We start from the raw sequence: 57,671 nt of genomic DNA on the forward strand, positions 1-57,671 counted from the left end.
AAATGTCAATATACCTAACAATATATTCTTTTCACCCTCCAAAAAGTGACATCCTTTTTATAGGCATTCAATCATATACTGGATATGGAATCGCTACCTTGTCGGAAACACGAACATTAAAAGGAGATAGAAAACAAATATTCGCTTTTATTCTCTATTCTTATGATATAGTTCTTGACACAAATAGCTTTAACGCGTTTTAATTGAGGGGAGAAACAACTGACAGAAGCAATATTCGCGGATGAACGTAAAGGGAGAGATCGCCCCGTCCCGCTTCGGGATCGTGTGGTGGCGCCGAAGGAGTAAACCCCCGACAAGCGGCGGGTGAATCTCTCAGGCAAAAGGACTTTTACGGGACGCAACTCTGGAGAGCATCCATTCGCCCAAGAAGGGCGTTTTGATCACCCAAGGGGAAACCTGACGCAATCTGCGCCGGGGTAACTCTCAGGTACCAAGGACAGAGCCCAGGAATTCAGCATGCTGCCGCATGCCGGTTCTTTGGCCTGTCCTTTTCCTTTTTCCCAAAAAAACGAAAACAGTGCATAAGAATCCTGCATAAGGCAGCTTCCTCATGACGTATAGACCATCCCTTTTTCGCGGTTTCGTTTCACAATCGGCCCTTCCGGCGGCCTAAAACGAGGTGATATGATGTCCGATTTGTTAAGAACCCCTCTCTTCCCGCATTATCAGCAATTCGAAGGCGTGCGCTGCATCGATTTTGGCGGCTGGGAACTGCCCGTGCAGTTCAGCGGCATCCAGAAAGAGCATGAGGCCGTGCGCGAACGTGCAGGATTGTTTGATGTATCCCACATGGGTGAATTCATAGTCCAAGGCGAACAGGCCGAGGCCTTTTTGCAGCAAATGACGACCAATGACGTGACATTGCTGGTTCCCGGGCAAGCCCAGTACACATTGATGTGTTATCCGAGTGGCGGGGTCGTCGATGACCTGCTCATCTACAAACTGGAAGAACAGCGCTATATGCTGGTCGTCAACGCCTCCAATATCGAAAAGGATTGGGTATGGCTGCAAGAGCACATCATTGTCGGTGTTGAGATGAGCAACGTATCCGAAGAGACCGCGCTTTTGGCGCTGCAAGGCCCGCTGGCTGCCGATATTCTGGCCAAAGTCACAACGGGTACGAATCTCGGCGACATCGAGCCGTTCCGGTTTGTCCGCGATGCCGACGTATGCGGCGTTACGCTCCTGCTCTCGCGCACGGGTTACACGGGCGAAGATGGATTCGAGCTCTACGTCCCGGCCGATCAGGCCGCCCGGATCTGGGAAGGACTGCTGCAAGCCGGAGCAACGCACGGACTGATTCCTGCCGGACTTGGCGCAAGGGATACGCTGCGCTTTGAAGCAAGATTGCCGTTGTACGGACAAGAGCTGTCCGCGACCATTTCTCCGCTTGAAGCCGGGCTTGGCATGTTCGTGAAATGGAATGCCGGACCGTTTATCGGTCAGGAAGCGCTGCTGCAGCAAAAGAACGAAGGCCCTGCTCGCAAGCTGGTTGGCATTGAAGTGCTGGAGCGCGGAATTCCCCGGCCGCACTATCCGATCTATGCGGATGGCGTACAGATCGGCGAAGTGACGACCGGCACCCAATCCCCTACGCTGAAGCGCAATCTGGGGCTCGCCCTGATCGACAGCAGGTATGCTGCGCTGGGTACTCCGCTTGAGATCGGGATTCGCAGCAAAACATTGAAAGCCGAGGTCGTCAAAACCCCTTTTTACAAACGGACGCGCGCACCAAAGACACCTGATGCAAAAGAGACCATCCAAGGAGCTGATCTAACATGACCAAGCACCGTTACATCCCGATGACCGAGCAGGATCAGAACGCCATGCTGGCAACGGTTGGCGTGGATACGATCGACGACCTGTTCCGCGACATTCCCGAAGACATTCGTTTCCAGGGCGAACTGCCCGTTTCTTCCCGGCTCGACGAACACGCGCTGAGTCGCCATATGGCCAAACAGGCCGGAGCTAACGCCCATTTCGATACACACGCCAGCTTTCTTGGCGCCGGCATTTACGATCATCACATTCCTTCCGTCATCAATCACGTCATCTCGCGATCCGAATTTTACACAGCTTACACACCATATCAACCGGAAATCAGCCAAGGGGAGCTGCAAGCGATCTTTGAATTCCAGTCATACATCTGTGAGTTGACCGGCATGGCCGTTGCCAATGCCAGCATGTATGACGGCGCTACAGCCTTTGCGGAAGCCGGGAATCTGGCTGCTGCGGCCACCCGCCGCAAGCAGCTGATCGTGTCCAGCACAGTGCATCCCGAGTCCCGCCAAGTCCTGAAAGCATATGCTCACGGCCTTAATCTGGAGATCGTCGAGATTGGCCACAAAGACGGCGTGACCGACTGGGATGCCCTGCAAGCCGCCGTATCCGGGGACACCGCTGCCGTCATGATTCAAAGCCCCAACTTCTTCGGAGCTCTGGAACATGTAAAACAGGCCGCAGACCTCGTGCATGCGCACAAAGGCCTGCTCGTCGTTAGCGCGAACCCGCTGTCGCTTGGCCTGCTTGAAGCTCCCGGCAAGCTTGGCGCCGACATCGTCGTCGGCGACGCGCAGCCGCTTGGCATCGCCGCTTCGCTCGGCGGACCGACTTGCGGATATTTCGCCGTATCCCAGGCTCACATGCGCCGCATTCCCGGACGCATCGTCGGCCAGACGACCGACCGCAGCGGCAAACGCGGTTTTGTGCTGACGCTGCAAGCCCGCGAGCAGCACATTCGCCGCGAGAAGGCGACGTCCAACATCTGCTCGAATCAAGCGCTGCTTGCCCTTAGCGCCTCCGTCTACATGTCCACCATGGGCAGACAAGGCATGATCGACGTGGCCGACCTGAATGTTCAGAAGAGCCATTATGCCCGCCGGATTCTGCAAGCCATTCCGGGCGTGAGCATTGCATTTTCCACACCTACGTTTAATGAATTTGTCATTCGGCTGCCGGAAGGAACGAATATCGAAGCACTGCAGTTGAAATGGCTCAAGGAAGGTTTTATCGGCGGTTATGATCTGGGGCGCCATTATCCGGAACTGGCCGGACATCTGCTGATTGCCGTAACCGAACGCCGCAGCAAAGAAGAGATCGACGAATTCGCACGTGTACTGGAGGGATCGCTGTGACGCAGGAGACAACAACGCAAACAACGCAAACCGGAACGAAATCCGCAGTTCAAGACATAAACGGAAATAACAGGGATGCCAACACAGAAACCGCGATAAACCCCGCCGCCAACGTCACTCCCGAGCAATCGCTTATTTTTGAGTTGAGCAGCCCCGGGCGCGTCGCCTATTCCCTGCCGGAATGCGATGTGCCAAGGCAAGAGATCGAATCCCTGATTCCCCGGGAAATGCTTCGCTCCGAAGCAGCCGCATTGCCTGAGGTTTACGAAGTGGATGTCATCCGGCATTACACCGCCCTTTCCCGTCGCAACTTCGGCGTGGATAACGGCTTCTACCCGTTAGGATCGTGCACGATGAAATACAATCCAAAAATCAACGAAGACGTCGCCCGATACAGCGGCTTTGCCAAAATCCACCCCTATCAGCACGAATCCAGCATCCAAGGGGCGCTTGAACTGCTGTACACGCTGCAAAACGACCTTGCCGGCCTGACCGGCATGGATGCCGTAACCCTTCAACCTGCCGCTGGCGCGCATGGCGAATGGACGGGGCTGATGATGATTCGGGCCTATCACGAAAGCCGGGGCGAAACGCGCACCAAAGTCATCGTGCCGGATTCCTCCCACGGCACCAACCCGGCCAGCGCTACCGTTGCCGGCTTCGAGACCGTAACCATCCCTTCCCGTTCGGATGGGCTCGTCGATCTGGACGCCTTGCGCACAGCCGTCGGCAGCGATACGGCGGCTCTGATGCTGACCAATCCGAATACGCTTGGCCTGTTCGAAAAGGACATTCAGGAAATTGCCTCGATCGTGCATGAGGCCGGCGGCTTGCTCTATTACGACGGCGCAAATTCCAATGCCATCATGGGCATCGCCCGGCCTGGCGACATGGGCTTCGACGTCGTGCATCTCAATTTGCATAAAACGATGAGCACTCCACATGGCGGCGGCGGTCCTGGAGCCGGTCCGGTTGGCGTGAAAAGTCTGCTTGTTCCGTTCCTGCCAAAACCTGTCGTCATACGCGATGATGAAGGCCGATATACGCTTGATCATGCCGGGGACCAATCGATCGGTCGGGTCAAAGCATTTTACGGCAACTTCGGCATCTTGGTACGCGCATATGCTTACATCCGCACCTACGGGCCGGAAGGCTTGCGCCGCGTTTCCGAATGCGCCGTTCTCAACGCCAATTACATGATGGCCCGGCTCGCTCCTTATTACGAGATTCCGTATCCGGGGGTGTGCAAGCACGAATTCGTCATGTCGGGACGCGGCCTCAAGCAATACGGCGTACGCACGCTTGACGTCGCCAAACGTTTGCTCGATTTCGGTTACCATCCGCCAACGGTATACTTCCCATTGAATGTGGAGGAGTGCATCATGATCGAACCGACCGAGACGGAAAGCAAGGAAACGCTTGACGGTTTCATCGATACGATGATCCGCATCGCGAAGGAAGCTGAGGAAACGCCGGAGGTCGTGCTCAATGCACCCTACAGCACGCCTGTGACCCGTCTCGACGAAACAACTGCTGCACGCAAGCCTGTGTTGAACTGCGCCTGCAGTTGATCAGGCCATAACAAAAAGCCGCACAAGGTTATCGACAACCGTGTGCGGCTTTCTTGGCCGGCATTTGCAATCGAGGAAAAAAAGCCGGCATCCGCTTTACGCAGACACCGGCATCCATATGCTGCATCGCTGCAGCCCCTTCAATCGGAAAAAGAAAAGACCCTTAAACATCGGGGAAACCCCGAACCCAGTGATGCTTAGATGCTTTTAACCAGTTCAACCACTTGCTCAGCGGTTTGCATATCCAGTGCTTTGGCAGCAAGTTCCTGCATCTCGGCACGGGACAATTTCGTGATCTGACTGCGAGCTGGCAGAATGGAGGTTGCGCTCATGCTGAACTCATCCAGTCCAAGACCAAGCAGCAACGGAATTGCCGTTTCGTCTCCAGCCATCTCTCCACACATGCCAGCCCATTTTCCTTCACGATGCGCCGCATCGATGACCATTTTGACCAAACGCAAAATAGCAGGATTGTATGGTTGGTACAGGTAAGAGACACGTTCGTTCATACGGTCAGCAGCCATGGTGTATTGAATCAGATCGTTCGTTCCGATACTGAAGAAATCAACCTCTTTGGCAAATTGATCCGCAAGAACTGCAGTCGAAGGGATTTCGACCATGATACCGAGTTGGATGCTGTCGGAAACAGCAATCCCTTCAGCTACCAGCTTATCCTTCTCTTCGAGCAGGACGGCTTTTGCTTCACGGAACTCGCCGAGCGTGGCGATCATCGGGAACATGATGCGCAGGTTCCCGTGCACGCTGGCGCGCAGCAAAGCACGAAGCTGTGTACGGAAAATATCTTGACGGTCCAGACACAGACGAATCGCGCGGAAGCCTAAGAATGGATTCATTTCTTTCGGCAGGTCAAGGTAAGGAAGCTCCTTGTCTCCACCGATGTCGAGCGTGCGGACAACGACAGGTTTGCCTTCCATTTTTTCGAGCACCGTTTTGTACGCATTGTACTGAACGTCCTCGGAAGGAAGTTTGTCTCTGCCCATGTACAGGAACTCGGTACGGTACAGGCCTACGCCTTCGCCGCCGTTTTCCAATACGCCGGCAACATCGTTTGGCGTACCGATGTTTGCCGCCAATTCAACGTGCACGCCATCCACCGTCACGGTTGGTTCGTCACGCAATTTTCTCCACTCGGCGCGTTGTGCGTCGTATTGTTCCTGTTTGGAACGATACTCGGCGACTACGTCATCCGAAGGATTTACGAGCACATGTCCGTCCAGGCCGTCAACGATGATCAAATCACCGTGTTTGGCCTGGGTCAGGATGTCCTTGGTTCCCACAACCGCAGGAATTTCCAGGGAGCGTGCCATGATTGCCGAGTGGGACGTGCGTCCGCCAATGTTTGTGGCAAAGCCTTTAACATATTTGCGGTTCAACTGAGCCGTGTCGGAAGGCGTCAAATCCTCCGCAAGCACGATCACTTCCTCACTGATTTCGGCAGGGCTCATGAATTCGATGCCCAGCAGGTGGTTCAGCACACGCTTCGTTACGTCGCGCATGTCTGCTGCACGTTCCTGCAGGTAAGCACTTTTCATGTTTTCGAACATTTCGATAAATTGGGAAGCCGTTTCGTTCAATGCAAACTCTGCACTGACCATTTCCTCCGCAATTTTCGCTTTGACCGGATCAATCAGTTCCGGGTCGTTCAGAATGAGCAAATGCGAAGCGAAAATTTCCGCTTTTTTCTCGCCAAGCTCTTGCATCGTGCGCTCTTTGATCGCTTCGAGCTCAGCTTGGGATTTCCCCAAAGCCGAGTCGAGTTTAGCGATCTCTGCGTCAACATCGGTAATTTGACGTTTCTCTACAGAGTAATCGGGATGCTCCAAGATAAACGCCTTGGCGATGGCAATGCCCGCCGAAGCCGCGATCCCGGAAACATTAAGCATGGATTTCGCCCAGCCCTTCGTTAACCATAACGTCAGTCAGTGCTTTAAGAGCGTCAGCAGCCTCATCGCCTTCGGAGATGATCGTGATGGTGTCGCCTTGCTCCAGACCCAGGGAAAGAACGCCCAGGATGGATTTCAGGGTTACTTTTTTACCGTTAGCTTCTGCAAAGGATTCTGCGCCTTTGAATTGGTTTGCTTTATTAACCAGGGCTGTCGCCGGGCGTGCGTGGATACCGTCTTCGTCTGTAATTCTGAATGTTTGTTGCATTACAATCATCTCGCTTTCATGAATTTGATTTAGGCATTGCATTATATTTACACTTGCTTGCCATCGTTGGGACAGTTCTTATTTTATCTCAATGATCGGCTGATCGCCAACTTTGAGTACTCCACTCTTCTTGAGTGTTATCGTGGAGCCTTCTGGCAGGTTGGTGAAAATGACTGGAGAAATGATCGACGGAGCGTTTGCTTTTACATACTCCAGATCCACTTCCATAATCGGCTGACCAGCAGATACCAGGTCACCTTCCTGAACCAGTACGTTGAAACCTTGACCTTTCAGTTTCACCGTATTGACACCTATATGAACAAGCACTTCTTTGCCGCCGTCGGACATAATGCCTACAGCGTGTTTGCTTGGAAATACATTAAATACTTTACCATACACTGGGGAGGTAATCGTTCCATCATGCGGCAAAATAGCGAAACCGTCACCTGTCATTTTTTCAGAAAAGACCGGATCAGGCACGTTTGTAATATCAAGCAGCTCTCCGTTCACCGGCATAACGATATCCTCTGGTACAATGCGCTCACCTTGCTCTCCTTGCGCCTTCTCCTCTTCAGGAGTTGGTTTAATTTCTTCCGCCGGAGCTGGTGCAGGCGTGCGTCCTGCAATGATATCCTGCATCTGTGATTTAATCGTATCGGAACGCGTTCCGAAGATGGCTTGAACATTATTACCCACTTCAAGCACACCAGATGCACCCAGTTGTTTCAAACGGTCTTTTTGCACATTCGATTTCTCATTTACTTCAATCCGCAAGCGAGTAATACATGCATCCAGATGTTTAATGTTTTCCTTGCCGCCAAAGGCTTCAAGGATGTTATGCGGCAAATCGTCCGTGGAACCTGAAGAGCCACTGGATGAGGATTCAGCAGATGCTTCTTCACGTCCAGGCGTTTTGAGTTTGAACTTGCGAATGATGAATCGGAAACCGAAATAGTAGATCACAGCAAGAATCAAACCAACGATGATAACGTTCCACCATGGCGTGCGGTTTGGAATGATACCAAAGATCAGGAAGTCAATGAAACCGCCTGAGAAGGTCATCCCGATTTTGACATTAAGCAGCTGCATCGTCATGAACGATAAACCCGCAAAGATACAGTGTACAGCAAACAAAATCGGTGCAACGAACAGGAACGAGAACTCCAGCGGCTCTGTAATCCCTGTCAGGAATGATGTCAGTGCAGCTGAACCCATGATACCAGCAACATATTTTTTATGTTCAGGTCTTGCTTCATGGTACATCGCAAGTGCGGCTGCTGGCAAACCGAACATCATGAACGGGAATTTACCGACTTGGAACGTTCCGGCAGTCAGCGCAACGCCGTCACGCAGCTGGCTGAAGAAAATCTTTTGGTCTCCGCGAATGACTTCACCCGCTTTGTTCACATACTCTCCGAACTCAAACCAGAATGGGGAGTAGAAAATGTGATGCAGCCCGAACGGAATCAGTGACCGTTCTACTACACCGAAGATGAAGGCCGACAGGGTCGGGCTTGTATCAACCATGAAGTGAGAAACGGCATTTAATCCATTCTGAATTGGAGGCCAGATGACCACGAGCAGCAACCCGAGCAGCAGGGAAACTACCGAAGTGACAATTGGAACAAAACGTTTACCCGCGAAAAATCCAAGGTAAGACGGCAGTTCAATTTTAAAGAAACGATTGTAGCACAGTGCTGCGATGATACCGACAATGATACCTCCAAATACCCCTGTGCTTAAAGTTGGAATACCCAGGATACTCGCATAACCTGGCACATTGCCAATCATGGCAGGTGTAACACCTACGGCAGAGCCCAAAGTTACGTTCATGACCAGATAACCGATGATGGCTGCAAGTCCTGCAACGCCTTCACCTCCAGCCAGCCCGACGGCTACGCCGACCGCAAACAGCAATGCCAGATTATCAAATACGATCTGACCTGCGTTCATCATGATGGTTGCAATTGAGTTTACCCAAGGGGTATCGAGCGCAGTAACATATTGCAGGAAATCCGGATTTACCAGCATGTTACCAATTCCGAGCAGCAAACCTGCGGCTGGCAGAATCGCTACAGGCAGCATGAGAGCTTTACCTACTCTTTGCAATACACCAAAAAGCTTTTTAAACATCGCGTCGTATTCTTCCTTTCATGTGAGTATGTCGTGATGCAAGCAAGGGAACACAAAAAAGGCATGAACTAATAAAAGTGAACTGTGCCTACCTTGGGGTATAGCATACCCTTAAAAAGGTAGAACAATCACACTCTAATTAACTCATGCCTGATCGAGTCAGTAACACGTCGCTTATGTTTATTCAGTTGCTTGATTACGGTCACCATTGTAGCATCACTTTGGACGCATTGCAAGCCTTTACAGAAAAAACGTTATTCCGGTGTTATTTCAGAGCTTATTTTACTGATTTTCTTCTTTCCGCTGGTTCAGCCGCTGAAGATGTATCGTTAAGTAGCCAACTTCTGCCGGATAAACAGGCAGCTTTAGTCGTTGCTCCATCACTTTGGTCAGCTTCCATGCAAGCGAGTACATTTCGGGATACTCCAATTTGAGCAGGGAATCCAGCTTGTGAAGCTCCTCCACTTTATCTCCGCGACGTATACGCTCAAGGGCAAACCGTAGATGCGTTAACAGACGGGAATAATCCAATGATTGCGTTTCAAAAGAATAATCCAGCTGGTCTGCGACCAGATTCACCAGATCCGTAATTAACTGCGAATGCTGCCGCACCTGGGAGATGTTCTGGTTTGTCATCGCGCTATAAATATGCAGCGCAATAAATCCGATTTCATCCCTTCCCAAATCTACGCCCATTTTGTCCTTGATCAGCCTGACGGCATACTCGCCCATCCGAAACTCTTCAGGGTATATCTCCCGGGTTTCGTACAGGAACGGATTTTGAATGACGATGCCCTGTTCCTTGCGCTTCAACGCAAAAGAAATATGATCCGTGAGCGCGATATGAATATGCTCGTTCAACGGCGCGTCCGCTCGCTCTGAAATATACGTAACCAACTCGTTAATGATCTCGATCAACGCCTCGTCCACTTGCGGAAGAAGCTGCTTATATTGCTCCTGCTCTTGCTGGTTCTTCAAAATGAACATTTTCTCCACAGCCATCAGCGGAAGGATATCGCCTGTTTTTCGGTTAAAGCCTATGCCCTTGCCGATGACGACGACCTCACCATGTTCGGGATGCTGTGCAATGATTACATTATTGTTCAGGGCTTTGGCTACGTGTAGGCCGCTCAATGTTCGCACCTCTTTTTATCAAACCGTCTTGATTCTTCCGATAGTCGATTGCAACGTCTTTTCATACATGAAATAAAAAGAACGAAAAAACACCCGGCGCGGGCAAACCACGCCGGACGTCTCGCTTAAAAAGTAACAAAATTTCGCTTCAAGGTCAATAGAGCTGCCTTACGGCACAAGCATTCCCTACTCTTCCGTTCCCGCTTTATTCAAAATGGTGTCTGTTGGCGATGCTGCCACAGCAACCGGCGTCGCTGTTTTGGGCTTGGTTAACCCCTGAATCAGCTGCTCCACATCGATGCCGGACACGCTCTTGAGCATTTCCGGCGCAGTCGCCATCAATTCGGTGACATAATTGCTCACGCGAGCTGCACCTTCGCCTTTGCCTGTATCCACGACCGTCAACTTGTCAATGGAAGAGATCGGTTCCGCAATTTTGCCGGCAAGCTCAGGCAGCATTTTGACGATGATGTCCAATACCGCGGCTTCGCCAAACTTCTGGAACGCCTCGGCCAGCTTTTCTTTGGCTTCCGCTTCGGCAAGACCTCGCAGACGGATAACCTCGGCATCCGCCGAACCTTTTGCCAGTTCGGCATCAGCCACGGCCTGACCTTCAAGCCGCTTCTGCTCGGCCGTTGCCTTGGCCTGCGTCTCGATCGAATACTGCACCGCATCCGCTTCGCGCATTCGTTTTGCCTTGTCGGCTTCGGCAGCCTGCTCGACGGCGTAACGATCCGCCTCGGCCTTTTTCTTCACTTCCGCGTCGTATTGCTTCTCACGAACCATGATTTCTTTCGCCTGCAGGTCGATTTCCCGTTCTTTCCGAACCAATTCAACCTTCATCTGCTCTTCAACCACCGTTTGTTTCGCCCGGGCTTCCTGAATGTGGTAGGCCTGGTCGGCTTCCGCTCTAGCTGTATCCTGATCTCGTTTAAAAGCCGCCACTTTCAGCTCTTTATCCTTTTCGGCTTCCGCAATGTTCGTATCGCGCAGCAGTTCCGCCTTTTGTCCCTGCTCTTCCGCGTTGGCCTTCTGAATTCTGGCATCTCTGACGGCCTCAGCCTCGGCAATCTCGGCATCCCGTTTCACGGCAGCGATTCTTGGTTTACCAAGCGCATCCAGGTAACCCTGCTTGTCGCGGACGTCTTTAATGGTGAATGACACGATTTGCAGACCCATCTTCTTCAGATCTCTTGCTGCCACGCCCTGAACCTCCTGCGCAAAACGATCACGGTTCCGATAGACCTCTTCCACCGTCATTGTGCCCAGGATGGCACGCAGATGCCCTTCAAGCACTTCCTGTGCTTCCCCGCGCAGCGCTTCCACCGGTTTGCCGATAAACTGCTCGGCTGCCGTCGCCACGTCCTCGACCGAACTTCCTACCTTGATGATCGCGACGCCGTCCGCAATAACGGGCACCCCTTGCTCGGTATAAACTTCCGGCGTGGTTACGTCGAGCTTGTGGGACAGCAGCGAGATGAACTCGGACTGCTGAAAGACCGGCCAAATAAATGCACCGCCGCCGCGCACGATTTTGATTTTCCTGCCGGATTCGTCCTCGGATATATTTTTGTTGCCCAAAAATGAACCGGTTACAATCATCGCTTCATCAGGACCCACCGTTTTGTATCTGGCCCAGAACGCAAGACCCAAAATCAAAATCACGCCGACAACAATCGCGGGAACCAACAGCACTTCCATATCCAGATTCATTCCACATCTCTCCCCTTCTCGTTGTAAGTGGTAATCAATACTACATCATACGCGCAAAACCCCTGTGTTACTTAAGTACATCCTCTTCCCATTCGGACACACGCAGCACGCCATCCGATATGTCTACTACAACGACACGCGCCCCAGCCGCAATGGGGCGATGTTCGAAGCTCGATGCGGTATGGATCGTATTGCCCGAGGCAATGCGTATCATGACTTCCCCGAAACCCTTTTCCGGCACGGGAATCGTGATCTCGCCGATCTTTCCCGCCAGTTCCTGCATGGAGAAACCGATGGACACCTCACTGTTGCGGCTCGGCTTAATATAAGCAAAGAACACCAGCATGGCTGCAGCGACTCCGATCAACAGGGCCAGAATCAAGGCGGCCATCGTACTTACCGAGCTGTAACGCGTCAGCATGATTCCCGCCCCGCCAAAAGCAGTAATGGAACCAGCCAGTACAACCGGTTTGAAAATATCAACGCCCGGAAACTCGAAAGCACCATCCAGCAAACCATCAATCAGATCTCCCAGTATCAGGCTGACGACCGCAAATATCGCTCCCCCGATCAAACACCCCCAATAAATCGACTCCATCCCTTTACCTCCCCTCTTCTGCTGCAACTCCATTTCGATAGATGACTTTCCTCATGTAAATAAATACGTACCAAATCCGGATATGTTTCAAAATCTTCCCTCTTTTGTCTTGAGCGCCCGTTATTGGGCATAATCGCATTCAAAGCATGCAAAAAAGCCGTAAAGCTCCCCGCTGGGGAACCTTACGGCCCAAATCTGAAATAAAACGATCCATATAGGCTTACAGAGATGCCTTGTAGATGGATACAACATCCTCACGCTGCAGCTTTTTGAAGTTGCCGAAAGGACCAAACAACATCGCTTTGTCAGCCATAACATCGATTTTGCTGTCATCGATATCATAATCGGCCAAACGGCTAGGCGCTCCGATGGAGGTCCAGAATTGACGAAGAGCTTCAATACCTTCCTCGGCAACCTGCTTGTCCGATTTTCCTTCCGGATTCACGCCGAATACGTTGACCGCCAAACGTTTGAAACGATCCACTTTGACGTCGATATTATGCTTCATCCAGTGCGGGAACAGGATCGCCAGACCGCCGCCATGCGGAATATCATACACGGCCGACACGGCATGCTCGATATTGTGAGTCGCCCAATCGCCTGCAAGGCCCATGTTGAGCACGCCGTTGAGAGCCATCGTACCGCAGTACAGAATGGTCTCGCGCAGTTCATAGTTTTCGAGATCTTCGATGAGGCGAGGGGCCGCATCCATCACAGTGCGCAGAATCGTTTCGCAGAAACCGAGCTGCACGGGCGTGTTTTCATCCAGATGGAAATAATGCTCGAGCACGTGGGACATCATGTCGACCATGCCGTAAACGGTTTGGTCACGAGGCACCGAATACGTATTCACCGGGTCGAGAATGGAGAACGTAGGGAAAGAAACCGGGCTGCCCCATCCCAGTTTTTCTTGGGTATCCTGATTCGTGATGACGGAACCCGAGTTCATTTCCGATCCGGTAGCCGCCATGGTCAGAATCGTTCCGAGCGGGAGAGCGTCTTTCGCGACGGCTTTGCGTGCTGCAAAATCCCACATGTCCCCTTCGTATTTGGCGCCTACTGCGATCGCTTTGGCACAGTCGATGACACTGCCGCCGCCGACAGCAAGGATCAGTTCGATATCGTTCGTTTTGCACAGGTCCACGCCTTTGTGAACGGTTGCGAGACGAGGGTTCGGTTCAACGCCAGCCAGTTCGGTCACTTCTGCACCGATTTCGTTAAGCAGGCCGATCACTTGGTCGTACAACCCGTTGCGTTTGATACTGCCGCCGCCATAAACCAGCAGAACGCGTTTGCCATACTTCGGAACTTCGGTTTTCAGCGTTTCAACTTGGCCCTTGCCAAAAATCAGGCGGGTCGGGTTATAAAATTGAAAAGTTTTCATATCTATGTCGCCTCCAGAGGAATTTGATGTTTTCAGCGCAACCCCCATTATAATACCCTATATCTATGAAAACAAATATATATATACCTATGCTCGATTGTAAATTTGCTTTATGGTCCTAAACGAATTTCAATGGAGACATGCTTCACAAACAGCTTCGTTAGTGTGACCTTTCACGGACTGGATTATGAAGGATTCCAATCAGAATACCTTAATCGCAATGACACTTTATCCCCTTTTCATTATACATTGCGGAATATCGCAATTCCATGTTTTGCCTATGAAGAAGAGCACCGGGTTTTGAAATTGGTTTCGCAGGCGATGCGGAAGCATATAAATAAGAATGGACCCTGCCTCCCGGGAGACTGGATCCATTCTTCAACCCTTTTTTAACGAACAAACTATTCGGTGTATCCCATGCTGGCAATGAACCGGCGGAAGGCCGCACGGCCAGCCTCATCATGTTTGTATACCCCGGCGTGCTCCAAAATTTGCGAAAATTTCAGGCCGACTTCCTGCTGCACAAGCGCAACTGCCTGTTCCTTGTCCAGCTGGCCTCCGAACCGACTTTGCAGCTCTTCTGTCCAAAGCAGATGTTTGTTCAGCTCATGTTCTTCGGATTTTGCCGCTTCGGCCAGCTCGCTATTGCCGGCAAGGATTTCGGCGATGCCGTCCAATTCTTCTTTAAGGCGACCCGGCAAAATCGCTAAGCCCATAACTTCAATCAGGCCGATGTTTTCCTTTTTCAAATGGTGCATCTCGCGGTGCGGGTGGAAAATGCCTTCCGGATGTTCCTCGTTCGTGCGGTTGTTCCGCAGGACAAGATCCATCTCGTAGCCGCCGTCCTCGCTGCGCCGTACAATCGGCGTCACGGTATTGTGCGGAACGCGCGCTCCATCCACTTCGCTGAATGCTTCCACCTCGGCGGAAGGATCGCTGTACCCTTTCCAAGCCTCGTAAACGGCATTTCCCGCCTCCAGCAGCTGTGCCGGATCGTGGGAAGACAATCGAAGTACAGACATCGGCCATTTCACCAAACTGAGGGTAAGACCCGGTGTGTCCGGATGACGGAAGACCGCTTCCGCCTTGGCCTTCTGAATGGCAAACGTGTGCCGCCCTCCCTGGAAGTGGTCATGCGTCAGAATCGAGCCGCCCACGATCGGCAGATCCGCGTTCGAGCCGATGAAATAATGCGAATACTCGCCAACGAAAGCCAGCAATCTGCGCAAGGTATCCTTCGTCAGTTTCATCGGCACATGATCATGGTGGAAAATGATGCAATGCTCGTTATAGTACACGTACGGCGAGTACTGGAAGAACCATGGCTCACCGTTAAGCTCCAACGGAATGATGCGCAGGTTCTGGCGCGCCGGATGGTTGACCCGACCTGCATAGCCGACGTTTTCGCGGCACAGCTGACATTTCGGATACACCGGCGGCGGCAGCAATTTCGCCATGGCGATTTCCTTCGGACTTTTCTCCGGTTTGGACAAGTTGATCGTAATTTCCATCTCGCCGTATGGCGTCTCTTGCGTCCAGTAGACGTTTTTGGAAACTCGGTCCATACGGATATAGTTGGAGTTGATCGAAAGGTCGTAGAATTGGCTTGTCGCCGCCTCAATTCCTTCGCTCTCCGCCTTCTCGCGGAACGCCCGAACGACTTCCGAAGGTCTGGCCATCAAGTGGCCCATGATCTTGGCGTCGAGCAGGTCGCGATACGTATCGGTATTTTCCGGGATCAGCCCGATTTCGAACCCGTAGTCGATCAACGTGTCGATCAGAGGCTGCGGTCCGTCCAATACGGTTTCATCGAGCACGCCATCGTAAGGCTCGGAAAAACCGAATTGCTCCAACAGCAGGTTGCGGCCGTAATCGCGGTCTGCTTCCTCAATCAGTCGTTTCCGCAGGGCAAAGAGTACCAGACGCTCAATGGCATGCAGTGCTTCCTGCTGCTCCGGGGTCCGTTCTGTGGTGCCTGCTCCAGTGGTTGTCTGTGACATATCCTTTCGCCTCCTAGTTGTTTCCATAGCCTTGCGGGTGAGACTGATGCCAATCCCATGCGCTCTGAATGACGTCTTCCAGCTTCGAGCGTGTCGGGTTCCATCCCAATACCGATCTGGCTTTGGCGGACGAAGCAACCAGCACAGCCGGGTCACCCGCGCGACGTGGCTCCTGCACAACCGGAATGTCGAGTCCGGTTACTTTTTTCGCCGTTTCGATGACCTGTTTGACGGAGAAGCCTTGGCCATTCCCCAAGTTGAACACATTGCTGTTCTCGCCCTTGCGCAAATAATCCACCGCTCGCAGATGCGCGTCGGCCAAATCGCTGACGTGGATATAGTCGCGGATGCAAGTGCCGTCTTCCGTCGGATAATCGTCGCCAAACACCGCGATATGCGAGCGCTGCTTCAGCGCCGTTTGCAGCACCAGCGGGATCAGATGGCTTTCCGGCTGGTGATCCTCGCCGATTTTGCCGCTTTCATGGGCCCCGGCTGCATTAAAGTAACGCAGGGACACGTATTTGATATTCTGTACCTTGTCAAACCAGGCCATCATGCGTTCCATCATGAGTTTGGTTTCGCCATATACGTTCGTTGGCTCGGTGCGGTCGCTTTCCTCGATCGGCACCTTCTCCGGCTCGCCATACGTAGCCGCCGTGGACGAGAAGACGATTTTGCGCACGTTCGCCGCGTTCATCGCTTCCAGCAGGCACAACGTACCGAATACGTTATTGTCGTAGTACTTGACCGGATTCTGCATGCTTTCGCCAACCAGGGAGTTTGCTGCAAAATGAATGACCGCATCGATCTCATTTTCGGCGAACAGCTTCGCCAACAGTTCTTTGTCGCGCAAATCGCCCTCGTACAATTTACCGCCCAGAAGCGCCTCCCGGTGCCCTGTCTGCAAGTTGTCAAGCACAACCACTTCTTCTCCACGCTCAAGCAAAGCCGCCACTGTATGAGACCCAATATATCCTGCTCCACCCGTTACCAAAATCGCCATCTTACTTCGCCTCCTTCAATTCTTTGACACCGTCGCCTACACCGCAAACGTAGAATTCGCCCTTTAGTCCGGTACGAGACTCGTACGCTGCTCCTACTTCCTTCACAAAACGTTCTGCATCATCTTCATGAACTAAAGATACTGTACATCCGCCAAATCCTGCGCCCGTCATGCGCGCGCCAAGCGTGCCCGGAATACGTCTTGCCTCTTCCACCATAACGTCCAGCTCTTCGCAACTGACCTCGTACAGATCGCGCAGCGATTCATGCGATGCGTTCATCAGCTGGCCGAACGTCTCAAGGTCGTTATTGCTCAGCGCCTCTACGGATGCAAGCACGCGAGCGTTTTCTTCAACGACGTGCCGTGCACGCTGTCTTACCTTTTCGTCCGTGATGTGTCCTTCATGCTCTGCAAATTGTTCCGGCGTCAGCTGCGCCAGATAGCCGAGCTCCGGCCGCTGCTCCTTCAGAATCGCGAGCGCTTGCTCGCACTGGGAACGGCGTTCGTTATACGCGGAGTCCACCAGACCGCGGCGCTTGTTGGTATTGCCGATGATCAGCTTGTATGCACCGGTACGGAAAGGCACCTTTTTGTATTCAAGCGTGTCACACATCAACAGAATCGCGTGATCCTCGGCTCCGTTCGCCACGGCGAACTGGTCCATGATGCCGCAGTTGACGCCAACAAATTCATTTTCCGCTTTTTGGGAAAGAAGGGCAAGCTGTACGGTGTCGATATTTTCGATCCCTTCCAGCGCCTGGATCGCGAAACCCGTCAACACTTCGAGGGAAGCCGAGGACGAGAGGCCCGCGCCATTCGGAATTTCGCCATGATAGAGAAAATCGTATCCTCTGGTGACGTTCACGCCTTTGGCCTGCAGTTCAACCATGACGCCGACCGGGTAATCCGTCCACTCTCCCGTTTTCGCCTTGCCAATCGTTGCAATCTCCAGCAGCCCTTCGTACTCCATATTCGTCGAAGCCAGCTGCAGCTTGTCGTCCTGACGTTCCCGGATGATCAATGTTGTTCCGAATTCCAGCGCTGCCGGGAGAACGTAGCCGCCATTGTAATCGATATGTTCCCCGATCAGATTCACGCGCCCCGGAGAGTGGAATACACGAATGGCATCTTTGCTCTCTCCATACCTTTCAATAAACTTTTGTTTCAATTGCTGGATGTCCATTGATGCGGCACCTCATCTCGATGTTGTTGTTTTTCTAAGCTCATTATATAAGAAAGCGATCTCCATCGAAATGAATGCATGTGTGATCTATATGGATAAATGTGACCTTTATATCTATAATGAGAAGAGTATGCCACGATCATCAAAGTGGAAAAAGACATGAAAAGGAGCATCAGGATGGCCAAACAGCACCATGATCCGCCACCCGCACGGGAAGCAGCAGCTGACAAGAAACAGGAATTCTCGGTCAAAAGCGGAGCGCGTACCTACTCGGTTGCCTCCAATCCAAAGTACCATGAACAAGGGACATTGCATGTCCTGTTTGCCGGAGCGAGCGAAACCCTGCCCGGGCATGCGCTTGGCCCCAAGCTATACGACTACTTCCTGCTTCATTATGTAGAAAAAGGAACCGGAACCTTCCGGACCGAGCTTCATACTTACGAATTGTCCGCAGGCGACTGTTTTCTCATTCATCCCGGCCAGTTGGTCAGTTACCAGTCCGATGAGCGGGATCCTTGGCAGTACCGCTGGATGGCTTATACCGGCAAACAAGCAGCAAAACTTACGCATGATGCGGGATTCCGGCCAGAAAAATCCGTTTTCCATGCCGGAACAGCCTGCGGCGTCGCAGAACAGCTTGCCAGGATTCAGGCGGCATTCACCGAGCGGAAGGAGAGCTCTCATTTTACGTCACTTGGCATGCTGTACATGATCCTCGCCGAAGCCCAAAATCATCTGGCCCAGGACGAGACACCCATCTCGGGGGAATCCTCCATTCGGCGCACGGTCAAACAAATGATTCAATATATGTCCACGCAATATGCATATCCGGTATCCATCGAACAGATGTCGGCCAGCCTGGGGTACAATCGCGCTTATCTTTCCCGCATTTTCAAACAGGAAACCGGCTTGTCGCCCGTGACGTACCTGCTGAAGCTGCGCATCGACAAATCGCGCCAGCTGCTGCGGGAACGACCGGATCTGTCCATCGAACAGGTCTCGGCTTCGGTTGGATTGCCGGATGCGCTCTACTTTTCGAAACAATTCAAGCGATTTCACGGCGAAGCGCCGAGCCACTACCGGGAACGCATTCTTTCGAGGGACATGCCTTTACAAAAATAAAGGAATGCAAAAAAGGGCAATCCCGGTTCAGAATCAACCGAAATTGCACCTTTTTCTTGAAAATTCACATTAAGCGGTAGGGCGAGCCCTGTGCCGCCTTTATTTTTTCGAGCGGTCACCATGCTCCGGCCGCAGGATCGATTCGATCCGTTCCAGTTCCTCCTCGGAGAAATCGGGCTGGCTGAGCGCCGCGACATTCTCCTCGATCTGCGACGGCCGGCTGGCGCCGATCAATGCGGACGTCACTTTGCCGTTGCGGAGCACCCATGCCAGCGCGAACTGTGCCAGACTCTGTCCACGCGCCGCCGCAATCTGGTTCAGCGCGCGGACCTTGCGCAGCGTTTCCGGCGAAATGTTGTTTTCGTTCAGGAAAACCGAGGGCCCTTTGGCCCGGGAATCCTCCGGAATCCCGTTGAGGTATTTGTTGGTCAGCACCCCTTGCTCCAGCGGGCAAAATGCAATGCTGCCTGCGCCATACTCTTCCAGAACATCCTGCAGTCCATCCTCGATCCAGCGGTCCAGCATGGAATAACGCGGTTGATGAATCAATAGCGGGGTTCCGAGCCCTTTGAGAATTTCTGCCGCTTCCCTTGTTTTCTCCGCCGGGTAATTCGATATGCCGACATATAGCGCTTTGCCGGATCGAACGATATGGTCAAGCGCTCCCATCGTCTCCTCAAGCGGTGTGTCCGGGTCGAAGCGGTGAGAATAAAAAATATCCACATAATCCAGGCCCATGCGCCGCAAACTTTGGTCCAGGCTGGATACCAGATATTTGCGGGAGCCCCAATCGCCGTAAGGCCCTGGCCACATGTAATACCCCGCTTTGGTCGAAATGACCAGTTCATCCCGATAAGACTTCAGGTCCTGGGCCAGCACCTGTCCAAACATCTGCTCCGCCGAACCTGCGGGAGGGCCATAGTTGTTGGCCAAATCAAAATGGGTGATGCCCAGGTCAAACGCCCGGGTAATCATGTTGCGGCCGTTCTCCGCATTGTTGATTCCGCCGAAATTATGCCACAGCCCGAGCGAAATGGCCGGCAGCTTCAAACCCGAACGTCCAACACGGTTATATTTCATCGTTTCGTAGCGTGCATCGCTTGCCACATAGACCATAAATGAATCCCTTCTTTCCCCAGGTTCCGCTTCCTTGCCGGCTGTCTGCCGAGAAATGCGGTCATTCAACACATGTCACGGTCAGCCGAGAAGCCGATCAACAGTATTCATTACCTCACCAATCGGATCGGTAATCAACAGATCGGCCCGATGATCGTAGGCGGTAGGCGTTGCGTTCAGCAGCACCGTATGTTTTCCGCGAAAATAGGTAATGAGCTGCGCGGCGGGCTGGACGGTCAGCGACGTTCCGCCAACCAGCAGCAGATCCGCGGAAGAGATGGCATCGACTGCCCCAAACAACACCGATTGGTCGAGCTGCTCCTCGTAGAGCACGACGTCCGGCTTGACGATTCCGCCGCAAGCCGTGCAGCGAGGCACGATCGATGCAGAATCGATCATGTGATCCAATGTATGAAAACATCTGCAGTCCATGCAATAGTTCCGGTGGACCGATCCGTGCAGTTCCAGCACGGTATGGCTGCCTGCTTTTTGATGCAGGCCGTCGATGTTTTGCGTAATGACGGCCTGCAGGCGTCCTTCTTGCTCCAAACGGGCAAGCAATCGGTGGCAACCGTTCGGCTCTGCGTTTGGATGAAGCATTTTGCTGCGGTAGAAATCAAAGAAGATATCGGCATGCCGATCAAAAAAGCTGCGGCTCAGCAGCTCCTCCGGCGGATATGGGGAGTGCTGTTCCGTCTGATATAGGCCTGCAGCGGAGCGAAAGTCGGGAATTCCGCTTTCCGTCGAAGTTCCTGCCCCTCCAAAAAAAACGATCTTCTCGCTTTCCCGAATCCAGGAAATGAGCTGCTCGGTTGCGTTCATCCTCTCTCCCCCTTATGTGATGATGCTCCGTCAGGCATCTTTGATGATGCTGAGTTCAGCGTAATCTCGAATCATGATATCGGCGTCTCGTAACCGGGCCGCTTCGCCTCCTGGCGGACTTACGCCAATGAGCAAAGCAGCGCCTATGCTGCGCCCCATCTGCATGTCGCCATTGCTGTCGCCGACGATTACTGCAGACTCCGGACGAATGTTCAGCTCACGGCAAGCCAGCAAGGCCGACTCTCCGTCGGGTTTGCCCAGGGTCACCCGGTCGCAGCCCACGATCGATGCAAAAAAAGGACGCAGCCCCATCCATTCCAGATGTTCTTCCGCTGCCGCCGTGCTATCGGAGGTGACGACGGCGAGCGGCAGCGCTGCTTCCATGCAGCTCCGGACAAATGCGGGCAGCCCATGCAAAGGCTCGGCATGCCGCTTCTCCCGCACATGGCACATCGCTTCTGTGGACATGCTCCGGATTGCGGTCACCGCGTCGTTCCACGCCATTCCCGCCGCATAGAGCTGCCCGGCCAGCAAACCGGTGCTTTCGTCCACGGTGGCAATGGCCAGCGGGCCCTGCGGATCATAACCCACAATCCGTCCATGCGGATCGTGCACCGTACCGAAGACCTGTTCCTTCGGCAGCGTAAACGTGCCACCCATCTGCTCCAGCTTCCGTTCAAGCTGATTCAGCAAAGATTCGGCCCACGGCCCCCATAACTGCAAAAATTCCAGCAGCGTGCCATCCTTGTCGAACAGAATGCCGTCGCAGGCGATCTGTCTGCCTTGCACCTGAAGTATTGCCATGGATATTCCTCCCGGAAACAAGGATGTATTACTCGATGCCGTGAAGCCAGTCGGAGATCGTTTTTACGGTCTGGGACTGCTGTTCCTGCACATCGATGCCGGCTTCACCGTCTCCGCTCTGATGGCCGTAATCGCCGAATTGCGAGTGGTTGCCTCCCTCAATCGTGTAATATACGGTATCTTCAGGCAAATATGAACGCCCTTTTTGGTACTTTTCGGCATTGACGACCTCATCCTTCGTGCCCAAAATGGACAAAGCAGGCATGCCTAACGATTTCACGCTTCCTTTTTCATCAGGATAGGAGGCGAGAAAAAATATGCCTTTCAACGCGTCCGGATGAGACGCAGCATATCTCGCAGCCATCGAGCCGCCCAACGAATGACCGCCCATAACGAATTGTTCTTCCGGGTATGCATTTCGAATGTCATCCGCCAAGTTCTGCTTCAGTACCGCCAGGTTAACAGGCATCTTGGCAATAATGGTGTGATGTCCCATCTCGGCAAGCCCGCGAGCCAGCGGGGCATAACTCTCCGGTTTGACCAAACCGCCAGGATAAAAGATGACGCTGACTCCTATGGATTTTGCAGGAGCGAAATCAATCCACTTTTCCTGTTCGCTGACGGTAACCTGCTCCGAGGTTTCCATAGCTTTGCCAGCCAGCTCCTGCGGCCCGTAAGGGGTCAACAGCTTCCAACCGACATATCCGCAACCAATGACGACAAGCGCCAAAAGCACCAGCAAAAATTTGCCGACGCCTCTTCTTTTGCGCCCTGTATTATAATTTTTTGCCAACGACAATCACCTTTCTCCGCTATCGCTGGTACCGGGTTCCGCGAGACAAGAGCCAAAGCTTCCGCATGGCCCTCGTCTTCGCATATTTCCGTTCTATTCGGCCTTGGCCTTGCGATAAGCGTCCATGTATTGTTCCGCCTTCCGCCGCACATGGCTCAAATCTCCCGTTTTGACCGCTTCGCTGGTCAGGTCGGACCCGATGCCCACGGCCACCGCTCCCCCTTTGATCCAGTCTCCCAGGTTGGAAAGCGAAACGCCGCCGGTTGGCATGAAATTCGCCTGCGGCATCGGGCCTTTCATCGTTTTGATGATAGATGGGTCGTACAGATTGCCTGGGAACAGCTTCACGATGTCCACGCCAAGCTCAAGCGCCCGCTGAACATCGGCAATCGTCATCACCCCCGGCAAGATAGGGATGCGATAGAGGTTGCAGATCTGCACCGTTTCGGGGTTCAAGGACGGTCCAACGACAAACTCGGCCCCAGCCATGATGGCTGCACGCGCCGTCTGGGCTTCAAGGACAGTCCCGGCCCCGATGATGGCAAACTTTTCGGGATCCTGTGTATTCCAGTGATACATGCGGCTCAGTTTCTCAATAGCTTTCAGGGCGCTGGGCACCGTCATCGTAATCTCGATTACCTTGATGCCGCCCGCAATGGCCTGTTCGGCCATGGCAATGACCTGATCGGCGGAATCGCCGCGTAATACGGCGACAACGCCATTTTCCGTAATTTTCTGCAGCAGCTGAAGCTTCTTCATTTCGTTCTCTCCCTTGTCCATGTGGTTGTTCGGTACATCCCTTACATTTTCAAAAAAGAAGATGAGACATGCATGATTTCAGCAACAACTAACGCTCAACATGAGCCACGTTGTTCAATTTGGCCTCCACCTGATCCCAGGTCGGTAAAGCCTCCCAGTCACCCACGGCCTGAATGACCATGGAACCGGTCAGGTTACCCAGTCTTGTCGCTTCCTGGGGAGTATACCCTTTCAGGATGCCCGTCAAAAATCCGGCACAGAAACCGTCCCCCGCACCCACCGTATCGAGCACGTGATCTGCCTTGAAGTACGGAACTTCCGTTAGGGTACCATTGACCAATGCATAGGTCAAATCGGGTCCGCCCTTCACGATGCAGATTGCATTCATGGCGGACAGTCGTTCTAACACCTTGGCATCGCTATCTTCATCGTAAAGCAGTTTCATCTCGTCCAGCCCCGGCAAAAAGTAGTCGGCCTGCTCGGCAAGCCGAAGCAGCACGGGACGGGCTTCCTCGGCCGACCATAGCTTCAGGCGCAGATTCGGGTCAAAGCTCACCTTCACGCCAGCCTGTTTGGCGATATGTATGGCTGCCTCCACCGTTTCCAGCCCCGACGCGCTGATGGCGGCCGTAATGCCGGTGACATGCAATATTTTGGCACCGGCGATATAATCCGCGTCAAGATCATCCGGCGTCATTGCGCTGGCGGCGGAAAGCTTCCTATAATAGTGGACGGAAGCTTTGCCGGAAGCGTTCTCACGAATCATCAAACCCGTCGGTTCCGCATCGCTCATGCGGGCTCTCGAAACGTCCACGCCTTCGCCGCGGATCGCCTTCAAAATCATATGGCCGATCGGATCCTTGCCAAGGCGGCCAAACCAGCCGCTTGTATGTCCAAGCCGGGATACGCCGATCGCCAGATTGCTCTCCGCACCGCCGAACGATTTATCCAGCGAAGCCGCATATTCCAGCCCTCTCGTATCCTTTGCCGTCAACAATCCCATACTCTCGCCGAAAGTAATGATTTCGGGACTTCCTGAAGCAATAACAGGCATGATCTCTTTCCTCCCTATATTTACAATCCTCATCTTCTTTTACCATTGTCATGTTCGATGTAACCGTTGTCAATCCCTGCCGTTCATTTTGTTGTCACAGTTCATGGAATGGATAGCGCTTTCCCTTGTGAATTATATCACAATCAATACACAACTTCCGTATTACCCTTAATACAGATGCAAAAGACTCGCTTATGACGAGTCAACTGGGGGGCGACAGCATGAATGGCGGAATTCGACTTCGCGATGATCAAGAATCCTTTTTCTATAACCTGCGCTTTCTGCTCATCGTATGCGTACTTGTGGGGAACGCGCTGGAACCGCTTGTCGCCCGCTTTGCAGAAGCCGAAGCACTCTTCTTTTGGATCTATACATTTCATATGCCTTTGTTCGTCTGGGTGACCGGATATTTTGCCAAACCTTCCTTGAGGGGAACTTCCGGGCGCAGCACGCTGGCGCACATCGCATTGCAATATATCCTGTTTCAATCGTTGTATTCCTTGATGGATTATACGTTATTCCATACGCCGCACATGCGGCTTTCCTTCTTTGCTCCCTATTTGCTGTTATGGTTTTTGGCAAGCCATTTCTGCTGGAGGCTCCTGCTGCGGCTCACCCTGTCATGGAAACCCGTGCACCGCTTGACGGCGTCCATCCTGCTCGGCGTTCTTGCCGGGTACATGCCTGTGGACGGATTTTGGCTTAGCTTCAGCCGCACTTTTGTATTCCTGCCTTTCTTCATTATAGGATACGATTACGGCAGCAGCATCCGTTCCCGTCTGCGTTCAGGCTGGGGACGACGCTTCGCCGCCATATTTTCGGCCGGTATGCTGATATGGCTCTTACTTGGCGGACCACGGGTGGGGTATGGTTGGCTGATCGGCAACATGACTTATATGGAACTCGGACACCGCGAATGGTATGCAGGTTTTTACCGGCTTGGCATTTACGGGCTGCAGGTGGTCTCGGCCGCCGTGTTTCTTGCGTGGGTACCGTTCATGACCTCCAGAATGACCGAGCTCGGCCGAAGAACGCTGTACGTATTTCTGCTGCACGGCTTTATCGTCCGCTTGGCCGTCTGGTCTGGCATCTTTGGACAGATTGAGAGCAGCTTGTATATTCCGGTCGTCATCGCGGTGGCTCTTCTGTTTGCGATATCGCTCGCCCATCCGGCCGTTCGGCAAACGTTTCGTCCTTTGGTCGAACCGGATTTGACTCGTTTTTCATTGAAACGGCACCACATTTTCAAGCGTTCGGCCTGATGCAGCCTGCAAAAGATAAAGCAAAGAAGGAAGCTGTTTAAAGCTTTTGCGCTCCACCCATCAATGTTTGAAACACTTCGCTTCATCCAGAAGAAGCCGGGCCCCAGTAAATTGGGCAGACGGCTTCTTTCTTATTGAATGTAGAAATATGACGACGATTGTGATAGACTCAATAGAAAAACCGGGCTTTTCATGAGTTTAAAGCAGCAAAGGAATGTTTAAACGATGGCAGCCTGATACCGGCCAAACCGGTCTATTTTTTAGAGTACAAGATGAAATTAAACGACAGATGCACTGCCTTTTTATTTCCATTCATGTTGCTCGATCACAATATATATTTGGGGGGAATACACCATGTCAGCCAAGAAGATGCGTTCCGATATGATCAAAAAAGGTTTTGACCGCGCACCTCACCGCAGTTTGCTCCGCGCGGCGGGCGTCAAAGAAGAGGATTTCGGCAAGCCGTTCATTGCTGTATGTAACTCTTACATCGATATCGTGCCAGGACACGTTCACCTGCAGGAATTCGGTAAAATCGTCAAGGAGGCCATCCGCGAAGCTGGCGGCGTTCCTTTTGAATTCAACACCATCGGCGTCGATGACGGCATTGCGATGGGACACATCGGCATGCGTTACTCGCTGCCAAGCCGCGATATCATTGCGGACTCCTTGGAGACCGTTGTATCGGCTCACTGGTTCGATGGCATGGTATGTATTCCGAACTGCGACAAAATCACGCCAGGCATGATGATGGGCGCACTGCGCGTCAACATTCCTACTGTGTTTGTCAGCGGCGGTCCGATGAAAGCCGGACGCGACAGCAACGGTAAAGCACTCTCCCTGACATCCGTATTCGAAGGCGTAGGTGCTTATCAAGCCGGCAAAATCGACGATAAAGGTTTGCTGGAACTCGAACAGTACGGTTGTCCTACCTGCGGCTCCTGTTCGGGCATGTTCACGGCCAACTCCATGAACTGCCTCGCCGAAGCGATGGGTCTGGCTATGCCGGGCAACGGTACCATCCTGGCGGTAGCTCCTGAACGCCGCGAGTTCGTTAAACAGTCTGCAAAACAATTGATGGAACTCATCAAAATGGACCTCAAGCCTCGCGATATCGTTACGCTGGAAGCGATCGACAACGCGTTTGCCCTGGATATGGCCATGGGCGGTTCCACGAATACGGTTCTGCATACGCTGGCGCTGGCGCACGAAGCGGGTCTTGAATACCCGATCGAACGCATCAATGAAGTAGCCAACCGCGTTCCGCATCTGGCCAAACTTGCGCCTGCATCCGATCTTCACATCGAAGACGTTCATAATGCGGGCGGCGTAAGCGCCGTGCTGAACGAGCTGCTCAAAAAACCGGGTGCGATCCACGCCGACTGCATCACCGTAACAGGCAAAACGATCCGGGAAAACGTGGAAAACTCGCCGATTCTGGATCACAACGTGATCCATTCGCTGGATAACCCCCATTCCGAAAAAGGCGGCTTGGCCGTATTGTTCGGTAACCTGGCCCCTCAAGGCGCCATCATCAAAGTTGGTGCGGTTGACAAGTCGGTTGGCGGCTATCACAAAGGCCCTGCAATCTGCTTCGACTCCCAGGATGATGCACTGTATGGCATCGCCAACGGCAAAGTCAAAGAGGGTCATGTCGTCGTTATCCGTTACGAAGGACCGAAAGGCGGCCCGGGCATGCCTGAGATGCTTGCTCCTACCTCCCAAATCGTTGGTATGGGGCTCGGCGCCAAAGTCGGCTTGATCACGGATGGACGCTTCTCCGGCGCATCCCGCGGCATCAGCATCGGTCATATCTCTCCGGAAGCGGCTGAAGGCGGTCCGATCGCCTTTGTTGAGGATGGGGACATCATCGAGCTTGACCTGAATAACCGCGTGATCCAATTGCACATCAGCGACGAAGAATTCGAAACTCGCCGCGCTGGCTGGAAAGGCTTTGAACCGAAAGTAAAAACCGGTTACCTGGCCCGTTACTCCAAACTCGTAACCAACGCCAGCAACGGCGGTGTATTAAAAATTTAATCGGGCGAAGCGGATCTTTAGGGGTCCGCTTCACAACACACCGAAACGAACAAAGGCTGCTCCTTCATCAGAATGAAGGGCAGCCTTTTTCGTCTGTTCAGCGCAGGGGCAGCGTGCTTTAGCTCCGCTCTGCCAATATATCGTTTTCGGGAGCAACAAACTCTTCTTCCGTTTCCTTTGCCTTCGCTGCAACAAATTCCGTCTGGCCGTAACGTTGCAGCAGGTCTTCTAAGGGAATCACAATCAACTTGGGCACAAGCTGTTCCGATCGCTCGCGCAGCCGCTTCGTGCCGGAAGGATGAATGACGCTTAACAACAACTTGAGATAGATTTTGGAGGCAGAACTGAACGGCCCCGGCGGCAAATCGCGAACCGTAAAACCAAACTTCTCCGGTCCGCGATTGATCATGCTCACGCCATACAGCGCTTTTGCGGATGAAAGTTCGGGATCCGCCGCGATCTGGCGTGCCAGATCCGGAAACTGTTGTTCCATCGTACGGATCATGCGTATGGCTAAATGCATGCTGGAGCGAGAGGTGCTGCCCAGTTCGAACAATTTTTTGTTGTCGAAATGCAGCTCGATCATCGGATCGCCATTGCGGAGCCATTTTCCGCCTTCTAGTTCGATCTGAGCCCCATGATACACCCGTGTTCGATAATGAAGCATAGGGTCCTTTGGCGATGCCGTCCGCAATTGGTAGGCCCAGTGAAACACTTTCTCCCAACCGAGCCATGCAGCAACGATCATTCGTTTCCATAAGGTGAGTGGTTTGGCCGATTCCTGTTGTCCATTTCGGGATACCGCCACTTCTTTGCCCCCTCTCATCAACGTATCGATGCGAACGCTTCGCAGTCCCTGCTTTTGTGCTTTCTGCAATACGACCTCAAGCGCCTGCAGCATCTGTTCCGGAGCATTCGCGTCCGCTCCGAATGTCGTGCCGCGATCATGCAGCAGCATGACTTCACCGGCCCGCAGTTCCTTGAGCATACGTTCTGTCAGCTTTTTGGCACCTACACGGCTTTTCCAATCCTCGAACATGGACGACCATAAAATGATCTGGCGATCTTTCTTGCTGAAGAAATCAAACAAATTCATAATGCCCCACGGTGGACGGTAAAAACACGTTTTTTCCCCAGTAATCTCCTCAATGATCTGACCGGTACGCCGAATCTGTTCCTGAACGGTACGAGGCCGCATTAACCAATTGGTTTTATGGATATAGTTATGAATGCCGAGAAGATGTCCCTCCTCATAAATATCCCGGATCAGCTGCGGATGATTGGCAGCATGCTCCCCTACGACAAAAAACGTTGCCTTGGCGTCATATTGCTTCAGCAACCGAAGCAGCCTTGGCGTATAGACGGGATCTGGCCCGTCATCGAAAGTCAAGGAAAAATCCGTATCGCTTTTGCCACGCCTGAATACCCGCAAACCGAACATGCGACTGATCAGGCTCGGAATAAAGGCATAAAACGTTGAGATGTACAAAAGCCACAGCAAAATGCTCTGAAGTAAATTTGTCATGCTTGAATTCCCCGCTTCTAATGCTGAATTGCCTAAATGATGACTATGAAAAGTAAACCACCTTTAATTTTATCACAGTTCACACTTTTCTTGAATGCCGATTTCCAAAAACAAGGCTATCGTGTACAATAAATGGATTAACGACATGACAAAGGAGTAAAGCCCATGCTTCCGTTGTACCGAAAATATGGACGAACCGTGTTTGACATCGCACTTCTGATATTGACAGTGTATTTTATCATGTACGGTTTTAGTCGATTATATCAGCTCGCCGCACCGGTGTTCCTTTCCTTTCTTGTATATTGGATGATCGAACCCTTGGCGAGGTTCTTGCACCGGAAGGGATTGCCCAAGGCTGCCGGTTCTGCTATATCGGTTTTGTTATTTTTGGCTCTGATTGTGGCTGCCTTTTTTGGGATCGGGTTGATTATCGTGTCGCAAATTGCCAATCTGCAAGGCAGCTTCCCTACGTACATCGCGATGCTTCAAAAAGAATTTACCAGCCTTGTCATCTGGACGCAGGATACGTCTGATGCGTTGCCCGACGGGATCATGGAAAAAATCAACGATTACTTTGCTACGCTGACAGGCCTTCTCTCGGGTTGGGTCACGAACGGTGCACAGTACATCATCGGATTTTTGACGTCATTTTCCACGTTTATCACCAATTTTGGAATTGCGATCATATTGGCCTTTTTCCTTAGCATCGAGATTGAATCCTGGCGCAATTTTGCGCGAACCAAGACGCCAAAAACGTTAAAGAATGCCGCGGATTTCATGCGGAACCACGTCTTCAAAACGATTCGTGCTTACCTGAAGGCACAGGTCGTCATGATGCTGATCACCTTTGTGATTATTTACGTTGGACTGCTCATCCTGGGAACGAACAACGCATTCACCATTGCAGCTATATGCGCGGTCGTCGATCTTGTGCCTCTGCTCGGCGTGCCCGTTGTGTTCATTCCCTGGATTGCCTATCTTTTCGTAGTGGGGGACAGTTCGCTAGCCATAGGGTTAATCGTATTGCTGGCCGTGACGATGCTGACACGCCAACTGCTGGAGCCCAAAATATCCGGAAATTCCATCGGGGTATCTTCCGCGTATTTGATGCTTTCCTTCATGCTGATCTCGCTCTCGATTTTCGGCATAGCCGGGGTGGTCCTGTCTCCGGTGCTGTTGATCCTGCTCAAAGAGCTGCTGCAGCAGGGCTACCTTCAACGATGGATTCACCTGCCTAAAGACGAGTTCGATTCGTCCCCTCTTGTCATGGACACCCCTGTTCACGAGAGCGGAACCAGAGCCGGGACTGAGGGTGACCCAGCCGAGTTCTCCGCAGCGTCCCAAGCTCATGAAGAGGATTCGGACAAATAATCCATCACTTGACGGAACAAATCCGTCGCTTGATGGCGACCACCTGGCTTCACATGCTGAACCAATACGGCAACGGCATAACGCGGTTGCTCCACAGGCCCATAGCCGATAAACCATTGATGATTCAACTTCTCGCCCTTCCGAACAACCTGAGCGGTGCCCGACTTCCCTGCAACATGCCATCTGGCGCGCTGCAGGGATTTTCCCGTTCCATCGCTGACCACCTTGCCCATCCATGTGAGCAGGCGATGCGCCGTCGACGGGGAGATGCGCCCGAAGCGGGACGGCGACGTTTGCAGGGGCATGTCCAGCATGGTTCCTCCATCGGCATAACGAATGCGCTGGACCAGTCGCGGGGCTCTCACTTCGCCTTCATGCAGCAATGTCACGACCAGGTTGGCCGCCTGGAGCGGGGTAACCCGGGTGTCTCGCTGCCCGATTGCCGTTTGTGCCCTAGCCCCCTCATCATCCGCGACAACCGTCGGCAAACTGACCCTGCCCGCATCTTCGTGGTCAAAATGGCGCAAGAGCGGCATGCCTGCCATTTGCTTGTGTTCCCATCCAACTGTTCGGGCCAAACCAAGCTCATCCGCAGTGCGTTCAAGCTGTTTCATCGTGAGTCGTTCGGACGTCTCGGCAAAAACGATGTTGCAGGACCGGGCAAACCCTTGCTCCAGATTGAGCGTACCATGCCCGTGTTCTTTCCAACAGGAAAGGCCATATTTCCCCCAATCGCCTTCGCAATGGAATTTCTCTTTGCCCGATACGGCATGGGTTTCAAGCGCTGCCGCCGCCGTCACGATTTTGAAGATGGAACCGGGCGCAGCCTCCTTTACGGCACGATTGGCCCAGAAAGATTGCCCAGGATCGACGTGGGCAGCATTATAGAACGGCATGGACACCATGGCGCGTACATCGGCGTTCGCCGCATCCAATACAACAACAGCCCCCTCTTTCATGCCGGAGCGCTCGGCCATCTGCTCCAGTTTATGCTGCATTTCTACATCGATGGTCGTTTCGACTTTTAACGGATAATGGCCGTTATGGGGTGCAATCACGCGAGGAGCGAGTTCTGGAATGGCTTCCCCCGCTCCATTCACCATTCTGGTCAACAACGTGGGACCGACCCCCATCAACAACGGCTCCAACGTCCGTTCCAGTCCGGCTGCACCTCGTTTTAAAGCAAAAGGCTGCCTGACCTCATCCCGGTGACCTTGCAGCTTTCCAGCCTCGTTTGGCAGTTCAGCCAAATAGCCGAGCCACTGCATGCCTGAACGTTGTAATCCTTCGTAACGCGTCATCATCGGATAAACCTCGGCGTTGGCCGGTTTCAATTGGCGAATGCGCAATATTTGCCGCTCATTTAACGGAGCGGGAGCATTTTTGCCTGCCGTCCAGAAATGGGGAGCATGTCCTTGCTCCCATTCGCTTAAGATTTGTTCAGGGGCGGTATGCAAAATATTCGCCAACTTCACTGCGGCGAGATGGTTTGCCGAAGCAGCAGCTTTCTTTCCTGACGGGTTGGGGGATGGAAAAAGCACAAGCCCCCAATGCATATTTCCCGTGATCGGCCTGCCCTGGAAATCCGTGAAATGCCCCCTTCCCGAATCGAGCATAACCCCGCGCTCCCGCTGCAATACGGACATTTCCCGCAGCGTATGTTGAAAGCCCGGTACGACCCGATTGGCCTGTATCGTTTGAATCCACCCGAGCCGGAGCACAAGCAATGCGATCAACCCCGTCAACATCATGCATCCGATCCAAATTCTCCGCTGCCGTTCCATAATCATCCCCTGCCTCTTGCTCATCATTTGGGATAGTATCCATCATCCAAACTGGGATTATTCGGAAAAGAAAAAAACCGTTCCGGATGATGCCGGAACGGCGTGAAATGAAATGGTTAACAGCTCACATTAGACTGTAAACCGGGACAATGTATCTTTAAGTTCGGCGGAGACGTTCTCCAGCTTCTCGGACAGTTTCACCAGTTGGTTGCTGATGTTTTGCTGCTCGCTGCTCAGTGAAGCAACCTCTTCGGACGTTGCCGAAGATTGTTCTGCCACTGCGCTTACGTTGCTCATCGCTTCGGACAACGTCGTTTGAGCTTCATTCAAATCCTCGATGGAATCCGTCACGGAATCCAGACGTTCAACGAAAGCACCCATTTGCTGCTGAACCGAGTCAAAAATGACGTTGGTGTCTTTAACGGCATCCATTTGCTCTTTGAACAAAGGATACGCGGCAGACAGTGCTTCCACCGTTGCATTCATCTCGTTCATAATGTTGTCGGCAATCTCGCCGACCATGTCGATGGATTTTCTGGATTGCTCCGCAAGCTGGCGAACCTCGTCCGCCACAACCATGAATCCTCTGCCTGCCGCTCCGGCTCGGGCGGCCTCAATGGTCGCATTCAAGGACAAAATATTCGTTTGCTTCGTAATGTTTTGCAGTACTTCAAGCACTTTGAGCACGGACGACGTGCTATCTTTAAGGGAATCGACCTTTTTGACGAGTGCGCCAATCATTTCTTCGGTCTTCTGCGTTTTGGTCATGAGCTGATTCAAATGCCGCGTTCCCTGCTCGCTGGACTGTTCAACATGGCGAGCGGATTGCCCCATCTGTTCGTTAGCCGATATCACGCTGGCCATCTGGGTCGAAATGTTATCGGTCAATTCATTGCCACGCTCGGCTTCAGTAGCCAAGCTGCTCGCTCCGCCGGCAATCTCCTCCGTGGCGACAGCAATTTCCGAAGCGGAAATCGCCGTTTTCTTCGAAGCGCTGCTCAATTCGGTAGCGGTATCCAATACCTCGCGGGCCGAACGGTTGGTTTGCTCGACGAGATTGGTAATCTGCTCCATCATGAGGTTGAAGGCGGACGACAATTGGCCGATTTCATCACGCGAAGTGAATGGTGTTCGCACTCTCAGATTTCCCTTCGCTCCTTCTTGCATCAAATCCTTTAATTTGGCGAGCGGACGGGCAATCATGCGTACCATCCACATGCCGATCAAAACCGCAATGGCTGCGTCAACCAAAGCCATCCACAGCGTCGTCGTCAGAATGCCTTTGGCGTCTTTGACCAGCATGGACGTTGGCACCATGCCGATCAGTTTCCAACCCGAGGTGTCCATCGTGCTGTACACAACGAGCATTTCCGTGGATTTTCCGTCAAGCGTATAAGAAGCATTAACGCTTCCGGTATTTTCGGTCAGGTCCTTCACAAAGGATAATTCGGTTTCCTTTCCAGTTCGGTCGGAAATGCTGGATGCCACCACTTTGTTGTCGGGAGCAATCAGCTGCAGAATGGCCCCTTCACCCAGGTTGAGCGATTTCAGCTGCTCTTCGAGCACTTCCAGCTTCAGCTCAATGATGAGCACATAAGACAAACTGGAGCCCTGCAGGTTTTTCATGGAACGGGCGATGCGGAACGTTGGTGTGCCTCCGTCTTCCGGAACTTCCGTTGGAAGCCAGCGATATCCGCCGGATTCGGTAATCTCGGCATACCAAGGTTCATTGCGGATATTGGCCACGCTGGAACTGTTGCCGCCCGTGCCCATCGTCGATTTCGTTTCATCCGTCGGCACCAGATAAATCGCTTCCATGGATTTGTTTGTAAATGCAACGTTGGACAACTGTTTATTGATGGAGCTTGAATTGATGAAACTATCGTAGGCCGACAAATTTTTATCGCCCATTTTTTGCAGCAAACTTTGCATTTCCGGATCAAAGAAAATCTGCGTGGACGTATCCACGAACCGCTCCAGAATGATATCCATTTTCTCCTTGGTCTGATCGATCGTTTCCTGATTTGCCCGTGAAGCGTTTTCTTCAATCGTGCCCTTTGCCTTGGAATAGGACAATAGGCCCAAGCTTACCACAAAGACCATAATGGCCGTGAAAAAGACCAAAAACAGCTTCACGCCCACCGATTTGATCGGGTTTGCTTTTTTGATCTGGGAAAACGTCGTCCCCCCCACCTGTTTCCATTCGATCTTGTTCAAGCGAAGCTTGCCCAAGCCTGATTTAAGAGGCTTTTCGTTCGGGCTTTGTCCATCACCCGTTGCCTTGCCTTTTAACGGCTTCACCTTCTTGAATATATTTTCTTTGGGTGTCTTTGTGTTCTTCTCCCTCTTCTCCTGTACCGATTTACCTAATTGTTCCCCGCTGTCTTTCTGCTTCTTTTGGACCAATCCCATTCACCTGCCAGTTTTTACTTGTTGTATTTTTTCTCTCCCCTATAATGTTTATTTATTCGACAACTTTCCCCTTTCCCCTCTCCTTTTGTAAAATTTCTTTACAACTTTTTTCCTATTTTTCTATAAAAAAAAGACCCCCGTTTGCCGATATACGGAGGTCTTTTCAGCGCAATTTATAACACAATGTTGTTATTTTATAACATTATTTTGTTCATTCATAGGAAATATAGCCTATTTCTTTTTTCTCATCATGTCAAAATAGGATACAGGCTGATCCACCTTCATTTTGACAGGCTGCAGCGGGTGGCGTGCCGCATCGAGAACATTGCCCTCTTCGTCGCGAAGCTCGCCGACCACCTGTTTGAAAAACGTGCCCCCTGGACCGAAAAATTCGATTTCTTGCCCAGGTTTGAAATGATTGCGCTGCTGAATGGTTGCGATGCCCGTAGCGGCGTCGTAATCCAAAACCAGTCCGGCAAAATCATAAGGCACCGCTTTTTCTTCCGGCTCATAGATATGATCCTCATGATCCGGCGTATCATAGAAAAAGCCGGTATTCAGCGGACGATTGGCTGCCTTGTTTATTTCTTCGACCCACTCCGGCTTCAGCACGTAGTTTTCCGGATCAGCCATATAGGCGTCAATCGCTTGCCGATATACGTTAACGACCGTCGCCACATAGTGGATCGATTTCATGCGTCCTTCAATTTTGAAGCTGTCGACGCCGACATCGATCAACTCGGGAATATGCCCGATCATGCACAAATCCTTCGACCCCATCGAGAATGCATTATCATTTTCCTGGAAGAGCGGCAGTTGATTTTCACCCAGCTTAAATGGCGCAGGCGATTTCATCTGCATCTCCTCTTCGCTAACCCATACCGCGTCTTCGCGCGCATCCTCGAACAGGTCATATTTCCAGCGGCAAGACTGGCAGCATCCGCCCCGGTTGGAATCGCGATCCGTAAAGTGGTTGGACAATACGCAGCGTCCCGAATATGAAGAACACATCGCTCCATGGATGAATGCCTCAATCTCGATATCCACGTTGGCTTTGATTTCTTCGATTTCCTCAAAGCTGGTTTCCCGCCCAAGGACGACACGCGGCAATCCTTCCTCTTTCCAAAACTTCACCGCCTGCCAATTCAGCGTCGACTGCTGGGTGCTCAAATGCACCTCCAGGCCCGGAACCGCCCGCTGAGCCACTTCGATAATGGCCGGATCGGCCACGATGACGGCAGCAATGCCCGCGTTGTACAGGTTTTGCAGGTACTCCTCGATGCCCTCGATATCTTCGTTATGCGCATAGATGTTAGTCGCCACAAATACCTTCGCACCGTATTTGTTAGCGAACTCCACGCCTTCGCGCATTTCCTCGAAGCTGAAATTGTCGGCGTTGGAGCGCAGACCGTAGGCCTGACCGCCGATGTATACCGCATCCGCGCCGTAGTGGATGGCGAATTTCAATTTTTCCAAATTCCCTGCCGGAGCGAGCAGCTCCGGTTTGTCCAGGCGGTTCCGTTTGCCTGAAAATTTGCGTTTGACCGCCACTGCTTCCATAACGTTCACCTCTTTCATTAATACACCTGTTCCTTATAGAAAAAGCCAAAAGACAACTCCCGCTCGGGGTCCTGCAGCTCACGCACCCGCTCCAGCCATTCATCCCGATATTCATAACCTTCAGGATCAGCCTGATAGCTGTCGATTGCCGCACGATAGGCACGTACGGCCGCTTCATTATAAGCGAGAGGTTTGAGGATGCCTTCGATTTTGAAACTATGCACCCCCGCCTCCATCAGCAGATGCAAATCCTCCAAAATGCAGATATCTTCCGAACTCATGATATGTGTACCGTTCAGATCTTCATAAATCGGGAATTTCTCATCGCGGCGCTCTGCCTCAATCAGGAAAAGGCCTCTTTCTTTGCCCAAATCCCCTTCCACGGGACGGCCTTGGTGAGCCATGTAGCTCTGTACCAGGCTGCGCTTCGAATGATAAATATTCGTCATGCCGTGAACCTGCACTTGGGCTTCCACCTTCAAATAAGGCATCATCTCGGTGATTTCGTCCATGTTCAGCTCGCGTGCCAAGACGACGCGGCTAGCCCCTTTGCTTCCCCAATAGTTGGAGGTCGCATAGTTTGTGGAAGTCATTTCGGCGTTCCAATGCAGCTTGATGTGCGGAGCAAGCTCGCGCACGGCGCGGAGCACGGACGGATCGTTAAACTCCACCGCATGAATGCCGATTTGCCCCAGAGCCTGCACATATTCGGGAATTTCCTTCAAAAGCTCGTTCGACATCAGGTTGTTCATGGATACAACCACACGGGCATTGTGTTTGGCGGCGATGTGAACCACCTCTGCCGTTTCCTCGAGGTTGAAGCTCCCCGCAAGGCGCATCCCGAACCGATCGTCTCCGATGAGCAGGGCATCCGCCCCGGCCTGAAGAAGAGCCTCCGCTTCCTTTACATTGGCTGCCGTGACAAGCAGCTCATGTCTGTTACTCATTTCCATCCCTCCGCTTATTGCGCAGCCTTACTTTTGGCTATATTTTGCTGATGTTCCTTGTACGTTCTGGCAAACAGATGCTCCGAGGAGCCGTCTTTCTTGGTCACATAGAACAAGTAGTCCGAAGCTTGCGGTTCCAGTGCCGCCTTAATGGACGCCAAGCTTGGGCTCGCAATCGGTCCCGGCGGCAGTCCTTTGTTCAGGTACGTATTATAAGGACTCTGAACTTTCAGATCGGCAAAGAGCAGCCTTGCCTTCGGTTTGTCCAACAAATATTGCACCGTCGCATCGATCTCCAGCTTCATGTCCCGGTTGATCCGGTTATAGATCACGCCGGCCACAAGCGCACGTTCCTTGTCCACTACAACTTCCCGTTCAACGAGCGAGGCAACGGTCAACAGTTCATGCAGAGACAAGTCCCGCTCCTTCAGCTTCGCTTCCAGATCGGGAATCGTCTGCAGCCGGGTCTCCAGCTCTTCCATCATGCGCTGCATGACGTCATGGGTGGAGCTATCCTTTTTCACCTCATACGTTTCGGGAAAAAGATATCCTTCCAACACGTAACGCAGTTCTTCGTCCACAGGAGCATCCTTGATGAGGTCCAGGTCGAATGCGGACGGCTCATTGGCCAATGTAATGAATTCTTCCCGGTTCACGATGCCCTCCTCGGACAGCTTGTCCGCCATTTGCAGTATCGTGTAACCCTCGGGAATGGTGAATTTCACCATTTCCTCGGGCACAACATCACCGCTGCTGAGCTTGCTAATAATTTCATCAAAGGTCACGCCGGGATTCATCGCGTACGTGCCTGCCATGAAATTTGAACCCTGGTTCTTCCATTTCAAATAGGCTTTAAATGCAAGCGAGCTCCGGATCAACCCCTCCCGCTGCAGTTGGTCCGCAATGGCCGAAGTTCCCGAACCGCTCTTAATCTCCAGCGTGATCGGCGTTTCCGAAGCCTGGACTGGGCGTGTCAAACTCCAGGCATATGTGCCGGCCCCTCCCGCGGCAATGATGATCATAAGCAGAATGACTATAATCGCTTTTCCTTTCAAAAAAGACACAACTCCTCTACACAACCAAAAAGAGCGGACTGCTCCGCCCTTTCGGTTTCTACAATTTGAAGCTGATCAATCTTCATCAATCGGAAGTGTGCATTCATCATACAGCTCCGAAATGTTCTCCCACTCGTCATCGTCGTCAATGGTAACCAGTTCAGGCATGACCTGGCCTTCTTTGGCAGGCAAAACCCGCAAGAGCTCTACCTCGTCGTATGGCCGCAGTGAACTGCGAAGCACCGCATATTGCTGACCCTTCACCTCAAATTCAGCCAGCAAGTCATACGGATGCGATTTACCGTTCTCTTCTTCGAGTTCAACGTGGGCACCATAAGCCAAACGCAGCGAATCTGTCCATTTTAGGTCTTTGCGGCTGTACTCTGTCATTTAGTTCGCTTCCTCTTCATCTTCTGCAAGAAATGTATTAAAGGTTTCCTCAACGATTTCCCATTCGGCATCGTCCTGGATCACGAAAAGTTTAATGTCGTCTCCCTCTTCCTCGTAACGGAATGCATAAACATCCGTTTCGCCATCTTCGGGTTCAACCGGAGCAACCATCATGTACTTGGCCTCCGAACCGTCCACCTCAAATTTCATGATGACTTCGAATTCCTCTTCATTACCCTCATCATCCGCGATGTAAATAATCTCCGATTCTTCTTCCATACCCAGTCGATCTTCAGCCATTGTTGATCCCCCTCACCTTGTACTGTTTGCATCCAAATAGTTTTGCAAAATCAAGCTGGCAGCCATCTTATCTACAACCTGCTTGCGTTTTTTGCGACTGACATCCGCTTCGAGCAGCGTTCGTTCTGCTGCCATCGTTGTCAGCCGTTCATCCCAAAGGTGAACGGGTAAATTCAATTCGCCACGCAGGCGCTCGGCAAACGCCATGCAAAGTTCGCCACGCGGCCCTACGGTGCCGTTCATGTTTTTGGGGAGCCCTACGACGATTTCACCAATCTCGTGCTCACGCACAAGCTCGGCAATTCGACCAAACTCGCCTTCATCACGGCGGCGTTCAAGCACTTCCAATCCCTGGGCAGTCCAACCGAAGGCGTCACTGACGGCAACTCCGATTCTTCGGTCCCCATAATCCAAACCTAGTATTTTCATCGATGCTCTCCCATCCTCAAGCCTGCTTAGGGGAAAACGCCTTCCCTTCTCAAGCTCCAGGCTGTCTTCTGTCGGTTATGCTCTTCCTGCCTGCTTGGATGCAATGCAGAAAGAGCGATATCCTTTACCGGTGATTGGCCAGATAAGAACGAACAAGCTCTTCAATGAGCTCATCGCGCTCTTTTTTTCGGACCAGACTGCGCGCATTATTGTGACGAGGGATGTAGGCGGGGTCACCCGAAATGAGGTACCCGACGATCTGGTTGATCGGATTGTACTCCTTATCCACCAGGGCATCATACACCGTGAGCAGAATCTCTTTGGAGGAAGCTTCCTGCTCATCACCCTTCACGTTGAATTTAACCGTCTTATCCATGGAGTCCATTGATGACACCTCACTTCTGCATGAACATGGGGACCATGTTCTGCCGAATTGATTACTGCTTCTATAATAACATATTCTGACTCCTACAAGTAAATAAAGGACCCGACAAATATGTTTTTTGCTTGTCTGTTATTTGCTAACGAGCGAAACAGCCAATTGGAGCGCTTCCTCCAGCTTGGATGCGTCCTTACCTCCGGCTTGCGCCATGTCCGGACGTCCGCCGCCGCCGCCGCCGCATACCGCGGCAACTTCCTTGACGATTTTTCCTGCATGCAGGCCTTGTTTCACTTGCTCGGCCGGCACGGCAACAACGAAATTGACTTTGCCATCTACAGCCGCACCCAGTACTAACACAGCTTCAGGCAGCTTCACTTTCAACTCGTCCGCAATCGTACGCAGTGCATCCATGCTTGGCGCATCAACGCGAGCGGCGAGCACTTGCGTATTGCCTGCTTGAACGACCTGATCCGTCAATTGGCCGGCTTCCATGGCACTCAGCTTGCCTTGCAGCGATTCGTTCTCTCTTGCCGCTTCTTTCAATTGGTGATTCAAGCCATCGATGCGTTTAGGGACGTCAGCTACATTGGCTTTAAGCAAAGCTGCCGACTGTTTGAGCAGATCCAACTGGCTCTCCATATACATATATGCGCCACGGCCCGTAACGGCTTCGATCCGGCGCACGCCTGATCCGATTCCGCTTTCGCTCACCAGTTTGAACAAACCGATCTCCGACGTATTGTTTACGTGGCAGCCGCCGCAAAGTTCCAAGCTGTAGTCTCCGATCTGAACGACGCGAACGATATCCCCGTATTTTTCACCGAACAAGGCCATTGCCCCCATCGCTTTGGCTTCATCGATCGGTTTCAGCTCGATGTTCACGTTCAGATGATTCCAGATTTGCTCATTCACCTGGCGTTCGATTTCCGTCAATTCTTCAGCCGTAATGCTGCCGAAATGAGAGAAGTCGAAGCGCAGACGCTGCGGTTCAACAAGGGATCCAGCCTGATTGACATGGGAGCCCAGCACATCCTTGAGCGCTTTGTGTAGCAAGTGGGTTGCCGTATGGTTTTTGATGATATCCCCGCGTTTGGAAGCATCCACTTCCGCCTTGATGACATCGCCGACGCGAAGTTCGCCGGCTTCCACGTTCACGACGTGCACATGCTGTCCCAGCGGTGCTTTGAACAACCCTTGGACTTTCGCGGTCACGTTTGCTCCGCGCAGCAGTCCCTGGTCGCTGACCTGGCCGCCGCTCTCTGCATAGAACGGGGTTTTGTCCAAGATGACTTGGCAGATCTGTCCTTCGCTTGCCGAATCGACAAGCGCATCGCCTGCAACGATGGCAAGCACTTTCGATTCCGTCAACAGCTCAGTATACCCAACAAATTCGCTTTTAACCTCCAGGTCGGCAAGTGCGCCGCCTTGTACCTTCATGCTCTCGCTTTCCTGGCGCCCTGCGCGCGCGCGGTCGCGCTGTTCCTGCATGGAGGCGTCAAAACCTTCGCGGTCCACGGTCATGCCGTGTTCCAGCGCATAATCCTCGGTGAGGTCAAACGGGAAACCGTACGTATCGTACAGCTTGAACGCTTCCGGACCACTGATGACGGTGCGTCCCTCCGCTTTGGCTGTGCTGCTGATGTCAGCCAGGATCGCCAGCCCGTCGCTGAGCGTTTCATGGAAACGTTCTTCTTCCGTTTTGATCACTTTGGCGATGAATTCCTGCTTGTCGACCACTTCCGGATAGTATACGCCCATCACTTCGCCTACCGTTGTTGTAAGTTCATACAGGAACGGGCGGTCCAGGCCGATCACTTTGCCGTAACGAACCGCGCGGCGCAGCAGACGGCGAATGACGTAACCGCGGCCTTCATTGCTTGGCAGAACTCCGTCACCCACGGCAAAAGCAACGGTGCGGATATGGTCGGCAATGACTTTCAGCGCAACGTCCGTTTCGACGCTGTCATTGTACTTCACGCCGGCGAGCGCAGCCGTTCTTTGGATCATCGGCTGGAACAGGTCGGTATCGAAGTTGGAATCCACGTTTTGCAGAATGGACGCAAAGCGCTCCAGGCCTGCACCGGTATCGATGTTTTTGTTCGGAAGCGGCGTATAGCTGCCATCCTTGTTGTGGTTGAACTGGGAGAACACGAGGTTCCACACTTCCAGGTAACGTTCGTTTTCCCCGCCCGGGTACATTTCGGGATCGTTCATGTCGCTGCCGTAAGCTTCGCCGCGATCATAGAAAATTTCGGTACATGGTCCGCACGGGCCTTCGCCGATGTCCCAGAAGTTGTCCTCCAGCTTGATGATGCGCTCGGCAGGAATGCCGATTTTTTCGTTCCACAGTTTGAATGCTTCTTCGTCTTCGGGATATACCGTCACGGACAGGCGCTCCGGATCGAAACCGATCCACTCCTTGCTTGTCAGGAATTCCCATGCCCATGTGATGGTCTCTTCCTTGAAATAGTCTCCGATCGAGAAGTTGCCCAGCATTTCGAAAAACGTATGGTGACGGCGAGTTTTGCCGACGTTTTCGATATCGTTGGTACGGATGCATTTCTGGGAATTCGCGAGGCGCGGGTTCTCCGGTTTCTCGCGGCCGTCAAAATACGGCTTGAGCGGTGCCATACCCGCATTGATCCACAGCAGGGAAGGATCGTTGTGCGGCACGAGCGAGGCGCTCGGCTCGATTTTGTGACCTTTGCTTGCAAAAAACTCTATCCATTTGGATCGGATTTCACTGGCTTTCATACTGGCTGCCCCCATTTGAAAAAGATATGTTGGTCCGGTGCGGAATCGCCCGGTTTGTTCCGATACAACAACAAAAAACGCCCCTGAATATATTCAGGGACGATGTTATCGCGGTACCACCCTGGTTATTGCTCGCATCCAATCCATCCGTTACGGAGGGAACGTGCAAGCAATCGCCTTGTTGACGCGAGTAACGGTCGCTCCCGGCAGGGTTGTCCTGCACTCCGAAATCAGCTTTCCGCCGCTTCAACTTTCAAGACCCTTCCAGCCATCAGCAGCAGAATAACCCTGCTGCCGAAGGAGTCTCTTCTCTGAGAAAGGAACGCCCGGCGTACTTCATTTCATCATCGATTTCATTATACAAACATACTTTTTTCATTATATCGGCAACGTCAATGCCTGTCAAATGAAGGCAGCCGCCGTCCATCGCAGCTTGTATCAGTCCGTTCTTCGCTTGATATAGTATGCGAAAAAATGCTGGACAATGACTTTTAACACCGCAAATACAGGGACGGCCAAAATTAGGCCGAAGATGCCCGCAATTTCCCCGCCGACAAGCAGGGCAAAAATAATCGAAAGCGGATGCAGATGAAGCGTTCGCCCAACCACCTGCGGAGAGATAATGTTGCTTTCCAGCACCTGGCACAGCATGTTCACGACGACAACCAGCATCATCATTTTAAACGATACCGTCGATGCCATCACCACAGCCGGGGCCGCGCCAAGGAAGGGACCAAGATAAGGCACGATGTTGAACACCGCCACAATGCTCGCCAGCAGCAGGGCATAAGGCATATCAATGATGATATATCCGATATACGCGAAAATGCCTACGATCACACAGACGATGAACTGGCCGCGAATGTAGTTGCCAAGCGCCGCATCGATTTCTTTCATGACCGTAACGATTGCTTTTCTCCGGGAACGCGGAAGATAAGCCACGACAGTCCGTTCAAACACCTCAAAATCTTTGAGCATGTAAAAAATGAGGAACGGCACGATAAAAATGTTGAACAACACGTTAATCGTCGCCCCGATATTGTCCATCAACACCGTAATTCCTTGGCTAAGCCGATCCTCCATTTGATAAAACCAGCTGTTCATGCCTGAACGAACGCTCGGCGGCATCAGTTTGTTGTCCATGTTGTTCATGAGGCTCTGGGCGCGCATCGACAATTCGGGCATGTGTTCGTTCAGTTCCTCCAACTGCTCCATCAGCACCGGGATCACGTTAACCAGGATGACTCCGATACAAGTCAGGAAAAACGCATAGATCAACAGTACCGCGATGGACCGCGGCACTTTGCGCCCGCCCAGCATGCTGACGATCGGGTTAAGCACATACGAAATGATGAGCGCAATGACAAACGGCGCCAGCACGGTTTTCAGAAATCCATATATATGCAGCAGCAATGGCCGCAGCAGCCAGATAAAATACAAAATGATCAAGCCAAGCAGCAGCCAGATGGCATAACGGAACAGCTTGTTTTTGGTTAATTGCTCCACAGTGCCTCACTCCTCTTTGGACTGGCTCTGAAAGTCAGTATATGTAGGAGCAGGAGTATTTATTAATTGTTTCAGTTTTTGGGAAGCTGCCTTTGGCCGAAAGATCTTCTGCCATCTCGAAGCAGGTCCGATAGCGCGCTGCGTTTTTGGGAGAACATGAAAAAGACGCCTCCTTTACTATAAAGGAGACGTAACCGATGCATCTTGCACTTCGCCTCTGCATACGATAAAGTAATGCGATACGCGAGTACAAGCCTTTCGATCGAATGCATATCGTAATGTAACCCTTGCAGGTTGCACCTTGGTGCCCGGCGCCTGACATTGTCACAAAACCGCATGTAAACGAAGTTTTGTTTGCAATTAAGAAGAAGCGTGCAAATGGGGAAAATCCTGCGGCAGCTCTTCGCCAAAAAACAAATCGTCCAGCGAGCTAAGCGTACCGTCCTCCTCCACTTGATATACGGACATCTTGTCGCCGTTGACGTTCAATTCAATAAAGCATCCCCAGCAATAAAACTGATGGGAGCCGATTTTACCGATATCTTTGGAACTACAGTTTGGACATTTCATATTCATTCACCTATCCGTTCACAGAATGAATGGCATTTTCCAAGCGCTGTTCACTCAGCGGGGGCACCATTACAGCACTCTCTCCAATGGACATATCACTTGTACATGGCAGCCATTTGCGGCCTTCGATCAAGTCGGACACAAAACCGTCCGTAATTTCGATCCCTTTTATTGTATTTCCCAACTCCTGGTCAAAATAAACATCAGAGACGCGTCCAAGCAGCAAACCGTCGCCGGTCAACACCGACATCTCTTTTAATTTGGACTGACCGAGGAGGTACGTATGTTTTATGTTGTCGGCTCCCGTCTTGCGGACAGCCTGTTGATTACGGATCATGACGGCATCTTCGCCGTAGGCAACGATATCTTGCCACTGCACGATTTTGACATGACTGGTAAACAGGCCTTTGCTTTCAAGTTCAATGCCTTCTATTTTCCAATCGTCGCTCACAATGAAATCCTGGATTTTCCCGACCTGTTTTCCGCCTTCCACATCAAAAACGGCAAGACCGATCATTTCCTGAAGCTTCATCGCAGTGTCCTCCTCATCATCTTATCGTGAAACAGACGCGGCATCATTGAATTTAGGTATTCCCCGAATGAACGAAAAACCATTCACCGTCGCCCCAGACCGCTCCATTCAACCGATAAATTGGAACTCCTTCCCTCCTTCTGTTCCGCAGATAAAGAGACCCTCAAAGTCTATTACGAAGTCGCAAAAGAATGGTTCCAATTTTTTCGCCCGTTTTTATCATTTCTTCCGTAGTATTACCCAACCCCCAGCTAAAACGAATCGCGGAGTGCAATAAAGCTTCCGGAAGGTTCATCGCTTTGAGTACATGGGACACTTCAAGCGACCCCGAGGTGCATGCCGACCCACTCGCCACCGCAATGCCTTCCATGTCCAGGTTCATGAGCATCGTTTCTGTCGACACTTCCGGGAAGCTGACGTTAAGGATATGCGGAAGTGTATAATCGGGGTGGCCGTTCACATGAAAATGCTCGGCGCCAACATGCTTCTCCAACTGTTCCAACAACAGGGAGCGTAAAAGAAGATCATGCTCATAGCGTTTTTCTGCCTGCGACACGGCTATTTTGAGCGCTTCGGCAAAACCGGCAATACCCGCCATATTTTCGGTTCCCGCACGCCGCTGACGTTCCTGCAGCCCTCCATGCGCCCTTGCTTCCAGCATCGTGCCCCTGCGCACGTACAGCGCACCGACGCCCTGCGGACCGTTAATTTTGTGCGCGGACAAGCTGATCATGTCAACAGGCATGTCTTTGCAGGAAATATGCTGCGTCCCCAGCGCCTGTACCGCATCCGTGTGGAACAGAATGCCGCGTTCGCGGGCAAGTTCGCCGATCTCCCGAATCGGCTGGAGCGTGCCGACTTCATTATTAGCGTACATGATCGTGATCAGCACGGTATCCGGACGAATGGCCTGCCGCAATTCCTCCATGCGGATTCTTCCATGCTCGTCCACGCCCAAATAAGTCACGTCATAACCTTGGCGCTCCAGTTCCTCGCAAGTATGCAGCACCGCGTGGTGTTCGACGGCCGACGTAATGATATGCCGCCCTTTGTCTTTCCGGGCCGCGACTGCGCCGAAGATCGCCAAATTATCGCTTTCCGTGCCTCCGCTGGTAAATACCAATTCGTCAGGGAAACAGCCAAGCAAGGCAGCGATGGCATCCCTGGCTCCATTGACGGTTCGTTTCGCTTCTCGACCGAAGGCATGGATGCTTGAGGCATTGCCGAATTGCCCGGTCATGATATCCATCATTGTTTGTGCGACCTGTGGATGCACAGGCGTGGATGCAGCATGGTCCAAATAAATTCTATTCATGTTAATCTTTCACCTCGTAATCGCTATAATGGAATTGGAAATCAAATCGAATGTTTTTGTAATGCAACTTCAAGTATAATGGAATCACTACATTTGATAAGGAGGAAGAGTGTTATGAGCGATGCCGTACTTGAACAAATTTTGAACCAGTTGCAGCAGATGAACAAACGTTTTGATCATATAGATCAGCGTTTGGACAACATGGATGGACGTCTGGATAGCATGGATGGTCGTTTCGATCATATTGAAGGCAGATTGGATACCATCGAACAGCAAACCAAAGATATTCCGCTGCTCAAGCAAGCGGTGCTGGAAACCCTTGAAATCACCAAACGCCTGGAAGAAAACCAGGCAAGCTTCGAACGCAAGGTTACGGCCGAATTGAATACCCATCAACACAGCATTGATATTTTGAATCGCCGCCAGCTGCGAATGGAGGCTGACATCGAAACCCTCAAAAATCGCTAGTCCAATAGCCGGGCTTAAATTCCAGGCCGAGATTTGCGATTTTCATACATAGACCGTTAACAGCCATTGTTGCATATGTTTTTAGTATTTCGACTTAGCTTAACCAACAAGTCTTATAAAAGTTGCCATTTGCACGCGAAAGCCCCCAATTTGGGGGCTTTAATGTTTTTGCCGTGTATGCGTGTCGCAGCCTCGATCAAAATGTTAATCATTTAACTGAAAGTTTGGCCCCAGTAATGAAGCCAAACCCTTGCATCAAGGATTTATTAAATCCATACCTGAAAATTAAATGTAAAACATGTAGCTGTCCTTCTGCTCCTGGTCTTGATACGAGATCAGGTCTTGCAGCGTCGTCGAATCCAGCACCTCGGCAATGCTGTCGCGGATACGCAGCCACAGGTCCCGCTTGGCCGGATCGTCTTCCTCGGTGAAGTCCACCGGGGAGATCGGGCCTTCCAACACACGAATGACGTCACCTGCAGTCACGCTGGCCGGATCGCTGGCCAGAATATAGCCGCCGTACGCTCCGCGAATGCTTTTAACAAGTCCTGCATTGCGCAGGGGAGCGATCAATTGCTCCAAATAATGCTCCGAGAGCTGATTGCGCTCCGCAATGCTCTTCAGGGAAGTCGGGCCTTCGCCGGTTCTGGCAGCCAGCTCCATCATGATGGTAAGGCCATAGCGGCCTTTTGTCGATATTTTCAAAGGAGTCACCTCTTTCAATTTTCAGAAAACCTGTTTAGTGTTTGTTCGCTCATCACATGTGGCCACGATTCCCGTCACTGATTCGCCACAGCGGGATATGAAAAAACGGCCCATGTTCCTTAAACCTCCGTATTCCGATCATAACCCTCGCCTAATGTTAACATAACTGCATGCCCAAAGGAAACATGGATGGCAATTAATCTGTGCGCCTGGAGTGGACAGTATCCAAAGTTCCCCGGGTGTATCGTAAGTTGGGTCCGGTTATGCTAGAATAAGAAAAGCGTCTACCGACGCGGTTCAACACATTTATATATAGAAGTGGTGATGACGATGTCCAAAACAAAAGAAAATACACGGGTCGTCGTTGGCATGTCCGGAGGTGTCGACTCTTCCGTAACCGCACTGCTGCTGAAAGAGCAAGGTTACGATGTCATCGGCATTTTCATGAAAAACTGGGACGATACGGACGAATTCGGCCATTGTACCGCTGAAGAAGATTCAGAGGACGTGCGCCGGGTGTGCGAGCAGATCGGCATTCCCTACTACACTGTCAACTTCGAGAAAGAGTATTTCGATAAAGTATTTACCTATTTCCTCGATGAATATAAGTCCGGCCGGACTCCGAATCCGGATGTCATGTGCAACCGCGAAATCAAATTCGGCGAATTCCTGAACAAGGCTCTTGATCTTGGCGCAGATTACGTCGCTACCGGCCACTATGCGCGCCTTGTTGAAGAGAATGGCGCTTACAAGCTGCTTCGCGGTGTGGACAGCAACAAGGATCAGACCTATTTCCTGAACGCGCTGAACCAAAATCAGTTGTCCAAAGCCATGTTCCCGATCGGTCATCTGCCGAAGCCGGAGGTTCGCAAAATCGCTGAGGCCGCCGGGCTGTATACCGCTAAGAAAAAGGACAGCACTGGTGTCTGCTTCATTGGCGAACGCAACTTTAAAGAATTCCTGAGCAACTACCTGCCTGCCAAAGGCGGGGACATGATCGATATCGTGACCGGCGAAGTCAAAGGTCGCCATGACGGACTGATGTATTATACGCTGGGTCAGCGCCAAGGTCTTGGCATCGGCGGATCGGGCAATGGGGAACCATGGTTCGTTGCCGATAAAGATCTGGAACGCAACCAGCTGCTGGTTGTGCAGGGCGATTCTCATGCAAGTCTTTATTCCACGGGATTGACCGCAACCGGCGTGAATTGGATTGCCGGTTCAGAGCACATTCCGAGCGGGTCTTTCCGTTGTACGGCGAAGTTCCGTTACCGTCAACCAGACCAAGGCGTTACGCTCACCTGGAATGCGGACGGAAGCGTGGACGTGCAATTCGACCAACAACAAAAAGCCATTACGCCTGGACAGGCTGTCGTGTTTTATGATGGCGACGTCTGCCTTGGAGGCGGAACAATCGACCAGGTGCAAAAAGTGCCTGTGCCGGCTTTGGGCTGATCAGTCCACGAATTCCATACCTGTATGTATGGAGCTTTCTACACAAGCATAAAAGCCAATAAAAGCCATCCCTATCATGTATACCATGGAGGATGGCTTTTTTCCTTCTTTTCCCTGCAAAAAAATCCGAATACCCGGTTTATGCAGTGATCCACGTGCCGCAAAATGAGGCCAACGTGCCCACGATGACCGAACTGACGACGTAAAGGACCGCTCTACCATACCGTTTCCGGCTTATTAGACCCATGGTCTCATAACCAAATGTGGAGAAGGTCGTGTATGCACCGCAAAATCCTGTACCTACGATGACCCACAGCATATCGGAAATGGCTGCAGACGCGTGCCAGCCATAAAGCATTCCAAGCAGCAGCGAACCGCTGATGTTGATCAGCCATGTTCCCCATGGAAACGAAGTGCCTAACCGGGCAGACACCCATCGTCCCAGCGAATACCGCAGGATCGAACCCATCATGCCTGCTGCACCGATCCAGATGATCATGCCTGCGCACCGCCCCTTCCATCCCTTCTCAACATTTGCTCTCCCCAGCGGATACCGACCGAGCAAAGCAAGAGTCCTGCCGCGATGCTAGTGAATACATACGCAGCCGCACTTATCCAATGTCCGCCTTCCGCCAATCGCACCATATCGAGCGCAAAGGTTGAAAAGGTCGTGAACGCGCCGGTAAACCCCGTGCCGATGGCCAGGCGCAGCTCAGCCGAAATTTTGTGAGGTACGGCTACCGTGAAAAACCACCCCAGAAACAGGCTGCCCACCGCGTTGATCAGCAGCACCCCCCAAGGGAAGCCCCCATTGTCCTGCGGTATCCACAGCTGGACGCCGTAACGGGTCAACGTGCCCGCAATGCCGCCAAGCCCAACATAAACAAGTTCCTTCATGACGCAAGACATCTCCAGACGTTATACTTTTTCCTTCTCCCTAATGATAGTGGATTATCGAGATTTAAACCATGGGGTCCCGCAGGTACAAGGGAAAAGGCGGTCGGAAGCTGAATTTCTCACGCTGGCAAATGCGGATCAAATAATGCCAGGTTCTTCATGGCCTCTTTTACTTTATCTTTATTCAACAGGAAGTATTTTTCTCCCGGCGCATGGAACGTCGTGGCTGGAGTATCCGGGCCGCACAGCCGCATGATGGGTGCGTCCAAATCGAAAAGCAGTTCTTCGGCAATGATGGCCGATACCTCTGCCCCAATACCTCCTGTTTTGTTGTCTTCATGCACAATCAGCACCTTTCCCGTTTTCCGGACAGCCTCCAATATCCCTTCTTTATCTAAAGGTTGGAGTGTTCGTAAATCGAGCACATGTGCAGAAATCCCTTCTTCTTCAAGTTCTTCTGCAGCATGTTCTATAAACATAAGCGGCATGCTGTAACTTATTACAGTTATATCGGTCCCCTCGCGAAGCACATTGGATTTGCCGATGGGTACCGTATAGTCGTCTTCCGGCACTTCACCCTTCACCAGCATGAAGCATTTCTTGTGCTCGAAGTACAGTACGGGATCGGGATCTCTGACCGCGGCTTTCAGCAAACCCTTTGCATCGTAAGGTCTATAAGGGGCTACGATTTTAAGGCCCGGGGTTCCGAAAAACACCGATTCTGCGCATTGGGAATGATAGAGTCCACCGAAGACGCCGGCTCCGATGGGAGCACGAATCACAAGCGGACAACTCCAATCATTGTTGGAACGATAGCGGATTTTGGCTGCTTCGCTGATAATCTGGTTCGTTGCCGGAAACATGAAATCGGAATACTGCATTTCGGCGATCGGCTTCATTCCATACATGGCAGCACCGATCGCTACCCCGGCAATCGCCGATTCGGCAAGCGGCGTGTCCAAAACTCGTTCTTCGCCAAACATGTCGATCAGCCCTTTTGTCGTTGTATAGACTCCCCCCTTGACTCCGACATCTTCGCCCAATACAAAAACGTTCTCATCCCTCGCCAATTCTTCCTGCATCCCAAGGCGGATCGCCGATACATAATTCATGATTGCCATTGACCCTACTCCCCCTCTAATTCATTCTGCATATACATGGTCCAACGAAGACTCCGGCGTTGGCAACGGGGCCTTATCCGCATAGTTTATCGCATCATCGATTTGTTTTTTGAGCTGAGATTGCAGTTCTTCCTCATGAGCGGCACTCCATATTCCGCAATCGATCAAATATTGTTGGTACTTGGGAATTCCGTCCTTAGCCCGGTTCTCCTCTACTTCGTCCTTCGTCCTGTACAATAAATCATTATCGGCAGTGGAGTGCGGCGAAAGTCGGTATAACATGGCTTCAATGAGCGTTGGCCCTTCCCCGCGAATCGCTCTCTCCCGAGCTTCCTTTACGGCTTTGTAAACCTCAAATACGTTGTTCCCATCCACTCGTACACCTGCAATCCCATAGCCTCGCGCACGGTCAACAACCCGTCCACCAAGCTGCTTATGGATCGGCACGGAAATCGCATACTGATTATTCTCGCACATCAAAATGACCGGAAGTTTGTGAACCCCCGCAAAATTGCAGCCTTCGTGAAAATCTCCTTGATTGCTGGATCCTTCCCCAAAGGTTACAAAACTCACTAACTTCTCATTTTTCATTTTTGCCGCCAGCGCTATGCCAACGGCATGGGGCACTTGCGTAGTAACCGGACTGGAACCAGTTACGATCCGAAGCTTTTTATATCCAAAGTGGCCAGGCATTTGACGGCCTCCGCTATTGGGGTCTTCCGCTTTGGCAAATACGGACAGCATCAATTCTTTGATGCTCATGCCTAGCGCTAGGACGAGGCCATAATCGCGATAGTAAGGGAGGAAGTAATCCGTCGACTTGTTGAGGGCATATGCAGCAGCGACCTGTGCCACTTCTTGTCCAATGCCTGAAACATGAAAATTAATTTTACCTGCGCGCTGAAGCAGCAAATTGCGTTCATCAAATTTCCGTGCCATTACCATCGTTTTATACATGTCAATAGCCTCTTCATCGGTCAATCCCAGTGAATGATGAAGAACACGTTCTCCCGCTATGCCAGTTTCGCTCATGAAAGTGCCCCCCTAAAGTCGGATTCAAGTTCTATTACATCAATTTACTATATTACTATCTCAATTCAATCAAATCAATAATTTGGAATTACAAGAATACTCTAACTATTTTGGGGTCAGATCAAGCCTGCTGTTAAAAATCCTCTAACCTGATCAGCGAATCATCATTATACTTCGAAACCGACGATGTTAATCCACAGCTCTTTCTAGCTTATTATGAAACTATGAAATAAAGCAGCACGAGCTTTGCAGAAAAAGAAAAAAGCCGCCTTCAGAGAATACTGAAAGCAGCTTATCGTGCACAAACCACATATTACATTCTACTCATTCCTTAAGGTAACCAGACACGTAGACATTCATATCCGTTACCCTCTCCGACGCTGCTGGTTGAGGCGAATCTTGGATTCGTTCCCCTGCTCGGTCGCCTCATAGAAAATGCGGCGCGACAGCTGTTTCGGCAAATACTCCTGCTTCACGTAATGTCCCGGATAGTTGTGCGGATATAGGTACCCCTCGTGCCCAAGCTTGGCCGCTCCGGCGTAATGGGTATCACGAAGATGCAGCGGCACCTCCGCCGACTTCACTTCCTCGATCGCTTCCATCGCTTTGGAAATGGCCGTATACACGGCATTCGATTTCGGACTTTCCACCGCAAACAGGATCGCCTGCGCAATGTTGAGTTTGGCCTCCGGCCAGCCGTTGTTGCGATACGCGTCCAGCGCGCCGATGGCCTGCGTCATGGCCTGCGGATTGGCAAGGCCGATATCCTCGCTGCTCGCCGCAATCAAACGGCGAATAAACACCATCGGGTCCATGCCCAGCTTTTCCACCGCGTACAGAAACCAGAACAGGGCGGCATCGCTGGAACCGCGAATGCTTTTGTGAAACGCCGACAACACGTCGTATTGCGTCGACTCGTCCGCGCGCACGATGGGACGGCGAATGGATTCTTCCGCAACCGCGAGCGTAATATGGATGGAACCGTCCGTTTCCGGCGGCGTGGTCAGTGCGGCCAGTTCCAGGGCATTCAGCGCGCGCCGAATGTCCCCGTTGGCCATCGTCGCGATATGCGATAGCGCCTCTTCGTCCGCCTTCAGCTCCATGAAACCGAGGCCCTTGTCCGCATCTTGCAGGGCACGACGCATGGCAATCAGCGAGTGCTCCTTGTTCAGCGGCTCCAGTTGAAACAGCGTTGAGCGGCTCATCAAGGCCCCGTTCACGTAATGAAACGGATTCTCCGTCGTCGCCCCGATAAAAATAATGGTGCCCTGTTCCACCGCAGGCAGCAGCGCATCCTGCCGCGAGCTGTTGAAGCGGTGCACCTCGTCCAGAAACAGAATCGTTTTGGTGCCGTACAGCTGCTTGTTCGTCTGGGCTTGCTCGATCACTTCACGAACGTCCTTCACGGACGCATCCACCGCGTTCAGCCGAACGAAATTACCCTGCGTGTGCTTGGATATGATATGCGCCAACGTGGTTTTGCCGCATCCTGGAGGACCATACAGCAGTATGGACGAAATCTGGTCGGCCTCGATGGCGCGGCGAAGCAGCTTGCCCGGCCCGATGATATGCTCTTGCCCGATATATTCTTCAAGCTTCTCCGGACGCATCCGATCGGCAAGCAGTCTCGCCTTCGGCTCCGCATCCTGTTGAAACGAAAACAAATCCATCATTATTCACTTCCTTAACTGATTGGCCTGCTCTCTATCATACCATATTCCTGCGCGATCAAATCGATAAACGCCCGCATGGCACTGCTGATGAACGCATCCTTGCGCGTAATGAAATACGTCGTCATATGATCCTTTCCTGCAGGGAGCGAATGCTTGCGAAGCATGCCGCCGGCAATCTGCTGCCGCACGACAATCTCGGGCAGGAGGGAAATCCCCATACCTGAAGCCACTCCGCTAATAATGGCCTCCAACGTGCCGAACTCCATGATCGCTGGGCGGTGAACACCACTTTCCCTCAGCCAGTTTTCCAATATTTCGCGATAGGAGCACCCGCGGCTATAGACCAGAATCGGCTTGGCGTACAACTCTTCCTGATCGGCATTCATGCCGGACGATACGATAAACACTCGCTCGTTAAATACCGGAATCGCGCGCAAATCGGGATGATCGCAAGCACAGCCGATGAACGCCCCCTCCAGTTCGTAGCCAACGACCTGATCGATCAATACCTGAGAGTTGCCGGTCGTCAAAGACAACGATACTTGCGGATGGCTCTTGTAATACAGCGAAAAAAGCTCGGGTAAACGCACCGCAGCCGCAGTCTGCGTCGAACCGATGCGCAGCGGTCCGGACGGCGTCCCGGTGGCTTGAAGCGCCTTCGTTGCTTCTTCAAGCAACCCTACGACTTTGTCCGCGTAAGTCAATAGAAGCTCCCCGGCCGGAGACAGCGTCATGCCCCGGTTATGCCGAATAAAGAGAGCCGTTCCCAATTCGTTCTCCAAATGCCGGATTCTTGCGGTCACATTGGACTGAACATACCCTAACCTTGCCGCTGCTCTGGTCACGTTTCCCTCCTGTGCAACGCACTGAAATATGCGCAAATCTCCGCTTTCCATGGACAACCGCCCCTTCCGATACTACCTTGATCCCGTTTTTGATATCATTCAAAATGATTTCTGGTTCATTAACAATCATTATACAGCATGCTCGCTCGGCGCTACAATCAGTGTAACAGGCAAGCCGGTTTGCCAACATCACTGAATCCAATTCATCAAGAGGAGTGTAACCATGAAAATATCCGAACAAACCGTAGCGATCGTAACTGGCGGCGGCACAGGAATCGGCAGAGCCGCCAGCGTGCTGTTGTCCCGGCACGGGGCAACCGTAGCAGTCAATTATTCGCGTTCCCGGCTGGAAGCCGAGGCGACCGTGCAGCAGATACGGGACACCGGCGGACGCGCTTTTGCCGTGCAAGCCGACATCGCCGATGATCAGGCAGTACGTCAGATGGTTGCCGGCATTGAACGTGAACATGGCCCCATAACGGCACTGGTCAACAATGCGGGTATCACGAGACATATTCCGCTGCAAGATCTGGATGCCGTCGACGATGACGCATGGGACACGCTTTATAACGTCAATGTCAAAGGCATGTTTTATTGCGCAAGGGCTGTCTCCAAAGGCATGCGGCAGGCCGGACATGGCGCGATCGTCAACCTTGGCAGCATTGCCGGCATGACCGGATCAGGCTCCTCCGTCCCTTACGCGGCATCCAAAGCCGCCGTGCATGGGTTGACCCGCTCCCTTGCCCATGCTCTGTCTCCCCACATCCGGGTTAACGCCATCGTTCCTGGAGCGGTTTCCACGCGTTGGTGGGCAGGCAACGAGGCACGTATGGAACAGTTGGGCGGACAACTGTTATTGCAGCGCATATCCTCTCCTGAGGATATTGCCCATATGATCGTTGCCGCGCTGGAGCAGCCGTCCATGACCGGACAGCTCATCACGGTCGACGCGGGTCAAACGTTATGAGCGTTGGTGAACAAGTTAAAGGAAATGTTAACGATCGAGCCAAAGGATTAAAACCATTAAAGCACGTTGTTTTGATTTTGCTCACAACGCTGATTATGGGCACGTCGTTCCCCGTCGGCAAAATCGGCATGGCGTACGCCCCTCCTTTTCTGCTGATGGGACTTCGTTATGTGCTGGCAGGCGCCTTGCTGGCGTGGATCGTCAGAAAGCGACCATTACCAAAAGGCTGGAAGCAGTGGATGCAAACAGCCATTATCGGCTTGTTTCAATCCGCAGGGGTCATGGGCTGTGCCTATTACAGCATGAACTGGCTAACTTCGGGGGAATCCGCGATCATCACGTTTACGAGCCCGCTGCTGTTCATTCTGTTTAGCACATTGCTGGATGGCGTATCATACCGGCTCAGTCAGTGGAGCGGCGTACTCCTTGGCATCGCGGGCGTCGCCGTCGGTTTTGGCTTTCAACTCAGCTTTAGCCCGGGAACGCTGATCGGATTGGCGGGAGCCGTCTTTTTCGCCATTTCCACCATACTGGTCAAACGTTGGGGAAGCGAACAGAATACCTATGTACTCACTTCCTATCAAATGCTTGCGGGCGGTATCGTCTTACTGATGCTGAGCGCATTTACCGAGCAACCCGCGTTTGCGCTAAACGCAACCTCGTTTATAGTACTGATATGGCTGGTGCTGGCCTGCTCGATGGTGCAGTTTTCGCTCTGGTTCTATTTGCTGCACAATAGCGACCCTGCACGCACCAGCTCGTTTCTGTTCCTCGCGCCGTTATTCGGTGTTGCTTGCAGCTGGGTCCTGCTTGGAGAACGGGTGCAATGGGTTATGGGCGTTGGAGCCGCTTGCGTCTGCATCGGCATTTATTTGGTTAACCGCAAAGGAAGCGCTTCTGACAAGAAGATCCCATCGAAATTCATCTCGCCTCGGCCATCCAAAGGATAGAAAAGAGAAAACACGGAATGTCGACCTCGTATTCATTTGCAAGCCAAAAACAACCTGTTCCGTGTAGTACATCACCCTTGCCATAAACATACAGAAAAAGCATGGCGCCCCCGGCACCATGCTTTACTATTTATCTTATCGTTATATCGAATCGTCAGGCCACCCTTGTACGCTGACCACATCACCTTCCGGATTTTGCGTTGCCGCAGCATATTCGGGCAGCGCTCCGTCATGGAACAGCCACAGTTCATGCAGCGCCCGCGTGCAGCCGACGTATAACAGCTTGGCGTCACCCGCATTTGGCAAGTAGTGCGCTCCGTCCACGTCGGCCACGATGGCCGCATCGAACTCCAACCCTTTGGAAAGATAGACCGGCAGAACCGAATGGCCGCCAGCATACTGCTTTTCGCCCCCGTCGATGAGGTTAAGCTCCCATCCTGCCTGCTCCAGCTCGCGATGCAGTTCAATCGCTTCATGCAGCGTCCGAGTCAGAATCGAAACCGTGCGGTAGTCTTTGCTTGTGAGCCATTTCAATGCACGTTCCAAACTCGCGGTCCTTCCCTTCTGTTCGTACGGTAACACACGCACCGGGTCACCGCTCCGGAAGACCGGGATGGCCGTAATACCACTTCGAACCCCCTGCTCGAGAATCGTGTTTGCATAGTCAATGATCTCCATCGTCGAGCGATAACTTCGAGTCAGGGCGAAATAGGCATTATGTTCCTCGGCAAACAGCGAGCTCATCTCATTCCAAGCATGGACGCCGCGGTATTCGTGAATCCCTTGGGAGAGGTCACCCAAAATGGTAAACGAATGTCCTTTGACGTACAAATCCAGCAAGGCCACATGGAACGGGGAGAAATCCTGCGCTTCGTCGATGACCACATGATCGAACCGCGCAGCGCCGT

General features: G+C 52.1%; 50 protein-coding genes and 2 riboswitches (1 of these 52 only partly in view). Of the genes, 11 read left to right on the top strand and 39 right to left on the bottom strand.

Annotated elements, in window-relative coordinates; translation table 11 throughout:
• Window positions 1–241 precede the first annotated feature (241 nt).
• Window positions 242–359, top strand: a riboswitch (glycine riboswitch).
• Window positions 360–362: 3 nt separating this feature from the next.
• A riboswitch (glycine riboswitch) is annotated at window positions 363–463 on the top strand.
• Between the two features lie 185 nt (window positions 464–648).
• The 3 genes from gcvT (at window position 649) to gcvPB (ending at window position 4,726) form a co-directional block, all read left to right on the top strand.
• Entirely contained in the window at window positions 649–1,803 is a 1,155-nt protein-coding gene (gene gcvT, locus RSX24_RS16540; protein WP_343261225.1) for a glycine cleavage system aminomethyltransferase GcvT, read from the top strand.
• The gene (gcvPA, locus tag RSX24_RS16545) at window positions 1,800–3,155 is read left to right on the top strand and encodes an aminomethyl-transferring glycine dehydrogenase subunit GcvPA (protein WP_343261226.1); all 1,356 of its coding nucleotides are present in this window, start codon (window positions 1,800–1,802) and stop codon (window positions 3,153–3,155) included. The genes gcvT and gcvPA overlap by 4 nt, the downstream gene beginning before the upstream one ends.
• Window positions 3,156–3,250: 95 nt before the next feature.
• Entirely contained in the window at window positions 3,251–4,726 is a 1,476-nt protein-coding gene (gene gcvPB / locus RSX24_RS16550) for an aminomethyl-transferring glycine dehydrogenase subunit GcvPB (RefSeq protein ID WP_343261260.1), read from the top strand.
• A 197-nt stretch (window positions 4,727–4,923) separates the two neighbouring features.
• Here the strand turns inward: gcvPB and ptsP are convergent, their stop codons facing one another.
• The 10 genes from ptsP to RSX24_RS16600 form a co-directional block, all read right to left on the bottom strand.
• Window positions 4,924–6,630: a phosphoenolpyruvate--protein phosphotransferase gene (gene ptsP, locus RSX24_RS16555; RefSeq protein WP_339274208.1), complete on the bottom strand. Its 1,707-nt coding sequence runs from the start codon at window positions 6,628–6,630 to the stop codon at window positions 4,924–4,926.
• Window positions 6,623–6,898 (bottom strand): HPr family phosphocarrier protein, encoded by a 276-nt coding sequence (locus RSX24_RS16560; RefSeq protein ID WP_236415504.1) that lies wholly within the window; start codon window positions 6,896–6,898, stop codon window positions 6,623–6,625. Before RSX24_RS16560 ends, ptsP begins: the two co-directional genes overlap by 8 nt.
• A 78-nt stretch (window positions 6,899–6,976) precedes the next feature.
• Window positions 6,977–9,031 (bottom strand): glucose-specific PTS transporter subunit IIBC, encoded by a 2,055-nt coding sequence (gene ptsG, locus RSX24_RS16565; RefSeq protein ID WP_339274210.1) that lies wholly within the window; start codon window positions 9,029–9,031, stop codon window positions 6,977–6,979.
• Between the two features lie 282 nt (window positions 9,032–9,313).
• The gene (gene glcT / locus RSX24_RS16570; protein ID WP_236415502.1) at window positions 9,314–10,165 is read right to left on the bottom strand and encodes a glucose PTS transporter transcription antiterminator GlcT; all 852 of its coding nucleotides are present in this window, start codon (window positions 10,163–10,165) and stop codon (window positions 9,314–9,316) included.
• Between the two features lie 186 nt (window positions 10,166–10,351).
• Entirely contained in the window at window positions 10,352–11,878 is a 1,527-nt protein-coding gene (gene floT, locus RSX24_RS16575; protein WP_290371446.1) for a flotillin lipid rafts scaffold protein FloT, read from the bottom strand.
• A gap of 67 nt (window positions 11,879–11,945) precedes the next feature.
• Window positions 11,946–12,476 carry an NfeD family protein gene (locus RSX24_RS16580; protein WP_236415501.1) on the bottom strand — a complete coding sequence of 177 codons (531 nt, stop codon included), beginning with the start codon at window positions 12,474–12,476 and terminating at the stop codon, window positions 11,946–11,948.
• 220 nt (window positions 12,477–12,696) lie between these two features.
• Window positions 12,697–13,860: an iron-containing alcohol dehydrogenase gene (locus tag RSX24_RS16585; RefSeq protein ID WP_339274214.1), complete on the bottom strand. Its 1,164-nt coding sequence runs from the start codon at window positions 13,858–13,860 to the stop codon at window positions 12,697–12,699.
• Between the two features lie 401 nt (window positions 13,861–14,261).
• The gene (locus RSX24_RS16590) at window positions 14,262–15,860 is read right to left on the bottom strand and encodes a UDP-glucose--hexose-1-phosphate uridylyltransferase (protein WP_339274216.1); all 1,599 of its coding nucleotides are present in this window, start codon (window positions 15,858–15,860) and stop codon (window positions 14,262–14,264) included.
• A gap of 13 nt (window positions 15,861–15,873) precedes the next feature.
• A complete protein-coding gene (gene galE, locus RSX24_RS16595; RefSeq protein ID WP_236415498.1) occupies window positions 15,874–16,863 on the bottom strand; it encodes a UDP-glucose 4-epimerase GalE in 990 nt (329 codons plus the stop codon).
• Window position 16,864: 1 nt separating this feature from the next.
• Entirely contained in the window at window positions 16,865–18,046 is a 1,182-nt protein-coding gene (locus RSX24_RS16600; RefSeq protein WP_236415497.1) for a galactokinase, read from the bottom strand.
• A 177-nt stretch (window positions 18,047–18,223) separates the two neighbouring features.
• Here RSX24_RS16600 and RSX24_RS16605 point away from each other — a divergent pair, with 177 nt between their 5' ends.
• Window positions 18,224–19,168, top strand: coding sequence for an AraC family ligand binding domain-containing protein (locus tag RSX24_RS16605; protein ID WP_343261227.1), 945 nt, complete (start codon window positions 18,224–18,226; stop codon window positions 19,166–19,168).
• Between the two features lie 99 nt (window positions 19,169–19,267).
• On the opposite strand, the gene mgrA is transcribed toward RSX24_RS16605, so the two are convergent.
• The 6 genes from mgrA to RSX24_RS16635 all read right to left on the bottom strand — a co-directional run bounded on the left by mgrA (window position 19,268) and on the right by RSX24_RS16635 (window position 24,516).
• Window positions 19,268–20,284 carry an L-glyceraldehyde 3-phosphate reductase gene (gene mgrA, locus RSX24_RS16610; protein WP_236415495.1) on the bottom strand — a complete coding sequence of 339 codons (1,017 nt, stop codon included), beginning with the start codon at window positions 20,282–20,284 and terminating at the stop codon, window positions 19,268–19,270.
• An 81-nt stretch (window positions 20,285–20,365) separates the two neighbouring features.
• Window positions 20,366–21,106, bottom strand: a complete 741-nt coding sequence (locus tag RSX24_RS16615) for an NAD-dependent protein deacylase (RefSeq protein WP_343261228.1) — start codon at window positions 21,104–21,106, stop codon at window positions 20,366–20,368.
• Window positions 21,107–21,136: 30 nt separating this feature from the next.
• Window positions 21,137–21,910 carry an HAD family hydrolase gene (locus RSX24_RS16620; protein ID WP_236415493.1) on the bottom strand — a complete coding sequence of 258 codons (774 nt, stop codon included), beginning with the start codon at window positions 21,908–21,910 and terminating at the stop codon, window positions 21,137–21,139.
• Between the two features lie 28 nt (window positions 21,911–21,938).
• The gene (locus RSX24_RS16625; RefSeq protein ID WP_339274223.1) at window positions 21,939–22,703 is read right to left on the bottom strand and encodes an alpha/beta fold hydrolase; all 765 of its coding nucleotides are present in this window, start codon (window positions 22,701–22,703) and stop codon (window positions 21,939–21,941) included.
• A gap of 93 nt (window positions 22,704–22,796) precedes the next feature.
• Window positions 22,797–23,462, bottom strand: a complete 666-nt coding sequence (locus RSX24_RS16630) for a bifunctional 2-keto-4-hydroxyglutarate aldolase/2-keto-3-deoxy-6-phosphogluconate aldolase (RefSeq protein ID WP_236415491.1) — start codon at window positions 23,460–23,462, stop codon at window positions 22,797–22,799.
• Window positions 23,463–23,550: 88 nt separating this feature from the next.
• A complete protein-coding gene (locus RSX24_RS16635; protein ID WP_236415489.1) occupies window positions 23,551–24,516 on the bottom strand; it encodes a sugar kinase in 966 nt (321 codons plus the stop codon).
• A gap of 221 nt (window positions 24,517–24,737) precedes the next feature.
• Between RSX24_RS16635 and RSX24_RS16640 the strand changes: the two genes are divergently transcribed.
• Window positions 24,738–25,778 (top strand): acyltransferase family protein, encoded by a 1,041-nt coding sequence (locus RSX24_RS16640; RefSeq protein ID WP_343261229.1) that lies wholly within the window; start codon window positions 24,738–24,740, stop codon window positions 25,776–25,778.
• 354 nt (window positions 25,779–26,132) lie between these two features.
• Window positions 26,133–27,818, top strand: a complete 1,686-nt coding sequence (ilvD, locus tag RSX24_RS16645; protein WP_236415485.1) for a dihydroxy-acid dehydratase — start codon at window positions 26,133–26,135, stop codon at window positions 27,816–27,818.
• A gap of 118 nt (window positions 27,819–27,936) precedes the next feature.
• On the opposite strand, the gene RSX24_RS16650 is transcribed toward ilvD, so the two are convergent.
• Complete coding sequence (locus tag RSX24_RS16650; RefSeq protein WP_343261230.1) at window positions 27,937–29,343, bottom strand: polysaccharide deacetylase family protein; 1,407 nt, start codon at window positions 29,341–29,343, stop codon at window positions 27,937–27,939.
• 165 nt (window positions 29,344–29,508) lie between these two features.
• Between RSX24_RS16650 and RSX24_RS16655 the strand changes: the two genes are divergently transcribed.
• Complete coding sequence (locus tag RSX24_RS16655) at window positions 29,509–30,714, top strand: AI-2E family transporter (protein WP_343261231.1); 1,206 nt, start codon at window positions 29,509–29,511, stop codon at window positions 30,712–30,714.
• Here RSX24_RS16655 and RSX24_RS16660 read toward each other — a convergent pair.
• From RSX24_RS16660 to RSX24_RS16725, 14 genes are all read right to left on the bottom strand, one after another.
• On the bottom strand, window positions 30,690–32,504 hold the full coding sequence (locus RSX24_RS16660; protein WP_343261232.1) for a peptidoglycan D,D-transpeptidase FtsI family protein: 1,815 nt from the start codon (window positions 32,502–32,504) through the stop codon (window positions 30,690–30,692). The two genes, RSX24_RS16655 and RSX24_RS16660, sit on opposite strands and share 25 nt — an antisense overlap.
• 123 nt (window positions 32,505–32,627) lie before the next feature.
• The gene (locus RSX24_RS16665) at window positions 32,628–34,910 is read right to left on the bottom strand and encodes a methyl-accepting chemotaxis protein (RefSeq protein WP_438286842.1); all 2,283 of its coding nucleotides are present in this window, start codon (window positions 34,908–34,910) and stop codon (window positions 32,628–32,630) included.
• A 231-nt stretch (window positions 34,911–35,141) separates the two neighbouring features.
• A complete protein-coding gene (locus RSX24_RS16670) occupies window positions 35,142–36,470 on the bottom strand; it encodes a peptidase U32 family protein (protein WP_236415480.1) in 1,329 nt (442 codons plus the stop codon).
• A 17-nt stretch (window positions 36,471–36,487) separates the two neighbouring features.
• A complete protein-coding gene (locus tag RSX24_RS16675) occupies window positions 36,488–37,417 on the bottom strand; it encodes a peptidase U32 family protein (RefSeq protein ID WP_343261234.1) in 930 nt (309 codons plus the stop codon).
• 14 nt (window positions 37,418–37,431) lie between these two features.
• Window positions 37,432–38,472 carry an endolytic transglycosylase MltG gene (mltG, locus tag RSX24_RS16680; protein WP_343261235.1) on the bottom strand — a complete coding sequence of 347 codons (1,041 nt, stop codon included), beginning with the start codon at window positions 38,470–38,472 and terminating at the stop codon, window positions 37,432–37,434.
• 75 nt (window positions 38,473–38,547) lie between these two features.
• Window positions 38,548–38,862: a DUF1292 domain-containing protein gene (locus RSX24_RS16685; RefSeq protein ID WP_236415477.1), complete on the bottom strand. Its 315-nt coding sequence runs from the start codon at window positions 38,860–38,862 to the stop codon at window positions 38,548–38,550.
• Window positions 38,863–39,162, bottom strand: a complete 300-nt coding sequence (locus RSX24_RS16690; RefSeq protein ID WP_236415476.1) for a DUF1292 domain-containing protein — start codon at window positions 39,160–39,162, stop codon at window positions 38,863–38,865. It abuts the gene before it with no gap.
• A 12-nt stretch (window positions 39,163–39,174) separates the two neighbouring features.
• Window positions 39,175–39,591 (bottom strand): Holliday junction resolvase RuvX, encoded by a 417-nt coding sequence (gene ruvX / locus RSX24_RS16695; protein ID WP_236415475.1) that lies wholly within the window; start codon window positions 39,589–39,591, stop codon window positions 39,175–39,177.
• A 124-nt stretch (window positions 39,592–39,715) separates the two neighbouring features.
• Window positions 39,716–39,976: an IreB family regulatory phosphoprotein gene (locus RSX24_RS16700; RefSeq protein ID WP_036616950.1), complete on the bottom strand. Its 261-nt coding sequence runs from the start codon at window positions 39,974–39,976 to the stop codon at window positions 39,716–39,718.
• 129 nt (window positions 39,977–40,105) lie between these two features.
• Window positions 40,106–42,727, bottom strand: coding sequence for an alanine--tRNA ligase (gene alaS / locus RSX24_RS16705; RefSeq protein WP_343261236.1), 2,622 nt, complete (start codon window positions 42,725–42,727; stop codon window positions 40,106–40,108).
• A gap of 438 nt (window positions 42,728–43,165) precedes the next feature.
• Window positions 43,166–44,233: an AI-2E family transporter gene (locus RSX24_RS16710; RefSeq protein ID WP_236415472.1), complete on the bottom strand. Its 1,068-nt coding sequence runs from the start codon at window positions 44,231–44,233 to the stop codon at window positions 43,166–43,168.
• Window positions 44,234–44,593: 360 nt separating this feature from the next.
• Complete coding sequence (locus tag RSX24_RS16715) at window positions 44,594–44,803, bottom strand: YrzR-like zinc ribbon domain (protein WP_236415471.1); 210 nt, start codon at window positions 44,801–44,803, stop codon at window positions 44,594–44,596.
• Between the two features lie 10 nt (window positions 44,804–44,813).
• Window positions 44,814–45,335 carry a PRC-barrel domain-containing protein gene (locus RSX24_RS16720; protein WP_236415470.1) on the bottom strand — a complete coding sequence of 174 codons (522 nt, stop codon included), beginning with the start codon at window positions 45,333–45,335 and terminating at the stop codon, window positions 44,814–44,816.
• 163 nt (window positions 45,336–45,498) lie between these two features.
• The gene (locus tag RSX24_RS16725; protein WP_236415468.1) at window positions 45,499–46,650 is read right to left on the bottom strand and encodes a cysteine desulfurase family protein; all 1,152 of its coding nucleotides are present in this window, start codon (window positions 46,648–46,650) and stop codon (window positions 45,499–45,501) included.
• 114 nt (window positions 46,651–46,764) lie between these two features.
• Here RSX24_RS16725 and RSX24_RS16730 point away from each other — a divergent pair, with 114 nt between their 5' ends.
• Window positions 46,765–47,118 (top strand): hypothetical protein, encoded by a 354-nt coding sequence (locus RSX24_RS16730; RefSeq protein ID WP_343261237.1) that lies wholly within the window; start codon window positions 46,765–46,767, stop codon window positions 47,116–47,118.
• Window positions 47,119–47,403: 285 nt separating this feature from the next.
• Here RSX24_RS16730 and cymR read toward each other — a convergent pair whose 3' ends face one another.
• Complete coding sequence (gene cymR / locus RSX24_RS16735; RefSeq protein ID WP_343261238.1) at window positions 47,404–47,823, bottom strand: cysteine metabolism transcriptional regulator CymR; 420 nt, start codon at window positions 47,821–47,823, stop codon at window positions 47,404–47,406.
• 324 nt (window positions 47,824–48,147) lie between these two features.
• Between cymR and mnmA the strand changes: the two genes are divergently transcribed.
• A complete protein-coding gene (gene mnmA / locus RSX24_RS16740) occupies window positions 48,148–49,278 on the top strand; it encodes a tRNA 2-thiouridine(34) synthase MnmA (protein WP_290371445.1) in 1,131 nt (376 codons plus the stop codon).
• A 139-nt stretch (window positions 49,279–49,417) separates the two neighbouring features.
• Here the strand turns inward: mnmA and crcB (RSX24_RS16745) are convergent, their stop codons facing one another.
• The 6 genes from crcB (RSX24_RS16745) to RSX24_RS16770 form a co-directional block, all read right to left on the bottom strand.
• Window positions 49,418–49,777 carry a fluoride efflux transporter CrcB gene (crcB, locus tag RSX24_RS16745; RefSeq protein ID WP_236415463.1) on the bottom strand — a complete coding sequence of 120 codons (360 nt, stop codon included), beginning with the start codon at window positions 49,775–49,777 and terminating at the stop codon, window positions 49,418–49,420.
• Window positions 49,774–50,175, bottom strand: a complete 402-nt coding sequence (crcB, locus tag RSX24_RS16750) for a fluoride efflux transporter CrcB (RefSeq protein ID WP_236415462.1) — start codon at window positions 50,173–50,175, stop codon at window positions 49,774–49,776. Before crcB (RSX24_RS16750) ends, crcB (RSX24_RS16745) begins: the two co-directional genes overlap by 4 nt.
• Before the next feature lie 119 nt (window positions 50,176–50,294).
• Complete coding sequence (locus RSX24_RS16755) at window positions 50,295–51,296, bottom strand: alpha-ketoacid dehydrogenase subunit beta (RefSeq protein WP_343261239.1); 1,002 nt, start codon at window positions 51,294–51,296, stop codon at window positions 50,295–50,297.
• 21 nt (window positions 51,297–51,317) lie between these two features.
• Window positions 51,318–52,328: a thiamine pyrophosphate-dependent dehydrogenase E1 component subunit alpha gene (locus RSX24_RS16760; protein ID WP_339274247.1), complete on the bottom strand. Its 1,011-nt coding sequence runs from the start codon at window positions 52,326–52,328 to the stop codon at window positions 51,318–51,320.
• A 365-nt stretch (window positions 52,329–52,693) separates the two neighbouring features.
• Window positions 52,694–53,998 (bottom strand): replication-associated recombination protein A, encoded by a 1,305-nt coding sequence (locus tag RSX24_RS16765; RefSeq protein WP_236415825.1) that lies wholly within the window; start codon window positions 53,996–53,998, stop codon window positions 52,694–52,696.
• A 14-nt stretch (window positions 53,999–54,012) separates the two neighbouring features.
• Entirely contained in the window at window positions 54,013–54,897 is an 885-nt protein-coding gene (locus tag RSX24_RS16770; protein ID WP_343261240.1) for a LysR family transcriptional regulator, read from the bottom strand.
• A 172-nt stretch (window positions 54,898–55,069) separates the two neighbouring features.
• On the opposite strand from RSX24_RS16770, the gene RSX24_RS16775 reads away from it, so the two are divergent.
• Window positions 55,070–55,813 (top strand): SDR family NAD(P)-dependent oxidoreductase, encoded by a 744-nt coding sequence (locus RSX24_RS16775; RefSeq protein ID WP_343261241.1) that lies wholly within the window; start codon window positions 55,070–55,072, stop codon window positions 55,811–55,813.
• Complete coding sequence (locus RSX24_RS16780) at window positions 55,810–56,763, top strand: DMT family transporter (protein WP_343261242.1); 954 nt, start codon at window positions 55,810–55,812, stop codon at window positions 56,761–56,763. The genes RSX24_RS16775 and RSX24_RS16780 overlap by 4 nt, the downstream gene beginning before the upstream one ends.
• 141 nt (window positions 56,764–56,904) lie before the next feature.
• Here RSX24_RS16780 and RSX24_RS16785 read toward each other — a convergent pair whose 3' ends face one another.
• Window positions 56,905–57,671: the end of a HelD family protein gene (locus RSX24_RS16785; RefSeq protein ID WP_343261243.1), read on the bottom strand. It continues 1,417 nt past the right edge of the window; 767 of the gene's 2,184 nt are visible here — the last part of the coding sequence; its start codon lies off the right edge, out of view — the gene reads right to left on this strand; the stop codon is at window positions 56,905–56,907.

The sequence above is a fragment of the Paenibacillus hubeiensis genome, from assembly GCF_032334105.1.
GTDB classification, from domain to species: domain Bacteria; phylum Bacillota; class Bacilli; order Paenibacillales; family Paenibacillaceae; genus Paenibacillus; species Paenibacillus hubeiensis.

Excerpts from the sequence above, each read along its gene's own strand:
- RSX24_RS16775 (WP_343261241.1), top strand. The coding sequence starts at position 55,070 with ATGAAAATATCCGAACAAACCGTAGCGATCGTAACTGGCGGCGGCACA.
- ilvD (WP_236415485.1), top strand. The coding sequence starts at position 26,133 with ATGTCAGCCAAGAAGATGCGTTCCGATATGATCAAAAAAGGTTTTGAC.
- gcvPA (WP_343261226.1), top strand. The coding sequence starts at position 1,800 with ATGACCAAGCACCGTTACATCCCGATGACCGAGCAGGATCAGAACGCC.
- RSX24_RS16725 (WP_236415468.1), bottom strand. The coding sequence starts at position 46,650 with ATGAATAGAATTTATTTGGACCATGCTGCATCCACGCCTGTGCATCCA.
- crcB (WP_236415462.1), bottom strand. The coding sequence starts at position 50,175 with ATGAAGGAACTTGTTTATGTTGGGCTTGGCGGCATTGCGGGCACGTTG.
- RSX24_RS16585 (WP_339274214.1), bottom strand. The coding sequence starts at position 13,860 with ATGAAAACTTTTCAATTTTATAACCCGACCCGCCTGATTTTTGGCAAG.
- RSX24_RS16620 (WP_236415493.1), bottom strand. The coding sequence starts at position 21,910 with ATGGCAATACTTCAGGTGCAAGGCAGACAGATCGCCTGCGACGGCATT.
- RSX24_RS16660 (WP_343261232.1), bottom strand. The coding sequence starts at position 32,504 with ATGATTATGGAACGGCAGCGGAGAATTTGGATCGGATGCATGATGTTG.
- RSX24_RS16780 (WP_343261242.1), top strand. The coding sequence starts at position 55,810 with ATGAGCGTTGGTGAACAAGTTAAAGGAAATGTTAACGATCGAGCCAAA.
- RSX24_RS16580 (WP_236415501.1), bottom strand. The coding sequence starts at position 12,476 with ATGGAGTCGATTTATTGGGGGTGTTTGATCGGGGGAGCGATATTTGCG.
- RSX24_RS16670 (WP_236415480.1), bottom strand. The coding sequence starts at position 36,470 with ATGGAAGCAGTGGCGGTCAAACGCAAATTTTCAGGCAAACGGAACCGC.
- RSX24_RS16690 (WP_236415476.1), bottom strand. The coding sequence starts at position 39,162 with ATGGCTGAAGATCGACTGGGTATGGAAGAAGAATCGGAGATTATTTAC.
- RSX24_RS16635 (WP_236415489.1), bottom strand. The coding sequence starts at position 24,516 with ATGCCTGTTATTGCTTCAGGAAGTCCCGAAATCATTACTTTCGGCGAG.
- floT (WP_290371446.1), bottom strand. The coding sequence starts at position 11,878 with ATGAATCTGGATATGGAAGTGCTGTTGGTTCCCGCGATTGTTGTCGGC.
- RSX24_RS16605 (WP_343261227.1), top strand. The coding sequence starts at position 18,224 with ATGGCCAAACAGCACCATGATCCGCCACCCGCACGGGAAGCAGCAGCT.
- RSX24_RS16675 (WP_343261234.1), bottom strand. The coding sequence starts at position 37,417 with ATGAGTAACAGACATGAGCTGCTTGTCACGGCAGCCAATGTAAAGGAA.
- gcvT (WP_343261225.1), top strand. The coding sequence starts at position 649 with ATGTCCGATTTGTTAAGAACCCCTCTCTTCCCGCATTATCAGCAATTC.
- RSX24_RS16685 (WP_236415477.1), bottom strand. The coding sequence starts at position 38,862 with ATGACAGAGTACAGCCGCAAAGACCTAAAATGGACAGATTCGCTGCGT.
- RSX24_RS16730 (WP_343261237.1), top strand. The coding sequence starts at position 46,765 with ATGAGCGATGCCGTACTTGAACAAATTTTGAACCAGTTGCAGCAGATG.
- ptsP (WP_339274208.1), bottom strand. The coding sequence starts at position 6,630 with ATGCTTAATGTTTCCGGGATCGCGGCTTCGGCGGGCATTGCCATCGCC.
- RSX24_RS16655 (WP_343261231.1), top strand. The coding sequence starts at position 29,509 with ATGCTTCCGTTGTACCGAAAATATGGACGAACCGTGTTTGACATCGCA.
- RSX24_RS16760 (WP_339274247.1), bottom strand. The coding sequence starts at position 52,328 with ATGAGCGAAACTGGCATAGCGGGAGAACGTGTTCTTCATCATTCACTG.
- RSX24_RS16615 (WP_343261228.1), bottom strand. The coding sequence starts at position 21,106 with ATGAACGCAACCGAGCAGCTCATTTCCTGGATTCGGGAAAGCGAGAAG.
- RSX24_RS16630 (WP_236415491.1), bottom strand. The coding sequence starts at position 23,462 with ATGAAGAAGCTTCAGCTGCTGCAGAAAATTACGGAAAATGGCGTTGTC.
- RSX24_RS16720 (WP_236415470.1), bottom strand. The coding sequence starts at position 45,335 with ATGAAGCTTCAGGAAATGATCGGTCTTGCCGTTTTTGATGTGGAAGGC.
- RSX24_RS16650 (WP_343261230.1), bottom strand. The coding sequence starts at position 29,343 with ATGACAAATTTACTTCAGAGCATTTTGCTGTGGCTTTTGTACATCTCA.
- RSX24_RS16590 (WP_339274216.1), bottom strand. The coding sequence starts at position 15,860 with ATGTCACAGACAACCACTGGAGCAGGCACCACAGAACGGACCCCGGAG.
- RSX24_RS16640 (WP_343261229.1), top strand. The coding sequence starts at position 24,738 with ATGAATGGCGGAATTCGACTTCGCGATGATCAAGAATCCTTTTTCTAT.
- RSX24_RS16755 (WP_343261239.1), bottom strand. The coding sequence starts at position 51,296 with ATGGCAATCATGAATTATGTATCGGCGATCCGCCTTGGGATGCAGGAA.
- RSX24_RS16770 (WP_343261240.1), bottom strand. The coding sequence starts at position 54,897 with ATGGAAAGCGGAGATTTGCGCATATTTCAGTGCGTTGCACAGGAGGGA.
- ruvX (WP_236415475.1), bottom strand. The coding sequence starts at position 39,591 with ATGAAAATACTAGGTTTGGATTATGGGGACCGAAGAATCGGAGTTGCC.
- RSX24_RS16765 (WP_236415825.1), bottom strand. The coding sequence starts at position 53,998 with ATGGATTTGTTTTCGTTTCAACAGGATGCGGAGCCGAAGGCGAGACTG.
- RSX24_RS16600 (WP_236415497.1), bottom strand. The coding sequence starts at position 18,046 with ATGGACATCCAGCAATTGAAACAAAAGTTTATTGAAAGGTATGGAGAG.
- alaS (WP_343261236.1), bottom strand. The coding sequence starts at position 42,727 with ATGAAAGCCAGTGAAATCCGATCCAAATGGATAGAGTTTTTTGCAAGC.
- RSX24_RS16700 (WP_036616950.1), bottom strand. The coding sequence starts at position 39,976 with ATGGACTCCATGGATAAGACGGTTAAATTCAACGTGAAGGGTGATGAG.
- RSX24_RS16560 (WP_236415504.1), bottom strand. The coding sequence starts at position 6,898 with ATGCAACAAACATTCAGAATTACAGACGAAGACGGTATCCACGCACGC.
- mgrA (WP_236415495.1), bottom strand. The coding sequence starts at position 20,284 with ATGGTCTATGTGGCAAGCGATGCACGCTACGAAACGATGAAATATAAC.
- galE (WP_236415498.1), bottom strand. The coding sequence starts at position 16,863 with ATGGCGATTTTGGTAACGGGTGGAGCAGGATATATTGGGTCTCATACA.
- mnmA (WP_290371445.1), top strand. The coding sequence starts at position 48,148 with ATGACGATGTCCAAAACAAAAGAAAATACACGGGTCGTCGTTGGCATG.
- crcB (WP_236415463.1), bottom strand. The coding sequence starts at position 49,777 with ATGATCATCTGGATCGGTGCAGCAGGCATGATGGGTTCGATCCTGCGG.
- RSX24_RS16715 (WP_236415471.1), bottom strand. The coding sequence starts at position 44,803 with ATGAAATGTCCAAACTGTAGTTCCAAAGATATCGGTAAAATCGGCTCC.
- ptsG (WP_339274210.1), bottom strand. The coding sequence starts at position 9,031 with ATGTTTAAAAAGCTTTTTGGTGTATTGCAAAGAGTAGGTAAAGCTCTC.
- RSX24_RS16665 (WP_438286842.1), bottom strand. The coding sequence starts at position 34,910 with ATGGGATTGGTCCAAAAGAAGCAGAAAGACAGCGGGGAACAATTAGGT.